At 61.5% G+C, this 53,003-nt stretch carries 51 protein-coding genes and 1 tRNA gene; 27 read left to right on the forward strand and 25 right to left on the reverse strand.

Annotation, left to right across the window (positions count from 1 at the left end; genetic code table 11):
* Window positions 1-155: 155 nt before the first annotated feature.
* The 4 genes from VEJ16_16080 (at window position 156) to VEJ16_16095 (ending at window position 3,455) form a co-directional block, all read left to right on the forward strand.
* Complete coding sequence (locus tag VEJ16_16080; protein HYB11181.1) at window positions 156-1,259, forward strand: RuBisCO large subunit C-terminal-like domain-containing protein; 1,104 nt, start codon at window positions 156-158, stop codon at window positions 1,257-1,259.
* 6 nt (window positions 1,260-1,265) lie between these two features.
* The gene (locus VEJ16_16085; protein HYB11182.1) at window positions 1,266-1,736 is read left to right on the forward strand and encodes a cupin domain-containing protein; all 471 of its coding nucleotides are present in this window, start codon (window positions 1,266-1,268) and stop codon (window positions 1,734-1,736) included.
* A gap of 9 nt (window positions 1,737-1,745) precedes the next feature.
* A complete protein-coding gene (locus tag VEJ16_16090; GenBank protein ID HYB11183.1) occupies window positions 1,746-2,042 on the forward strand; it encodes a hypothetical protein in 297 nt (98 codons plus the stop codon).
* Window positions 2,043-2,129: 87 nt separating this feature from the next.
* Window positions 2,130-3,455, forward strand: a complete 1,326-nt coding sequence (locus VEJ16_16095) for an MFS transporter (GenBank protein HYB11184.1) — start codon at window positions 2,130-2,132, stop codon at window positions 3,453-3,455.
* Window positions 3,456-3,629: 174 nt separating this feature from the next.
* Here VEJ16_16095 and VEJ16_16100 read toward each other — a convergent pair whose 3' ends face one another.
* The 4 genes from VEJ16_16100 to VEJ16_16115 all read right to left on the reverse strand — a co-directional run bounded on the left by VEJ16_16100 (window position 3,630) and on the right by VEJ16_16115 (window position 6,944).
* Window positions 3,630-4,493, reverse strand: a complete 864-nt coding sequence (locus VEJ16_16100; protein ID HYB11185.1) for an alpha/beta hydrolase — start codon at window positions 4,491-4,493, stop codon at window positions 3,630-3,632.
* Window positions 4,494-4,524: 31 nt separating this feature from the next.
* Complete coding sequence (locus VEJ16_16105; GenBank protein ID HYB11186.1) at window positions 4,525-4,857, reverse strand: cupin domain-containing protein; 333 nt, start codon at window positions 4,855-4,857, stop codon at window positions 4,525-4,527.
* 96 nt (window positions 4,858-4,953) lie between these two features.
* A complete protein-coding gene (locus tag VEJ16_16110) occupies window positions 4,954-5,985 on the reverse strand; it encodes an adenylate/guanylate cyclase domain-containing protein (protein ID HYB11187.1) in 1,032 nt (343 codons plus the stop codon).
* A gap of 122 nt (window positions 5,986-6,107) precedes the next feature.
* Window positions 6,108-6,944 carry a CBS domain-containing protein gene (locus VEJ16_16115; GenBank protein HYB11188.1) on the reverse strand — a complete coding sequence of 279 codons (837 nt, stop codon included), beginning with the start codon at window positions 6,942-6,944 and terminating at the stop codon, window positions 6,108-6,110.
* Window positions 6,945-7,117: 173 nt separating this feature from the next.
* On the opposite strand from VEJ16_16115, the gene VEJ16_16120 reads away from it, so the two are divergent.
* From VEJ16_16120 to VEJ16_16150, 7 genes are all read left to right on the forward strand, one after another.
* Complete coding sequence (locus tag VEJ16_16120; GenBank protein HYB11189.1) at window positions 7,118-8,836, forward strand: GMC family oxidoreductase N-terminal domain-containing protein; 1,719 nt, start codon at window positions 7,118-7,120, stop codon at window positions 8,834-8,836.
* Between the two features lie 130 nt (window positions 8,837-8,966).
* Window positions 8,967-10,229: an FAD-dependent oxidoreductase gene (locus VEJ16_16125; GenBank protein HYB11190.1), complete on the forward strand. Its 1,263-nt coding sequence runs from the start codon at window positions 8,967-8,969 to the stop codon at window positions 10,227-10,229.
* Window positions 10,230-10,246: 17 nt separating this feature from the next.
* The gene (locus VEJ16_16130; protein HYB11191.1) at window positions 10,247-12,298 is read left to right on the forward strand and encodes an FAD-dependent oxidoreductase; all 2,052 of its coding nucleotides are present in this window, start codon (window positions 10,247-10,249) and stop codon (window positions 12,296-12,298) included.
* A gap of 78 nt (window positions 12,299-12,376) precedes the next feature.
* On the forward strand, window positions 12,377-13,624 hold the full coding sequence (locus VEJ16_16135) for a M20/M25/M40 family metallo-hydrolase (protein HYB11192.1): 1,248 nt from the start codon (window positions 12,377-12,379) through the stop codon (window positions 13,622-13,624).
* Window positions 13,625-13,859: 235 nt separating this feature from the next.
* A complete protein-coding gene (locus VEJ16_16140; protein HYB11193.1) occupies window positions 13,860-15,518 on the forward strand; it encodes an SUMF1/EgtB/PvdO family nonheme iron enzyme in 1,659 nt (552 codons plus the stop codon).
* An 11-nt stretch (window positions 15,519-15,529) separates the two neighbouring features.
* Window positions 15,530-15,955 (forward strand): DUF4399 domain-containing protein, encoded by a 426-nt coding sequence (locus VEJ16_16145; protein ID HYB11194.1) that lies wholly within the window; start codon window positions 15,530-15,532, stop codon window positions 15,953-15,955.
* Window positions 15,956-16,039: 84 nt separating this feature from the next.
* On the forward strand, window positions 16,040-17,026 hold the full coding sequence (locus tag VEJ16_16150; GenBank protein ID HYB11195.1) for a 2-oxoglutarate and iron-dependent oxygenase domain-containing protein: 987 nt from the start codon (window positions 16,040-16,042) through the stop codon (window positions 17,024-17,026).
* A gap of 57 nt (window positions 17,027-17,083) precedes the next feature.
* Here VEJ16_16150 and VEJ16_16155 read toward each other — a convergent pair whose 3' ends face one another.
* Together VEJ16_16155 and VEJ16_16160 are read right to left on the reverse strand one after the other, a co-directional pair.
* Window positions 17,084-18,949: a chloride channel protein gene (locus VEJ16_16155; protein ID HYB11196.1), complete on the reverse strand. Its 1,866-nt coding sequence runs from the start codon at window positions 18,947-18,949 to the stop codon at window positions 17,084-17,086.
* A gap of 188 nt (window positions 18,950-19,137) precedes the next feature.
* Window positions 19,138-19,389: a hypothetical protein gene (locus VEJ16_16160; protein HYB11197.1), complete on the reverse strand. Its 252-nt coding sequence runs from the start codon at window positions 19,387-19,389 to the stop codon at window positions 19,138-19,140.
* A gap of 340 nt (window positions 19,390-19,729) precedes the next feature.
* Here VEJ16_16160 and VEJ16_16165 point away from each other — a divergent pair, with 340 nt between their 5' ends.
* On the forward strand, window positions 19,730-20,011 hold the full coding sequence (locus VEJ16_16165; GenBank protein ID HYB11198.1) for a hypothetical protein: 282 nt from the start codon (window positions 19,730-19,732) through the stop codon (window positions 20,009-20,011).
* A 91-nt stretch (window positions 20,012-20,102) separates the two neighbouring features.
* Here VEJ16_16165 and VEJ16_16170 read toward each other — a convergent pair whose 3' ends face one another.
* Window positions 20,103-21,116 carry a dipeptidase gene (locus VEJ16_16170; protein ID HYB11199.1) on the reverse strand — a complete coding sequence of 338 codons (1,014 nt, stop codon included), beginning with the start codon at window positions 21,114-21,116 and terminating at the stop codon, window positions 20,103-20,105.
* A 195-nt stretch (window positions 21,117-21,311) separates the two neighbouring features.
* Here VEJ16_16170 and VEJ16_16175 point away from each other — a divergent pair, with 195 nt between their 5' ends.
* The gene (locus VEJ16_16175; GenBank protein HYB11200.1) at window positions 21,312-22,229 is read left to right on the forward strand and encodes a class I SAM-dependent methyltransferase; all 918 of its coding nucleotides are present in this window, start codon (window positions 21,312-21,314) and stop codon (window positions 22,227-22,229) included.
* A 45-nt stretch (window positions 22,230-22,274) separates the two neighbouring features.
* On the opposite strand, the gene VEJ16_16180 is transcribed toward VEJ16_16175, so the two are convergent.
* The 3 genes from VEJ16_16180 to VEJ16_16190 form a co-directional block, all read right to left on the reverse strand.
* A complete protein-coding gene (locus tag VEJ16_16180; GenBank protein ID HYB11201.1) occupies window positions 22,275-22,610 on the reverse strand; it encodes a hypothetical protein in 336 nt (111 codons plus the stop codon).
* A 60-nt stretch (window positions 22,611-22,670) separates the two neighbouring features.
* Window positions 22,671-23,567 carry a DMT family transporter gene (locus VEJ16_16185; GenBank protein HYB11202.1) on the reverse strand — a complete coding sequence of 299 codons (897 nt, stop codon included), beginning with the start codon at window positions 23,565-23,567 and terminating at the stop codon, window positions 22,671-22,673.
* Window positions 23,568-24,046: 479 nt separating this feature from the next.
* A tRNA-Gln gene (locus tag VEJ16_16190) sits at window positions 24,047-24,120 on the reverse strand.
* 260 nt (window positions 24,121-24,380) lie between these two features.
* Between VEJ16_16190 and VEJ16_16195 the strand changes: the two genes are divergently transcribed.
* The 9 genes from VEJ16_16195 to VEJ16_16235 all read left to right on the forward strand — a co-directional run bounded on the left by VEJ16_16195 (window position 24,381) and on the right by VEJ16_16235 (window position 34,612).
* The gene (locus tag VEJ16_16195) at window positions 24,381-25,499 is read left to right on the forward strand and encodes a Ppx/GppA phosphatase family protein (GenBank protein ID HYB11203.1); all 1,119 of its coding nucleotides are present in this window, start codon (window positions 24,381-24,383) and stop codon (window positions 25,497-25,499) included.
* Window positions 25,500-25,535: 36 nt separating this feature from the next.
* On the forward strand, window positions 25,536-26,270 hold the full coding sequence (locus VEJ16_16200) for an RlmE family RNA methyltransferase (protein HYB11204.1): 735 nt from the start codon (window positions 25,536-25,538) through the stop codon (window positions 26,268-26,270).
* Between the two features lie 102 nt (window positions 26,271-26,372).
* Complete coding sequence (gene guaB, locus VEJ16_16205) at window positions 26,373-27,833, forward strand: IMP dehydrogenase (GenBank protein HYB11205.1); 1,461 nt, start codon at window positions 26,373-26,375, stop codon at window positions 27,831-27,833.
* 21 nt (window positions 27,834-27,854) lie between these two features.
* Window positions 27,855-29,162: an RsmB/NOP family class I SAM-dependent RNA methyltransferase gene (locus VEJ16_16210; protein ID HYB11206.1), complete on the forward strand. Its 1,308-nt coding sequence runs from the start codon at window positions 27,855-27,857 to the stop codon at window positions 29,160-29,162.
* Window positions 29,163-29,250: 88 nt separating this feature from the next.
* On the forward strand, window positions 29,251-29,757 hold the full coding sequence (locus tag VEJ16_16215; protein HYB11207.1) for a GNAT family N-acetyltransferase: 507 nt from the start codon (window positions 29,251-29,253) through the stop codon (window positions 29,755-29,757).
* A 127-nt stretch (window positions 29,758-29,884) separates the two neighbouring features.
* The gene (gene guaA, locus VEJ16_16220) at window positions 29,885-31,435 is read left to right on the forward strand and encodes a glutamine-hydrolyzing GMP synthase (protein HYB11208.1); all 1,551 of its coding nucleotides are present in this window, start codon (window positions 29,885-29,887) and stop codon (window positions 31,433-31,435) included.
* A gap of 161 nt (window positions 31,436-31,596) precedes the next feature.
* Window positions 31,597-32,346 carry an SDR family oxidoreductase gene (locus VEJ16_16225; protein HYB11209.1) on the forward strand — a complete coding sequence of 250 codons (750 nt, stop codon included), beginning with the start codon at window positions 31,597-31,599 and terminating at the stop codon, window positions 32,344-32,346.
* Between the two features lie 662 nt (window positions 32,347-33,008).
* Window positions 33,009-33,389, forward strand: a complete 381-nt coding sequence (locus VEJ16_16230; GenBank protein HYB11210.1) for a nuclear transport factor 2 family protein — start codon at window positions 33,009-33,011, stop codon at window positions 33,387-33,389.
* A gap of 377 nt (window positions 33,390-33,766) precedes the next feature.
* Window positions 33,767-34,612: a hypothetical protein gene (locus VEJ16_16235; GenBank protein ID HYB11211.1), complete on the forward strand. Its 846-nt coding sequence runs from the start codon at window positions 33,767-33,769 to the stop codon at window positions 34,610-34,612.
* 174 nt (window positions 34,613-34,786) lie between these two features.
* On the opposite strand, the gene VEJ16_16240 is transcribed toward VEJ16_16235, so the two are convergent.
* Window positions 34,787-34,963, reverse strand: a complete 177-nt coding sequence (locus tag VEJ16_16240; protein HYB11212.1) for a hypothetical protein — start codon at window positions 34,961-34,963, stop codon at window positions 34,787-34,789.
* A 616-nt stretch (window positions 34,964-35,579) separates the two neighbouring features.
* Between VEJ16_16240 and VEJ16_16245 the strand changes: the two genes are divergently transcribed.
* Window positions 35,580-35,789: a cold-shock protein gene (locus VEJ16_16245; protein HYB11213.1), complete on the forward strand. Its 210-nt coding sequence runs from the start codon at window positions 35,580-35,582 to the stop codon at window positions 35,787-35,789.
* Window positions 35,790-35,991: 202 nt separating this feature from the next.
* Here the strand turns inward: VEJ16_16245 and VEJ16_16250 are convergent, their stop codons facing one another.
* Both VEJ16_16250 and VEJ16_16255 read right to left on the reverse strand, forming a co-directional pair.
* Window positions 35,992-36,270 carry a hypothetical protein gene (locus VEJ16_16250; GenBank protein HYB11214.1) on the reverse strand — a complete coding sequence of 93 codons (279 nt, stop codon included), beginning with the start codon at window positions 36,268-36,270 and terminating at the stop codon, window positions 35,992-35,994.
* Window positions 36,271-36,366: 96 nt separating this feature from the next.
* Window positions 36,367-36,711: a DUF2794 domain-containing protein gene (locus VEJ16_16255; protein ID HYB11215.1), complete on the reverse strand. Its 345-nt coding sequence runs from the start codon at window positions 36,709-36,711 to the stop codon at window positions 36,367-36,369.
* 221 nt (window positions 36,712-36,932) lie between these two features.
* On the opposite strand from VEJ16_16255, the gene VEJ16_16260 reads away from it, so the two are divergent.
* The 3 genes from VEJ16_16260 to der are packed head-to-tail and all read left to right on the forward strand — an operon-like array spanning window position 36,933 to window position 40,338.
* A complete protein-coding gene (locus tag VEJ16_16260) occupies window positions 36,933-37,577 on the forward strand; it encodes a tetratricopeptide repeat protein (GenBank protein HYB11216.1) in 645 nt (214 codons plus the stop codon).
* Between the two features lie 7 nt (window positions 37,578-37,584).
* Window positions 37,585-38,940: a PQQ-binding-like beta-propeller repeat protein gene (locus VEJ16_16265; protein HYB11217.1), complete on the forward strand. Its 1,356-nt coding sequence runs from the start codon at window positions 37,585-37,587 to the stop codon at window positions 38,938-38,940.
* 9 nt (window positions 38,941-38,949) lie between these two features.
* Window positions 38,950-40,338, forward strand: coding sequence for a ribosome biogenesis GTPase Der (gene der / locus VEJ16_16270; protein ID HYB11218.1), 1,389 nt, complete (start codon window positions 38,950-38,952; stop codon window positions 40,336-40,338).
* A 61-nt stretch (window positions 40,339-40,399) separates the two neighbouring features.
* Here der and VEJ16_16275 read toward each other — a convergent pair whose 3' ends face one another.
* The 12 genes from VEJ16_16275 to rpsF form a co-directional block, all read right to left on the reverse strand.
* Complete coding sequence (locus tag VEJ16_16275; protein ID HYB11219.1) at window positions 40,400-41,104, reverse strand: SDR family NAD(P)-dependent oxidoreductase; 705 nt, start codon at window positions 41,102-41,104, stop codon at window positions 40,400-40,402.
* 2 nt (window positions 41,105-41,106) lie between these two features.
* A complete protein-coding gene (gene purF / locus VEJ16_16280; GenBank protein HYB11220.1) occupies window positions 41,107-42,564 on the reverse strand; it encodes an amidophosphoribosyltransferase in 1,458 nt (485 codons plus the stop codon).
* A 35-nt stretch (window positions 42,565-42,599) separates the two neighbouring features.
* Window positions 42,600-43,259, reverse strand: coding sequence for a CvpA family protein (locus VEJ16_16285; GenBank protein ID HYB11221.1), 660 nt, complete (start codon window positions 43,257-43,259; stop codon window positions 42,600-42,602).
* 12 nt (window positions 43,260-43,271) lie between these two features.
* Window positions 43,272-44,705: a DNA repair protein RadA gene (radA, locus tag VEJ16_16290; GenBank protein HYB11222.1), complete on the reverse strand. Its 1,434-nt coding sequence runs from the start codon at window positions 44,703-44,705 to the stop codon at window positions 43,272-43,274.
* Window positions 44,706-44,766: 61 nt separating this feature from the next.
* Window positions 44,767-45,543, reverse strand: coding sequence for an ATP-binding cassette domain-containing protein (locus VEJ16_16295; protein ID HYB11223.1), 777 nt, complete (start codon window positions 45,541-45,543; stop codon window positions 44,767-44,769).
* A 136-nt stretch (window positions 45,544-45,679) separates the two neighbouring features.
* Window positions 45,680-46,456, reverse strand: a complete 777-nt coding sequence (locus tag VEJ16_16300; protein HYB11224.1) for an ABC transporter permease — start codon at window positions 46,454-46,456, stop codon at window positions 45,680-45,682.
* A gap of 9 nt (window positions 46,457-46,465) precedes the next feature.
* Window positions 46,466-47,620, reverse strand: a complete 1,155-nt coding sequence (gene alr / locus VEJ16_16305) for an alanine racemase (GenBank protein HYB11225.1) — start codon at window positions 47,618-47,620, stop codon at window positions 46,466-46,468.
* Window positions 47,621-47,725: 105 nt separating this feature from the next.
* On the reverse strand, window positions 47,726-49,261 hold the full coding sequence (locus VEJ16_16310; GenBank protein HYB11226.1) for a replicative DNA helicase: 1,536 nt from the start codon (window positions 49,259-49,261) through the stop codon (window positions 47,726-47,728).
* 210 nt (window positions 49,262-49,471) lie between these two features.
* Window positions 49,472-50,713 (reverse strand): cyclopropane-fatty-acyl-phospholipid synthase family protein, encoded by a 1,242-nt coding sequence (locus VEJ16_16315; protein HYB11227.1) that lies wholly within the window; start codon window positions 50,711-50,713, stop codon window positions 49,472-49,474.
* A 234-nt stretch (window positions 50,714-50,947) separates the two neighbouring features.
* Window positions 50,948-51,535: a 50S ribosomal protein L9 gene (gene rplI, locus VEJ16_16320; GenBank protein HYB11228.1), complete on the reverse strand. Its 588-nt coding sequence runs from the start codon at window positions 51,533-51,535 to the stop codon at window positions 50,948-50,950.
* Window positions 51,536-51,592: 57 nt separating this feature from the next.
* Window positions 51,593-51,835 carry a 30S ribosomal protein S18 gene (gene rpsR / locus VEJ16_16325; GenBank protein ID HYB11229.1) on the reverse strand — a complete coding sequence of 81 codons (243 nt, stop codon included), beginning with the start codon at window positions 51,833-51,835 and terminating at the stop codon, window positions 51,593-51,595.
* A complete protein-coding gene (gene rpsF / locus VEJ16_16330; GenBank protein ID HYB11230.1) occupies window positions 51,832-52,308 on the reverse strand; it encodes a 30S ribosomal protein S6 in 477 nt (158 codons plus the stop codon). The genes rpsR and rpsF overlap by 4 nt, the downstream gene beginning before the upstream one ends.
* A 478-nt stretch (window positions 52,309-52,786) precedes the next feature.
* Between rpsF and VEJ16_16335 the strand changes: the two genes are divergently transcribed.
* On the forward strand, window positions 52,787-53,003 hold a 217-nt coding region (locus tag VEJ16_16335; protein HYB11231.1), incomplete at its 3' end, for an acyltransferase domain-containing protein.

A 53,003-nucleotide genomic window follows, 5' to 3' on the forward strand; every position in this document is an offset into this window, starting at 1 on the left:
CCCGGGCGGCCCCAAAATCGCGGGCCAGGGCGGTTTTGGGCCGTGAAAAAGCGGGCTTTGTCAAAGAACCATTGGGCGTCCCGGGGAAATCGCGATTGAACCTAGCGTCCAGATGTGTCACGCAAATCCAAGTGGCAAGGGGAGAAACGCGCGCCGTGGCATCGAGGCTGACCGCAATTTATCGCATCCGAGCCGACGAAGGATCGATCGATCGCCGCGCAGACGCGATCGCCACGGAGCAAAGCGTGGAAATGCCCATTTCCGCGATCGACGATCCCCAGATCCTCGCGGATATCGTGGGCCGGGTCGCGGGGATAAAGGAGATCGGCGAGCACCTTTTCGAGGCGCGCATCGACTTGGCCGTCACGACGACCGGCCTCGAGGCCGGGCAACTCATGAACATGTTGTTCGGCAACACCTCAATTCACGACGACGTCGTCTTGCACGACGTCGAATTTCCCCCCGAAATGTTCTCGACATTCGCCGGCCCGCGTCACGGCATCGATGGTTTGCGCGCGCTGACGGGTGCGAATGGACGTGCCATGACCTGTTCGGCACTGAAGCCGCAAGGCCTATCGCCGGCACGGCTCGCCGAATTGGCGGGGCAACTCGCCCGGGGTGGGCTCGATTTCATCAAGGACGATCATGGTCTTGCCGACCAGGCCTACAGTCCCTTCGCGGAGCGCGTGCGCGCTTGCGCGCGCGCCGTGCGGGAAGCCCGTGCGGCGACCGGGCGGCATACCCTTTATGTACCGAGCCTTTCGGGCGATCTCGACAGGCTTCGAGTGCAGATCGATTTTGTCAGGGAAAACAGTCTTGCGATGGTGCTCATCGCCCCGATGATTGTCGGCATCCCGGCCCTCTCCGCTCTCGTCAATGACTACCCCGAGATCGCCTTCATGGCGCATCCAGCGATGGCGGGTGCGGCCCGGATCGCACCTCCGCTGCTCCTCGGAAGGCTTTTCCGTCTCTTCGGCGCAGACGCCACCATTTTTCCCAATCATGGGGGGCGATTTGGTTATTCCCGCGAGACCTGCCGGCAATTGGCGGAGGCCGCCGCCGCATCGTGGGGAGGGCTGCGCATGACAGCACCGGTGCCCGCCGGCGGGATGACGCTCGAACGGGTCCCGGAGATGCTTGACTTCTATGGCCCCGATGTAATCCTACTGATCGGCGGCGGATTGCTCGCCGCGCGTGAGCGATTGACCGAATCGACAGCGGCTTTCACGCGCTCGGTGCAGCAGCACCAATATAAGTGAGAATGCATGGACACGAACGACACGGGACGCATCCGCGATTTCCTCGACGGGTTTCGATGGGACAGGGTCGCCCATCTTCCTTATAAAGAGGAGGGGAGTGCGCCATTCAAAGACATAACCCGACAAGTTCTTTTCGCCGATCCGCGGCTGCATTGCGAACTGCGCTATTTCGAAATGGCGGCCGGCGGCTATTCCACACTCGAGCGCCATGCGCATATGCACGGCGTGATGGTTCTGCGCGGACGGGGAGAATGTCTCGTCGGCGGCGAGGTGCGTGCGGTGAAACCTTACGACCTTGTTTCGATTCCACCGTGGACGTGGCACCAATTCCGTGCCTCGCGGCGTGAGCCGCTCGGGTTTCTCTGCATGGTCAACGCCGAGCGCGACAGGCCGCAGCTTCCGACGGTGGAGGAACTCAGCGCCCTCCGGGCCGATCCCCACATAGCCGCCTTCCTCGACGGGCGCTCAGCGAGCTGAGGCTTGCAGATGGACTTTGCATCGTTCAAGCGCTCGCTCTCCGCCGAAACGCCGGCCGCGGAGCTGCGTGGCGCACTTCAGGCACTTTGGTGGGACGCGAAGGGCGATTGGGATAAGGCGCATAAATGTGCGCAGGCCGACAAAAGTAAATCAGGCGACTGGGTCCATGCCTATCTTCACCGGAAGGAGGGCGACGCATCCAATGCGGGCTATTGGTATGGCCGCGTGGGGAAGGAATTGTCGAAGCTTTCCCTCGAAGAGGAATGGCGCGAAATTTCGGAAGCACTGCTGAGGGAGGGCCTCTAAAGCTCAACGCGCCGCCGTGCCTGTGCTACTATGACGAATGACAAGCGACCCCCAAGAGGGTCGACGGAACCATAAGGGAGGCCAAAAATGACAACAGTTGAAAGCGCCAGTGCCACGCTATCCGATGCCGAGCATTCGAAGCAGCTTCGCCGCGCGATTGTGGCGAGCACGGTCGGCACCGCGATCGAATGGTACGATTTCTTCCTCTACGGCGTGGTCACGGCCAGCGTCTTCGCGAAGCTCTATTTTCCGAACGAAGATCCGCTGTCGGGAACATTGAATTCGTTCGCCATTTACGCCGTTGGCTTCATTGCACGCCCGATCGGGGCGGCGATCTTCGGCCACTACGGCGATCGCATCGGCCGTAAGGCGACGCTGATCGCAACACTCATGTTGATGGGTGTCGCAACCTTCCTCGTGGCTTTCGTGCCGAGCTACAGCAGCATCGGCATCTGGGGTGCGATCATCCTCACCGTCCTGCGGTTCGTTCAAGGTGTGGGGGTGGGCGGGGAATGGGGTGGGTCGGTGCTCCTTTCGATGGAATGGGCCAAGACGAGCTCATCCCGGGGTTTCGTGGCATCCTGGCCGCAATTCGGGGTACCCTGCGGTCTGTTGCTCTCAAATCTCGCTTTCCTTGCGTTCAGCGCGATTTCCGGTGATCAGTTCATCGTCTGGGGCTGGCGGATACCGTTCATGCTCAGCATCGTCCTCGTCGGTATCGGCCTCTACATCCGGCTCGGCATTCTCGAAACGCCCGTTTTCACGAAGTTGGTCTCGGAGAAGAAGATCGAGCGCCAGCCCATGCTCGAGGTGATCAAGCGGCACCCGAAGGAGATCATCGTCTCGGCGTTCGTGCGCGTTGCGGAGCAGGCCCCGTTCTACCTCTTCACGGTTTTCGTGTTCGTATATGGGACGAAGGCCTTGAATTTATCGCGGGATTTCATCCTCTTCGCGGTCATGGTGGCATCCTGCGTGTCGTTCGTTTCGATCCCGCTCTCCGGCCATATTTCCGATCGTATTGGCCGCCGAAAGATGTATGTGCTGGGTGCGATAACGGTCGGTGTGTTCGGGTTCATTTACTTCGCCATGTTGGACTCCGGCTCATCGGCGCTGATCTTCCTCGCGATCGTGCTCTCCCTGATCCCGCACGACATGATGTACGGTCCCCAAGCGGCCTTCATCGCGGAATCCTTCACGGGCCGGCTCCGCTACAGCGGCGCCTCGCTCGGCTACCAGCTCGCGTCGATCATCGCCGGCGGCCCGGCGCCGTTGATTGCGACCGCACTATTCGCTAAATACATGTCCGGCTACGCAGTCGCGGCCTATATTCTCTTCTGCGCCGTCGTTACGGTAATTGCGTCGATGATGATGAAGGACTACACGGGCAAGGACATCGAGGGCGAGTACGAGTAGACGCGACCGGGCCCACGAGGTCCCGGTACGGCATATTTCGCCTCGGCTAAGTTTGGAAACCGCGCAGGGTGAAACCGCCCGGCGCGGTTTTCCTTTATGCGACCCGCCATTCTTCAAACCCGACCGGCCGAGAGCGGCTTCTTGCCTCCGCCGCCTGGCACCGGACCCGCTCGGTCAGCGCCAGCCGAGTCGGTCGAAGAACGTCGCGATCTCCTTGGCCGCACGATCCGGGTCCTCGCGATGGGGGAAGTGACCGACGCCGGGGAACATCGCGAGATCGAGCTTGGCAAAAGTCTCGCCAAGACGATCGGTCCATGCGGAGGGGAAGAGCGGATCGTGTTCCGGCCATCGCACGCAAGTGGGTGGCGTGATCGGCGGCAATGCGGGCGCTTGCCCCTTCATCATCGCGATGCGCCCTGCGTGGCTTGCATAGTAGTGGGCGAAGCCACCCGCGAGGTTTCCCGGTTTCAGAAAATTGTCCGCGAATTCGGCAACGACGTCGTCAAAGGCGTTCTTGCGGAATGCCCAATGGCGGAGGAAGTGCGCGATGTAGGCACGGCATGTCTCCCGCGACGCCCCAACGATGGTCGGCGCCATTTCCATCTGATGGAAGGATTGATACCAAATCTCGATCAGCCGGTCGGGCGTGCCCATGCGCGGTCCGATGCCGGGATAAACGAAATCGAAAAAGACCAAACCGACAACGCGTTCCGGCGCCTTTCGTGCGAGCGGCTGCATCGCCGCCCCGCCGATGTCGTGACCGATGACGCCGACGCGGTCGATCCCAAGTGCCGTCAGCAACGCCAGCATGTCTTGCGCGTGGCCGTCCGGGCCGAACGGCCCGTTCGGTTTGTCGCTGTCGCCGAAGCCGCGCAAATCGGGGGCGATAAGGCGGTAGCGATCCGCGAGGCGTTGCATGACGGGTTCCCAGGTGAGCCAAAACTCCGGCCAACCGTGGAGCAGCAAGAGCGGCGCCCCTTGCCCGATTTGGGCAACATGAAATGAGGCGCCATTTGCGCGTACCGTCGCGTGTTGCATCTCTTCTCCCTCCCAAACCGAAGCCGTCAGGTCAGCCACCGACCGCATTGAAATCGTAGGCGCCGACACCCTGGAGGACACCGAACTTGCAAGCCCCTGCGTTCTTGCCGCTCACGCGATGGGCGCGTTTGGCGGGCACGACGCACGTATCGCCGGAATTGAGTTCGAAGATTTCCCTGGGTGCACGCGTCTCGACGACCATGGGCCCTTGCATGCAGAAGAAGCGATCGATGACGTTGCTGTGCCAGTGCCAGGGCACTTCCTGTCCCTCCGAGAGGGTCAGCACCACCATTCGCAGCTCTGGCGTTTCCGCCAATATCTCGTAGTCCGCGACTTCGTAGGTGAGGTTCTTTCGGTTCTCCATGAGACCTCCTTACGACCTGCCTGTTTTGGCCTGCCCGTGCATCGCTCACTTTTTGGCTTAACCGCATCGTACCATTGCGTCTCTGCATCGTGGCCGCTAAGAAGCGCCGGTTGCAATCACGGGTCCCGCCATCGCATGAATTGCGAGTGCGCGCTGTCGACCGTGGACGGTGTGAGAGCCAAAGTCCCGTGCGCTGACACCCTCGGGAAGTTGCGACACCCTCGCCAAAATATCCGTCGACGCCAAGAAATCCTGATCGAGTTCCCGGCATAGGCCCTCGAGCCTCGCGGTTGCATTAATCGTGTCCCCAAAATACGCGATCTTATGTTTGTCGATGCCGACCTCCGCGGTCACGATCGGGCCGCAATGCAGTGCGGCACGGAAGTGCGGCACGGTCTCAAAGTGCTTCCGCCAATAGGCCGCCTGATCCGCGATTTGCACCCGAATAGCGAAGACGCATCGGATGCAGTTGGCGTCCGCAACACCTGCTTGAATCGGCCAACTCACAATCGCGAGGTCGCCCACATAATCATCTATTCGGCCGCGAAACCGATGCACCGACTCGGAGACCGTCGCAAAAAAGGCGCCCAGATATTCCTGAGCACGAAGATCGCCGAATTTTTCGGCAAAACGCGTCGAGCCCGCGACGTCAATGAACAGAAAGACTCGATCCTCGCGTACCGGACGATGATACCGGCCGATCAGCAGGTCGACTAAAATGTCGTGCCCGATCAGATCGGTCATGCGCACGAAAAACGTAAGGGCCGCGGACATCGCGAGGGAATAGGCGATTACCTCCGGCGTTGCCAATGCGGCTTCTCCGAACGAGCCGCGGATAATGCCAAGCGACCAAAACAGCGTGCCGGCGGCGAAGTTGCTTACGAGAATGGAGGCCACACACAGGCAGATTGCCGTCGGCGCATAGATCGGAAAGGCCAAGCTGCGCAGCCATGCGTTCAGCCGGGGCAGCAGCATACCCCTCACGAAGGCAAAAATGGGTACGCCCGTGACAAGACCGAAGATCGCCGAAACGAAAATAACGGACTCGCGCGCAAGCAGGAAATGGTAGGCGACACCCGCCGCCGTGCTGACGAGGATAATCCAAATCCAGGCGTAAAAAGTGCGCAATGGCCCCGTGACCTTGCAAATCGTATTCGATGACTCGGCTCACACGCCAATGAACCGGGCCTGGAGGGACGATCCGAACGCAGGCACCCCATCGGGCATTTTCGCTCGCGGAGGCAAGCGACCTACTCCCAGCTCAAATGACTGCTGTCGACTTTCCTGACCCCGCGAATACCTTCGGCCAAGGCGTGCAAGGCGCGAACTTTCTCCGCGGAACCGACGAAGCCGGCGATTTTCACGACGCCGTTCTTGACACTGAAATTGATGTACCAGTCGGCGACCCAGCTTTCGGCCTTCAGCGCTTTCTCGAACCCGGCGCGGATGGCGCCATCGCTCTTCGAACTCTCATCGAGCTCACCGGCACGCAATAGCGCGCGGACGAGGTCGGCTCGGCTGATAATGCCCACAAGCCGCTTGCCGCGCATTACAGGCACGCGCTTGATCCGGTGAAGTTCGAGCGTTTCGGCGATTTCGGCGAGCGGGGTGGTTTCATCGACCGATATGACTCGCCTACTCATCACGTCCTCCACGCGGCGGCCATGCTCCTTGAGGTAGCCGCGCGCCCTGGAATCGTCGCTCGAGAACAATTCGAGCCACCAGGAGCGTTGGCGACCGGTGCCGATCTCGGCACGGCGGTAAAGGTCACCCTCGCTGACGACGCCGACGAGACGCCCGGATTCGTCGATGACAGGAAGGCCGCTTATTCGTCGGCTCAGCATCGTTCTGGCAACCTCCCTAAGCGATGTGTCCGGTGAAACAGTGATGACTCTGGAAGTCATGATGTCGTGCGCCTCCAACGCGCGACCGGCCGAGGCCGCAGCGCTCTCCTTGGAGGCGGGGCGGGCGGCCTTTCGTGCGGCCCGTTTGCTTCCAGTAAGCGTATTACTCGCCGATTCCCCGCCCATTTTGGTGCGGTTGGCCTTTGCAGAAATACTCCTCCGTCGCGGTGCGATCTTCGCCATTGTCGATCACCTCCGTTTTGGAATTCGAGCGAAACTATACCACGCTTCGGATTGCCCGGTGCTCGGGCAAAAATTGCGGCTTAGTCCAGCGTATGGACCGCAAATGCAAGTCGCACCAGAATAGGTGGCGGGCGTCCCGCAGTCCGTGGACGATTGGCAGGAATGGCAACGCCATGATTTACGACTATGTGATCGTTGGCGGCGGCTCCGCCGGCTGCGTGCTGGCTAATCGGCTATCGGGCGATCCGCAGATTACGGTCGCCCTCCTCGAAGCAGGGGTCGACACGCCGCCCGAACACATCTCCGAGCAGATCTACGCCTTGCCCTTCCTGCCGCATTACTTCGAGGAGGCATACTACTGGACCGAGATCGAGGCTTATTTGGACCCAATCGGCAACCACCCTCTTGCCGAGATCGCGACCTCGATGCGTCCGCGGCGCTACGAGCAGGCGCGCGTCATGGGGGGCGGCTCGACTGTCAACGGCCAGATCGCAATTCGAGGCCTTCCCTCCGACTACGACGAGTGGGAGGCGCTGGGGGCCAAGGGGTGGTCTTATCGCGAATGTCTTCCCTTCTTGCGCAAGCTCGAGCGCGATCTCGACTTCGACGGCCCCTATCACGGCAAGGAGGGGCCAATTCCAATCCATCGCACCTTTCCCGGCGATTGGGGTGGGCTCTCGCTCGCCTTCCGCGAGACTTTCCAAAGGAAGGGATTTGTCTATTTCGACGATTGTCACGCCAACTTCGGCGACGGTTGCTTTCCGTTCCCGAAGAACAACGTCTATGGCCACCGTGTCTCGGCGGCATTGGCTTACCTCGACAGCGCGACACGGCTGCGGAAGAACCTCCACATCGCGCCGAATTGCTTCGTCGAGCAAATAGAGTTCGAGCGTACACGCGCCGTCGCGGTGCGGGCTTCACGCGGCCGCGAGCGAGAGCGCATCGAGGGACGCGAGATCATCGTCTCGAGTGGCGCCCTTCACTCGCCGGCACTCCTCATGCGCTCAGGCATCGGGCCGGCGGAGCATTTGCGCGAACACGGAATTTCCGTCGTGGCGGACCGGCCGGGCGTGGGTTCCAACTTGCAAGAACATCCCCTGCTGGGCATCGGTCTTCACATCAAACCCGAAGGCAGGCTGCGACCGAGTTTGCGCAATAATTTCCTTCTTTGCATGCGCTTCAGCTCCGGTTATCCCGACTGCCCGAGCCAGGACATGAAGCTTTCGGTCTCGAATCGTTTTGCTTGGTCCAAAATTGGCTTCCAACTCGGCACGATCCAATTCGGACCAAATAAGGCGTTCTCGCGCGGGATCGTGCGGCTCCGAAGCAGCGATCCCCGGGAGGAGCCCCTGATCGCCTTCAATCTGTTATCCGATCCGCGCGATCTTCAGCGCACGATCGACGCCGTTCGCTTCGTCCATGAAGCACTCAATACTTCGCCTGCGAAAGACATGATATTTTCCGCCTTTCCCGGCATTTATGCGGATCTGCAACGAAATTTGACCACCAAGTCGAGGCGTAACAAGCTATTGACCGACGCCGCAGCCTGGCTGCTCGACGTTGGCGGGCCGGCGCGCGAATTCGCCATGCGCAATTTCATCGCGAAGGCGAAGTACACCCTCGATGAGCTCATGCGCGATGAGCGATTGATGATCGAATGGATCCGCAGCGGCGTTCAGGGCGACTGGCATGCCTGCGGCACTTGCAAAATAGGCGCGCTCTCGGATCGAATGGCGGTCGTCGGCCCCGATGCGCGCGTTCACGGCATTGAGAGCCTTCGGGTCGCCGACGCATCGATCATGCCGACAGTACCCTGCGCCAACACCAACATTTCGACCATCATGATCGGAGAGAAAATCGCGGACGCGATATTGAAAGGTGCAAAAGCCTAGACGGTAAAGCGACGCCAAGGATGGCAGGAGGATGCTCGGTTTGTCTTTGCGGCGCGCGGTAGGGGGCGCAACTCACGGCGTTCCTCAGACATGCTATCCTGCGTGAAGCCGGAAAGAGGAGGGGGCCGGCATGAACGGGACGAGCCGCCAAAAAGTTACCGTGATTGGTGCTGGAATCGTCGGGACGGTGGCGGCGAATTACCTCCTGCGCGAGGGCCACGAGGTCACGCTAATCGACCGGGCCGGGCCGGGGGAGGCGACCTCTTTCGGCAATGCCGGCGGAATCACTTGTGCCGCGGTGGTGCCGATTGCCTATCCCGGCATGATCAAGGACATTCCCGGATGGTTGCTCGATCCAAACGGCCCACTCTATCTCCATTGGTCCTACCTGCCGCAAGTCTTGCCCTGGCTCATCAAATTCCTGCGCGCGGGGCGCCGTGATCGCGTGGAGCGAATTTCGAAGGCATTGGCGACCCTCAATATCCCGACGTTCGATGCCTATCGTCCCCTGCTCAAGGACGCCGGGCTCGAGCATCTTTTTCACCAGACGGGTCAGCTTTTCGTCTATCGCAGCAAGCGCGCCTTCGAGCGGGACCGTTTCGGCATCGACTTGAAGCGCGCGACCGGTTTGCGCCTGGACGTCCTCGATGGCGATGAAATTCGCCAGCTCGAGCCATCGCTGGCGCCCATATTTCCCGCGGCCTATTTCATTCCCGATAACGGCCACTGCAAAAATCCCTTTCGGCTGGTGCAGGGCCTTGCCGAGTATTTCGTACGCCGCGGCGGCGCCCTAGTGCGGGAAGAGGTGCTGGGATTCGAAATGGGTGCGCGGGGACCCGGCACCTTGATCACGCGCGGCGGCCGTCGTGCTTCGGATGTGACCGTGATCGCCGCGGGCGTGTGGTCGAATGCGCTAACGAAGCAACTTGGATTCGACGTGCCGATCATTACTCAGCGGGGATATCACGTAACGCTTCCCGATCCCGGTGTCATGCCCCGGATTATGGTTCTGCCGATGGACAACAAAATCGCCATCACGCCGATGGAGATGGGACTGAGGCTTGCCGGCACCGTGGAGCTGGCCAAGCTCGAATCCCCGCCCAACTATGCGCGTGCGAAATGCCTCCTGCGTATCGGCCGCGAGATTTTCCCCGGCCTTCGCACTGAGGGATACACGGAGTGGATGGGCAATCGACCGTGCTTTCCCGACAGCTTGCCGGTCCTCGGCCCGGTGCCTGGCCTTGGCGACACCTTCGTTGCGTTCGGCCATGGCCATCATGGGTTGCTCAGCGCGTCGCAGACTGGCAAGGTGATCGCTGAACTGATCGGCGGCCGCCCCCCTTCGATCGACCTCACGCCGTTTCGTATCGACCGCTTTTCAAAAAATTCCTAGCGCCGGAGTGCCCGATCATGCGCGATCCTCGGTTCGATATCCTGTTCGAGCCCGTTCGAATCGGCCCAGTCGTGGCGAAGAACCGTTTCTATCAGCCGCCCCATTGCAACGGCATGGGCAGCTTCCGGCCGCAAGCCCATGCGGCAATGCGCGGCGTCAAGGCGGAAGGCGGTTGGGCCGTTGTCAATGCCGAGCATTGCTCGATCCACCCCACTTCGGACGTGGTGCCGGAGGTGCTCCATGCGTTGTGGGACGACGACGATATCCCCTATCTCGCGACGATGTGCGACGCGGTTCATGCGCACGGCGCTCTTGCCGGTGTGCAGCTCGCTTATGCCGCGTACTACAACTCGAACCGCTACAGCCGCGAAGTGCCGATGGGGCCGGTGGCGCGGCCTGTCGACAGCTACTACCCCGTCCAAGCACGCCAAATGGACAAGGCCGACATCCGCAAGCTGCACCGGTGGTGGGGCGACGCTGCAAAGCGCGCGCGCAAAGCGGGCTTCGACATCATCAATGTCGACGCGAATTTCTCCACCGTCGCATTCCAGTTCCTTTCACCGCGCAACACACGGGTCGACGAATATGGTGGCTCGCTCAAGAACCGCGTACGACTGCTGCGCGAACTCATCGAGGTGACGCAAGAGGCAGCGCAGGGCGCATGCGCCGTGAGCGTGCGTCTCATCATCGACGAGATGCGCGGAACGCTCGGTCTTCGGGCTAGCGAGGACGGCATCGAGGCCATTTCTCTCCTCGCGGATCTTCCCGATCTTTGGGACGTGGTGATCGGCACGTGGGCCGACGATTCGCCCACGTCGCGATTTGCACCCGAAAACGATCATGAGCCCTTCATGGCCGGTATCAAGGCGGTGACCAGGAAGCCAGTGGTCGGCGTGGGGCGCTTCACCTCGCCCGATACGATGGTCTCCCTGATCCGGCGCGGCATCCTCGACATGATCGGCGCCACGCGCCCTTCGATCGCCGATCCCTTCCTGCCCAAGAAGATCGACGAGGGACGCGAGGACGACATCCGCGAATGCATCGGCTGCAACGTTTGTGTTTCGAGCCATTTTCAGATGACCAATCTGCGCTGCACCCAGAACCCGACAATGGGAGAGGAATGGCGCAAGGGCTGGCATCCAGAGACAATTCCACCCAAGGGTTCCGAGGATACGGTGCTCATCGTTGGGTCGGGCCCGGCCGGGCTCGAATGCGCCCGGGCGCTCGGACAGCGCGGTTACCGCGTGACTCTGGCCGAGCGCGAGAAGCAGCTCGGCGGACGCGTGAGCCGGGAGGCCAGCCTGCCGGGTCTGCAAGAGTGGCTTCGTGTGCGGGACTGGCGTATGGGACAGCTCCACAAACTTGCCAATGTCGAGGTCTACAAGGATAGCAACCTATCCCCGGCGGACATCCTTCAATTCGGAGCGCACCGCGTCGTCCTGGCGACTGGCGCACGTTGGCGTGCCGACGGCATAGGCCGGATAAATCACCTGCCGATTCCAATCGACTCGGGCGTTTCGGTCATCACGCCGGACGACGTCATTGACGGGTGCGCGGTGAACGGGCCGGTCCTTGTGTTCGATGACGATCATTACTACATGGGCAGCGTTCTGGCCGAAAAACTTGCGCTCGCCGGGCTTGCGGTCACATTGGCGACACCGGCGCCTGAGATCGCAGCCTTCACCGCCGCGACCTTGGAGCTGCGGCGCATCGCAGTGCTGCTCGATGCGCTCAAGGTCCGCATGATCACGCATCACGGGCTCGCTCGCGCCGCCAACGGCGAAGCGCACCTCGTCCATGTCCATACCGATCGCACGCTGAGTCTCGCGGCGGCCACCATTGTCATGGTCACGGCCCGACTGCCCGAGGATCGGCTGTACCGGACCCTTGCCGAAATGCCCGATAAGGCTGAGGCCGCCGGCATAAAGTCGGTTACGGCCATCGGCGACTGCCTCGCCCCCGGTGCTATTTTTCATGCCGTCTATGCCGGTCATCGTTACGCCCGCGAACTCGATGCGCCGAACGCCGAGAGCGCCTTCAAGCGCGAGCGTATCGCGCTCACGGACTGACCCGACCTCGGCGCCGAATGGCTTGCCGCCGGTTTGTCGGCGCTACGTGCGCTATCGATGCCTCAGAAGGAGGGAGAAATGACCACGGACAGGGAGACGCTCCTTGCTTGGGTCGACGCGGAGAAGCAGGATTTGATCGACTTTTTGCAAGGATTCATTCGCGCCAAAAGCCCCAATCCGCCGGGCGATACCCGTGCGGCGGCGGATCATATCAAGAAATTTCTCGAGCGGCAGAAGTTGCCGTATCGCGTCATCGCACCTCGGGAGGAAATGCCGAACATCGTTGCAAGCTTCGATGCTCGCTCGGCCGGCCGGCACCTCGTGCTCAACGGACATATTGACGTTTTTCCGGTTGGCGACGGCTTCGGATGGACGCGCGATCCCTGGGGTGGCGAAATCGTCGACGGTAAAATCTATGGGCGAGGTGCTGTGGATATGAAGACCGGCACCACAGCTTCGATCATGACCTTCATGTTCCTCAACCGCATTAAGGATCGGTTGAGGGGCAGGCTCACGTTGACGGCGGTGTCGGATGAGGAGACCTTCGGGCCGTGGGGTGCGCGCTATCTGATGGAGCATCATCCGGAGGTTCATGGCGACTGTCTTTTGAATGGCGAACCGGGCAGCCCCTACTCGGTTCGCTTCGGCGAAAAAGGACCACTCTGGCTCGAATTCACCGTTCGCACGGCGGGCGCCCACGGCGCTTACACCCATAAGAGCAAGAGTGCCACGAAGATTGCCATGAAACTGGCGGGCGAACTCGAAGCCGTAACGAAGATAAAGCCGGATGTCTCGGACAACATTCGCGCGGCCCTCGAAATCGGGCGAGCGACGATGGACAAGGCGATGGGAGACAATGCGGCCGACACCGTGTCGCTGGTAACGCTCAATGTCGGAACGATAAGAGGCGGGCTCAAGGTCAATATGGTGCCGAGCGAATGCGTGTTCGAGGTGGATATTCGACTCCCGATCGGCGTCACCAAGGAGCAAGTGCTCAGCACCGTCGCACCCTTGCTGTCGCGATTTCCGGAGGCGACGATGCGTGAGATCGGCAGCAGCGCGCCGTCGTGGTGCGATCCGAATGGCGAGATGGTCGAGATCCTTCAAAGAAACGTCGAAAATCTGATGGGGTTCAAGCCGACGCCGATTGTGAGCTTGGGCGGTACCGACGCTCGTCTTTGGCGCTACCAGAATATCCCGGCATACGTGTATGGGCCGTTCCCCAACGGAATGGGTTCGCAGGACGAACACGTCGTGATCGACGAATTCCTGCACATCGTGCGCACGCACGTGCTCTCGGCCTACGACTATCTTACAAGGGAATAACGTGACACCCGAGTGCTGCGGTCATGGCGTTCACTCGTGGACGCGCACCGAAGGGCCGCAAAGTTTGGCATTCCAGAGTTCGCGCGCTATACTTGCCTCGGCGCAGTCGTTTACCGATCAAGGCCCTTTAGGCCGTGAAAACGGGCGGCGAATAACGGCGCAGGTCAGTTGACGCCGTGACGAGATTTACCGATTGTCTGCGCATCGATCCGGTCAAAGGAGCGATATCCCGCTGATGCGCGGAGAGATTCGTCAGTTCAATGGCGGCAAGGGCGTCGGGAAGGACGGATTTTATCCTCCGGATGGACCGCCGCGTCGCCTGGCCGCGATCCTCGCGGCCGACATTGCGGGTTACAGCCGTCTCATGGGCATGGACGAGGAAGGGACGCACGCACGCGTCATGCGGCATCGGCGCGAGCTGATCGATCCGACGATCGCAGAGCATCACGGCAAGGTTGTCAAGAATACCGGAGACGGCTTCATCGCAATGTTCGACAGCCCCGTCGAGGCCGTGCGTTGCGCCGTCGTCATCCAACAAAGCATGATCGGGCGAAATACGTCGCTTCCGCGGGAACGTTGGGTACTTTATCGCATCGGGGTGAATCTCGGCGATGTCATCGTCGAGCCCGACGATATTTACGGCGAGGGCGTAAATATCGCAGCGCGCCTCGAGGGCATTGCCGAGCCGGGCGACGTTTATATCTCCGGCGGTATTTACGAGCAGATCAAGAACAAGCTCGTATGCGGTTATCAGTCCCTCGGGGATCGGCGGGTCAAGAACATCACCGACCCGATCAGCGTCTACCGCGTGCTGCCGGATCCCGCCGCGGTGCTGAAGGCCCGAACGAGAGGTCGACACGCCGCACTCGCCACGGGGATTGTGGCCGGCTTTGCGATTGCGGGCGGCGTTCTGTGGTATTTCCTTATTGCCAACCACGCGCCACTGCCGAACGAGGCGTCAACGCCGACCTCCGCGCTGCAAGCGACGTCACAACCGCCGCCGCAGCCAGCGCCGGCTCCCTCACCAACGCCCGCGCAAACGACGACACAGGCGTCGCCGGCTCCGGCACCTGCGGTCCCGCAGGCGACACCACAAGCAGCACCGCAGCCGGCACCGCTTCCAGCACCCGTAGCATCTGCTCCCGCAACACCGGCGGCGCCGGAGGCTCCGCAAACTGCGATGACAGCACCCCCTCCACCGCCTTCGGCACGCTCGACCGGCGAGCCCGAAACGATACCGTTGCCGGGTGGCACGTTTGCGATGGGCAGCAATGAGGATTCCTCCGAGAAGCCCGTCCATCGAGTGACGGTGAAACCATTTGCTATAGGAAAATTCCCGGTTACCGTGGGCGAATGGAATGCCTGCGTCGCCGCGAAGGCATGTACCTATGCGCCGACTGGAATGAACGAGGCGCCGGTCACGAATTTGAGCTGGAACGACACCCAGCAGTACCTTGAATGGCTTTCAAAGACGACTCAAAAACAATATCGGCTCCCCACCGAGGCCGAGTGGGAATATGCAGCACGCGGCGGTACGGAGACGAAATATTGGTGGGGCGAGCGGATCGAGAAAAACGCGGCTAATTGCAAGGGATGCAACGAGCCGTACGATCCGGCGGCACCGGCCAAGGTCGGCAGCTTCATGCCGAACCCCTTTGGGCTCTACGATACCGGCGGCGGCGTCGATCAATGGGTCGAGGATTGCTGGCACAAGACATATCAGGGTGCGCCGACGAATGGTTCACAGTGGATGGATGCGGACTGCTCGTCGCACGTCATCCGGGGAGGGTCTTGGCGGAACGATCCGAGTTATGTGCGACCCGCGAGCCGTGACCACTACGACACGGCAGTGCGCTATCCAACACATGGGTTCCGCGTCGCTCGCTCGCTATAGGGGGTACGGTCATGTCGATCACCCGAAGGGCCCTGGTTTCCACGGCCCTGATGCTGTTGCCAGCCAAGGCATTCTCCCAGCACACGCCGGCCGCAAAGGACGCCTATCTTTATATCATCTGGCCGCTGAACGGCATGACCATTAAGGGCGCCTTCTGGTGCCGTTTCGGGCTGCGAAACATGGGCGTCACCCATGCCGGGGACACTTTCGCCAACAGCGGTCACCATCATCTTTTCGTCGACGTGGACGAACCGCTCGATCCAAATCAACCGATCCCGCAGGACAAACAGCATTTGCACTTCGGTGCTGGCCAGACCGAGGCGCGGATCGAACTGGCGCCCGGCAAGCATACGCTTCAGCTCGTGCTCGGCGATGCCAATCATTATCCATTCGACCCGCCGGTCGTCTCCAAGAAGATCACGATCACGGTGACATGACCGAGATACGGCACACGCCGCTGAGGCGATACGCAGGCCGGATCGAGGTCGCGCGACCCGACGCATGAAGCGTTGAGCCGTTCCGTGTCACAGCGCATCCCCGTCATCGACCTTTCCGACGCGTTCGAAGGCGTTTCAGCGGCGCGGCGCAAGCTCGCGTCACGACTCGATCGGATATGCCGCGAAATCGGATTCTTTACGATCGTCGGGCATGGCGTGCCGTCCACCACGCTCGACGATTTGCGCGATCGGGCAAATGAATTTTTTGCACTTCCGCCTAGCGAAAAACAACGCGCCATCCATCCGATCGCCGACACGCCGCGCGGTTATCGTCCCATCGGCATCGAGGCGTTGTCCTACGGCAATGAGAGGCAAACGCCGGCAGACCTCAAGGAATACTATCATTTCGGCCGGGAGACTTGGCCCGAGGATGCTTATTTCACGAGTGCCGAGGGTCGAAGCTATTTCATCCCGAACCTATGGCCAGAATGGCCGCCGGGCTTTGGCGGGGCCGCGCGCCGATATTACGCCGAAATGGAACGGATTGCCCTGGCGCTGATGCGGCTTGCCGCACTCGGGCTGGATGTTGACGAACATTTCTTCGACGACAAGATCGACCGCCATATCACGGCGATGCGCCTCAATTTTTACCCGGCGCAAGCCGCAGCACCATTGCCCGGCCAGCTTCGTGCCGGGGAGCACACCGACTACGGCACGTTCACGATCCTGAATGGCGAGAACGTGCCCGGCGGATTGCAGGTGTTGACCAGGGACGGCGATTGGGTCGATGTCGAAACGGACGCGCGCAGCTTCGTCGTCAATATCGGAGATCTGCTCATGCGCTGGACCAATGACCGTTGGATCTCGAACACGCACCGCGTCGTCAATCCGCCGGCGGACATCGCGTCTCGAGCCCAGCGCCTTTCAATCGCGTTCTTCCATCATCCCAACTACGATGCGTCAATCGAATGCATAGCACCGCCCGGCACCGCGAAATATCCACCGGTCAAATCGGGCGAATACCGTGACAGCAAATACCGGCGCACGCGGCTGATTGCCACAACAACATAACCTCAAGGGTTCGCCATTGTCTGCGGTGGGCGGCGTGGCGGAGATCGTCGAGCGGGCTCAAGTGGGGTACACCTTGACGCTGCTAGCGACGGAGTCGGCGACATGCTCCTTCGTGATCACACCGGCGATGCTTTCCGGCCTCGGTACGCCGCGCCCGAACGTGACGAGCGCCATGATCGCTTGCTTGCGCCAGATGCGCTGGATGACGTCGTAGACGATGTCGCCCTCACGAACGATGGTAAACTTGCGGTTCGCGATTTCGCGGAACGTGACGCTGGATATCGCTCCCTCTCTGCCCTGTCTCAGCGCCGTATTGACGCGAAGCACACCGAGGATATGTCGACCCTCCGTGACGACGACGTGTCGCATACGGCCTTTGTGTTCCGGCCATGCGAGAAAATCATCGAAGCTCGTCCCGGCCGGAACCAGAACGAAGTCCTTATCCATGACATCTTTGGCCAGCCGGACGAGAAACATGTTGGCGTGCAAAGCTTTTGGAATGACGTGTCCGCGGCGGAGCAGTTTGAACGTGTAAATATTCTCCCGCGACAAGAGACGTCGGACACCGACGCTCAAGGCGACCGCGAGGATCAACGGCATGACGATGTCGTAGTCGCGCGTCATCTCAAAGATCATCGTGACGGCGGTCATCGCAGCACCCGTGCCGCCGCCGACCATGGCGCCCATGCCAACAATCGCGAAAGATGGGATATTGATCGCAAACGGCAGATGAAGCTGAGACAGGATAGCTGCGAAAGCGCCACCGATCGTAGCCCCCATGAAAAGAGACGGCGAAAAGATGCCGCCGGAGGATCCCGACCCCAGACTTACCGAGGTCGCCAACATTTTGCAGAAAAATAGCAAGAGAAGTAATCCGCCAGCCGACAACTGGCCCAGCAGGATTGCCTGAACGGTCGAATAACCGACACCTTCGACATAGTAATGTCCGAAACGCTCGAAGAGCGCGTAGATGAGCATCCCGACAAGCAGCATGCCGACCGCATGGCGGGTGTACCGTTCGTTGATCCTGTCGAACAAATCCTCGATAAGCTGCAGCCCACGAATGAACCCCGTCGCAGCCACGCCCGTCAGGACTCCGAGCAGGGCGTAAAGGCAGAGGATGACGGCGGAGGTTACATCGGCCGCAAGTGGGGGCAATACGGGGACAGCGAACGCCGGCTGTTGACCCAAGAAAAAGCGTCCGATGAACGTTGCCGCGCCGGTCGCAATCGCGACGGGCAGAAAAGTGCTCACGCTAACTTCCGGCATCATGAGCTCGATGGCGAACATGACGCCGCCGATGGGGGTATTGAAGGTCGCGGCGATGCCTGCACCGGCTCCCGCCGCCACGAGTATAATCCGCTGCCCCGCAGGCATCCGGATGATCTGCCCCAGCGTCGATCCGAGTGCGGAACCGATCTGGATGATGGGTCCCTCGCGGCCGACCGCCGCACCGCTTCCGATCGCGAGAGCGGAAGCCAGCGACTTCACGACTGCCACGGCAGGACGGATAACACCACCTTTGTAGTATATCGCGTCCATTACCTCGGGAACGCCGTGGCCTTGCGCCTCGGGAGCGAACGTCGTGACGAGAAAAGTCACGCCGAGCGCGCCGATGACCGGCACCAGTATTACGAATGGGCCCCAGGGGCTCGGCGGGGTGAAGAGATTCGCGTCGTACTGGACAGACAAGTGGCCAAGAAAAAGAGCGTTGTGGATGAGGCCGATCAAGTCCCTAAAGGCGATGGCGCCGAGGCCGGTGACGATGCCCACGACGAAGGCGAGCACGGAAAGATGGGTTAGACCGATCCGACGGATGTCTTCCGCAACCATGCCCTCGGCTGGAGGCAGCGTCTCCCCGGTCAGAACAGAATTGGATTGATTTTCCGTGGGCCGAGCGGGATTTCCGGATTGTTCAGCCATGACGACCAGCGCCCACCGAGGAGTCAGGGTTCACTGCCAATTCAGCACCGGTTGTCTCGCCGTGCTCTTGCGAAGAAACTACAGCTACTCAACCGACCTTGAAACCTAAACCACTCGATGGGTGTTGGTCACTCTCTGGAAAGGGAGACGCCAGAGGCATCCAGCCGCGCCGTCGCTGATCGGCAAATTCAGGCCGCTTTCTTCCGATGGGGCGCCGCCTCGTCTTCGCCCCTGATGAAGAGCACGAGTGGCGTCGCACTGTTGCCCTCATGACGCGCGAAGCGAACGGCGTCATTGCACTTGAAGAACTCGCCGAACACCATGCCATCGGCGCTGCGCGCGCACCAGTGACCGTCGTGATTCTGGAAGATCTCAAAGATCGTAAAAGTGCTGGGACGGGTCTCGAGCCGCACGCGTGTCACATCATAATCGTTAGTCATGCAAGTTGCTCCCGATTGGAAAACTTGGCAGCAAAAATATGCATGCTCCTCGGGATAACCTAATAAAAACTTCATACAAAAAAGACGCACAAGACTAAAAGTGGCGTAAATGTCCCGCCGTCTCTAATACTTACGGTCGTGATGAAGATCATTTCACCTGGATCGATTGCTTTTTTAGAAGTTTTTAATTCTACGCGGGGAAAACACGAATGGAATTTTTATGGGAGCCATCCCTACGATTCGCGGCGATTGGAACGTCGTCCCTCAGGCGGCTGTTGCATAAATTGAAACGGCCTCGTGAAGCGGTCCAATTGTTCCCTTGGCAAGTGCAGGACCTGACATGATCGTAAAAAGCGACGGTATCGCCCCTCTTGCGGTCTACAATGACCTTCGCAAAATCGCGCTCGGCGATTACAAGAATAGGGACGCGCGTTTGGATGCGGTGGATGTTCGGATGACCCGCCTACGAGCCGAGATCGTCGAGTATGCCAAGCGATCGCGCTGGGAGGGCGAAGACTTGAGGGAATGGAACAATAGCCTCGCACGCAAGGTGAGGGAGGGCATGGCGGACTCGGGTCCGAGAATGTTCGCGGTCTTTCAGCGCGCACTCCACCAATTATGATGCCGCATCGACCCACGTAAGTCGTGGTTGGCAACCACACGAATTAGCCGGCATGCTCCCGGCAGAACGCGGACCCATTGCGCGTCTGCTGTTATTTCCGCTTGGAATTCCAAGTCTCACGCGCGACCCGCGTCATGTTTTCGCCCAGAATCCCGCGCACCTCGATGTCGCTGTAACCGCGGGCGAGCAGTGCCTCCGTTATCTCGGGAAAACGTTCAGGCGGCACGATCGCCATGTCGTCCAAATCGTACTCGTTGCCGGGCGGCCACCATTCGTCAGGGTGAGAGCCGGCCGGCAGGTCGCCGCTCAGCGCGCCGAAGACATAGTCGAGCCCAAGGCCGATATGGGCTGCTCCGACACGTTCGGCTATATAGTCGATGTGCCGCACGAGCGTTTCCAGGCGGATGTCGTTCGCCCCAAGAAAAATCCCGATTCCACTGACGGCGATGACGCCGCCTGTTTGCGCGCAAGCAACGATCTGGTCGTTACGGATGTTTCGCGCGTGATCTTTCAATTCCCGAACATTCGAGTGGGAGAAAATCACGGGCCGCGTGGAGCGTTCCATGACTTCCATACTCGTGCGATAGCCCGAGTGCGAGCAGTCCATAAGCAGCCCGACCCGGTTGATTTCCTGGACCACTTGGCGCCCGAAGGCAGTCAAGGGCGCATCGTTTCCGTGGCAACCGCCCGCCACGGAATTATCGCGGTTATACGCGAGATGAATTTGCCGGACGCCGAGATCGCTAAAAAGTTGCACCATCGCAAGGTCGTTTTCGAGCATAGCGGCACCTTCCAAATCGAAGGCGACGGCAAGCTTGCCTTGGCGCTTGGCGCGGTCGATGTCGTCGACGGAGTCTGCCAGCAGGAATCGGTCCGAATGCCTTTCGAGCCACGCACGGAAGTTCGCAATCACCCGCATGATTTGGGAGACCGGATTGAAATCCATGCCAACATTGACCGATACAAAAGTGACGCCCGCCGCCCGATGCCGTTCCAGCGGCTCCATGGATTGGCCGGGTGTGAGCGGAAGACAAGTGTGCGCGTCCCAGACGATGCCCGCCGAGTGAAGTGCGCGCCCTCTTGCCGAGATTTGCCAGTCTGTCATTGCGCTTTCCACTATTGAGTTTCGTCAGGCCGAACGCAAGCGCGTTTCAGGGAAGTCGTTGGCCGCCGCTCGCGAAGAAAGCACGGTCGACCGAAAGAAAGGCGCCCATTGCTAAGCCGGTATCGGGAGGCGTAGCTTGTCCCGCGATTGTGAAATCGCCGGCGCGGGGCCGCTGGCGCAAATGTTGGAGGCATCGTGGATTTGCGGCCATATGGGCTCTCGCACAGCCAGATCGAGCGCGCCGCGAGCGTGCTCAACTATCAGCCGTTCATCATCTCGGACGACATACAGACCGGGGTAGCCTGGAGCTGGGTCAGCGGCAGCGATCCGCGCATCTCGCCACCGCTCGTGTTTCGGCGCGACGAGTGGAACGGCAAGTGGGGTGCAATCGAAGACGCAAACGCGCGCTTGCGCACCATGTACGACGATTTTATCGCCGAGATCGTCAGCCGCTATCCGGGCGGCAGCCTCTTCGATATTGCCTGCAATAACGGCTACTTCCCGGTCAAGGCGCAGCTTTCAGGGATGTCGCGCTGTGCCGGCATGGACATGGGAGCGGCGTACAAGCACTCGATTCGGTTGCTCAACAAGGTGACGGGCGCGCGCGTCAAATTCCATCACGGAGCTTACGATTCTGTGCGTCACGAAGGGCCGATTCGCGGGCAATACGACGTGGTGATTTCCTCCGCCATCATGTGCCACCTGCCCGATCCGCTGAATTTCCTTGCCTATCTCGGTCGAGTGGCGCGGCATGCAATATTCTTTTTCGGCCAAGTCGTCGACACGGACGCACTTTTGGTTTCCTATTTGCCGCCGCATCCAACCCTTTCAGGCGTTCGCTCCTTTCCCTGCTCATTCAACGACAACACGCGGCTTTCGATGGGCCTCATGAAGTTGTCGCTCGACTCGATGGGCTTTCGCAAGCTCGTAGAGTTTCCCTGGCGCGACACATGGTTGTCGCGCGAAATCTTCGTCGGTCATGACTATGAGGCGCATCTGCCTTATATCCAGGCGGACACCGAGGATCGGCGTTCCTTTGCCGCCAAGGGTGCTCGCTTGCTGGAGGAGCTCCGGGGCGGCTCGCGCCATATGGCCTTCCTCGCCATGCGTTAGACGTGGTGCGTCAGCCCTTCTTCCGGGGCGTCGGTTGTCCCATTCTCATCCGCATTTGAACGTCGACAACTCGCCCGTCAGGATTCCGCTCGGGCAATCCTCGAGGGAGGGAATGTAGATTGCGTGCTTGCCATAAGCCATGCAGCGCTGCTCAGCCAGATCCGCCACACTTTGATAACTATCGAAATTGGTATCTCGACATATCGATACCATGTCCGGCGTCTCTCCGATCACACGAGGCGAGTCGGGCGAACAGCCCGCGTTCGCGGCCAGCAACGCAAATAGTCCCATGAAATACCCGCTTCTCCGGGGCGCCTGACGACGCCCTGTCAGTCGGAACCCTCGCCCGACGAGCTTTGTCGCCTCCTGCACCAGGTTCATATTCGCCTCCTTTTTCGTCATTTCGCGCGTGTTCAAGAATTCAGTGCGTTCGGCGATCATCTATGCCTTTTCGGCACTGAGTCGGGTCGTTCGGCTTCGACCGCCTCGTGCGAGGTAGACGCCGCCGAGGCAAAGCAACAGGCCGATTGCGGTGTACAGGGACAATGGCTGCCCGAACATTACCCAAGCCCATAAGGATGTGACCGGTGGAGCCAGATAGATAAGGCTGCTGGTTCGAACGACGCCCCAGCGCACGAGACAGATGTAGTAAAGTCCGTATCCGCCAAGTGTTGCAAACAAGATGGCCCACGCGACCGCACCGAAGAATTGCAGCGAGGGCTGAGGCCAAAACACGCCGTTGTAAATCGCGAGGGGAAAAAACAAAGCCGCTGTCACGAGCGTCTGAAACGCGAGCGAGGAAGGAAGATCGGCACCGTCCCACTTGGCCTTGGCGATCAGGGTGGCAATCACCATGGAAGCCATCGACCCAAAACAAAGGAGATAGCCGAGAAGTTGATTGCCGGCGCTGAGGCCACCTACCGAAAAGACGACGCCCGACAAGCCGATCGTAAGACCGATCCACTGCCTACGGGCGACGCGCTCGCCAAGAATTGGACCAGCGCATACGCCAGTCGCCAAGGGTTGCAGCGCCGAGATCAACGACGCGGTACCGGCCGGCAACCCGAGATTTATCGCCTCTATACCGAGGCCAATGCAGGAAAACATGCCGACAGCGCCAAGCAATCCATGAGTCAGGCACCACCGCCACGTCACACCGCGGCGAATAGCCCTCCACAGAAATGGTGAAAACAAGAGCGAAACCAAAACAAACCGCCAAAGGAGGACACGTATGATCGACCCTGTGTTGGAAGCGAGGATGGCGCCAAGATACGCAGAGCTCCATGCCAGAACCAAGCCGGCTTGAAAGATCACCAATGGGACACGGTCGAAAATCATCACCGGTTACTCAACGAGAGCTGCAAAAGTGATCTGTACCATCGCCACCGACCGAGGAATAGCGCCGACGATCGATTGTCGCACTGGCGCTCGGAGCGGAGCCGCAAGTTGACAAGTTAATTCGGCGCGATACGTGATGGCGGGGCGGTCGTCCTTCATTTTTGGTCGATAGCGGTCACCGATGAGAACCGTGTGCTTGCGGATGCGCGCGGTCGTTATTTTTCCGCCTCAATGTCTCGCGTACTCAATTATTTCCGCAATCGAATCGTCCGTCCCAGGAAAACGAGAATTGACCCAAATTCGCAGATCGTGAACATGACAGCCTATTCGTATTCCACGCGTGTTACTCGCAGTAATGGGCGAGCGTGCGGATCCCGGGTAAGTACGCGGTATTCATGCGGAGTGGGCGGCACGATGTCTTGCCGATAGAAATGCCGCCTTGAGGCGGTATAAGGGCCAGTTCCACGGAGCATTTCGAGTGGCTGGGGGACCTGGATTCGAACCAAGATTCACGGAGTCAGAGTCCGTTGTCCTACCGTTAGACGATCCCCCAAATGAGATCGGCAAAATTACGATAGTCCGAAGTCGGCACCATCTAAAGCCGTCCGTGGGAAAATTCCAGCATTTTGTGTGGAGAACCGTGCCTCAAGCGCCGACAGGGATTCCGCTCGTTCGCTGTTTTGATCGCCCCATCGGCCCGATTGCGAATCGCAGGGCTTGGTTAGCACCCACCAACGAGGCATTATAGGGCTAACAGGGCAATGGGCCGGTACGCGAAGCACCGCCACGAAAAATGCAGCGCGCGGGCCGGTCGTGACACAGGGCAACGGCTTGGCGAGCGGATTACCTCAACGGAACCTCGGGGGAGGGCGCCACCATGACTGGCGGCGCCGTCCGCGTGGCCCTGTCTACGCCGCCCTCGATCTCGGCACCAACAATTGCCGTCTTCTTGTTGCGCGCCCCATGTCCTTCAATGGCAACGGTGCCGTCGGGTTCAAGGTAATCGATGCCTTCTCGCGTATCGTACGCCTGGGCGAGGGCCTCGGCGGCGCCGAGCGTGGCGCAGCACCCGTGCTTTCCGGGCCGGCGGTCGAGCGCACCATCGAGGCGCTCAAGATTTGCGCGCAAAAGATGCGTCGGTGCCGCGTGAGTTATGCGCGCAGCGTGGCGACCGAGGCATGCCGGCGTGCCGCGAACGGGGCGAGCTTTCTCACCCGTGTTGAGGCCGAGACGGGTCTTTCGCTCGAAGTCATCAGCCCGGACGAGGAGGCAAGGCTCGCCATGACCGGTTGCCTGCCGCTTCTCGATCCGGAGGTGCCGCATGCGCTTCTCTTCGACATCGGGGGCGGATCGACGGAGCTTAGTTGGCTAAGGGTTTCGACCGATCATGACGCGGGAACCGTTGCGCATATGCTTGACTCGATTTCCCTGCCCATGGGAGTGGTCGGCTTCGCCGAGCGCTATGGCGGTCGACACGTCGATCGTGCTGCCTATCGGGCGATGGTCGAGGAAGTCGGTGCAGCGCTGAATTCGTTCGACGCCGTGCACGAAATCTCTGCGGCGGTCCGGCGGGGTGCGGTGCAGATGATTGGCACCTCCGGAACCGTGACGACCCTTGCAGCCGTTTATCTCGAATTGCCCCGTTACGATCGCGCGACGGTGGATGGTATTTATCTCAGTTTCGATGTCATGGCGAATGCGACGCGCCAGCTCAAGGATATGACTTTCGTGGAACGCGCAGCACACCCTTGCGTCGGCACCGAGCGCGCCGATCTCGTCATTGCGGGGCTCGCCATCCTCGACGCGATCTGCCGGTTGTGGCCGGTCGGGAGATTGCGGGTCGCCGACCGCGGCCTGCGCGAAGGCATCCTGATCGGGCTCATGAAGCGCCATCGCGATTGGCCGCGTCATGACGACGGGGCGCCGGAGTGACGCTTCGGGCGCGCACGCATCCGCACGCTTACGCCGATGCGTAGGGGAAGGGGCGGCTCCAAGACATCGAAGCGCAAGGCCGCGACGCCAGGGGGTGGCGTGCGCGCGCCTGCCGTGCGGCTCAGCACCAAGAACGCTCGCACGCCATCGCAAAAGCGCTGGCTCGAACGGCAGTTGAACGATCCTTACGTCGCCGAGGCTCGTCGGCTCGGTTATCGTTCCCGTGCTGCCTTCAAGCTCGTGCAGCTCGACGATAGGCTCCGTCTCCTGAGGCCCGGTGCGCGTGTCGTCGATCTCGGCGCTGCACCGGGCGGATGGACCCAGGTCGCGGCAGCACGAACCCGTGCGGGCATGCCGGGCGGGGGGAAGATCGTCGCGATCGATATCGCCGAGATGAGCCCCGTGCCGGGTGCCGAGATACAGCACCTCGATTTCCTTGCCGAGGGTGCGCGCGCGGAAATTTGCACGACCCTCGGTGGGCAGGCCGATCTCGTGTTGAGCGACATGGCGCCGCCCTCGACGGGCCATCACGCGACCGATCATATCCGCATCATGGCACTCGCCGAGGCTGCGGCCGATTTCGCCGCCGAAGTGCTGGCGCCTGGCGGCGCCTTTGTCGCAAAGGTCTGGCAAGGCGGCGCCGAACGCTCGCTCCTCGATCGTCTCAAGCGCGACTTCGAGAAGGTGCGCCACGTCAAACCAGCGGCAAGCCGCGCCGAATCGTCGGAGCTTTACGTCGTGGCGACCGGGTTCCGTGGCGTCGAGGGGTGAGCGTCACGGTGCTGAATCGGCCAAAAACCTTTTGCCAAGGCCCTTTCTTTCGCGAATTTGATGTGTATATTGAGCCGCCACCCCCTACCTAGAGGAGGCGGCATGCAGATTCGCGAGGCGCTTACATTCGACGACGTTTTGCTCGTTCCTGCGCGTTCCGAGATCTTGCCGACCGAAACGGATACCCGCACACGATTGACCAAACGGGTAGAACTCGGCATCCCACTCCTCTCCGCGGCTATGGACACCGTCACCGAGGCGGCTCTTGCGATCGCAATGGCCCAGGCCGGCGGCCTCGGCATCATTCATAAAAACGTTACCGTCGCCGAGCAGGCGAACGAAGTCCGCAAGGTCAAGAAATTCGAAGCCGGCATGGTGGTCAACCCGCTCACCATCGGCCCGGATGCGACGCTCGCCGACGCACTCAAGCTCATGGCCGACCACAAGATCTCGGGCATTCCCGTGATCGAGAACAGCGGCAAGCTCGTGGGTATCGTGACGAACCGCGACGTGCGATTCGCAACCGACCCAGGCGAGCCGATCCACCGCTTGATGACCAAGGACAACCTCGTCACCGTGCGCGAGGGCGTCGACATGGTGGAGGCGAAGCGGCTCCTTCATAAGCATCGCATCGAAAAACTCCTTGTAGTCGACGGCCGCTTTCGTTGTGTCGGCCTTATCACGGTCAAAGACATCGAGAAGGCGAAAACCTATCCCAACGCCTGCAAAGACGAGAAGGGACGGCTCCGCGCGGGCGCTGCGGTCGGGGTAGGAGACGCGGGTGTGGAGCGGGCCGAAGCGCTTTTCGACGCGGAGGTCGATGTCATCGTCGTCGACACCGCACATGGCCACTCCAAAGGCGTCCTGTCGACGGTCGAACGCGTGCGCAAGCTCTCGAACTATACGCAAGTCGTTGGCGGCAATGTGGCAACACCGGAGGGTGCGAAGGCGCTCATCGATGCAGGTGCCGACGCCGTGAAGGTCGGGATCGGCCCCGGATCGATCTGCACGACTCGGGTGGTGGCGGGTGTCGGCGTGCCGCAACTGACCGCAATCTTCGATACCGCGGAGGAATGCCGCAAGCAGGGTGTTCCCGTCATATCGGATGGTGGTATCAAGACCTCGGGCGACCTTGCCAAGGCGCTCGCGGCAGGTGCCTCCTGCGCCATGATAGGCTCGCTCTTTGCCGGGACGGACGAAAGCCCCGGCGAAGTTTATCTCTACCAGGGCCGCTCGTATAAATCGTACCGCGGGATGGGCTCCCTTGGTGCGATGGCGCGCGGCTCCGCGGACCGTTACTTCCAGGCCGAGATCACCGACTCGCTGAAGCTGGTGCCGGAAGGGATCGAGGGACGCGTGCCTTATCGCGGGCCGGTCGCGACGATCCTTCACCAGCTTGTGGGCGGTCTGCGCTCAGCCCTCGGCTATACGGGCAGCGCCTCGATCGCCGACCTCCAGAGGAACGCCAAGTTCGTGCGCATAACCAACGCGGGATTGCGCGAAAGCCACGTCCACGACGTCGCGATCACGCGCGAGGCGCCGAATTACTGGACCGAGCGCTAAGCGCTCGGTACTTAGCCGGAAATGACTCCCTCCGCTCGCATCGAGGCCGCGATCGAATTGTTGCGTTCGATCGAAGGGCCGGCGCGTCCAGCCGACCAGGCGGCCTCCGAATATTTCCGTGCGCACCGCTACATCGGCTCGAAGGACCGCCGGGCGGTTTCCGATCTCTTCTACGGGATCGTGCGGCGGCGCGCGGCACTCGATTGGTGGCTCGCGCGATCGGGTGCATCGGATCTCGAGCCGCAACGCGCGCGCGCGATCGCGGCACTGGTCCTCGTCGAGGGATGGACTGCGGACGATTTCACGGCAGGTTTCGACGGGGTGCGCTATCACCCGAAAGCACTCTCGCCCGCCGAACGTGCACTCGTGCGCGCGCTGCAAAAGCACACCCTCGATCATCCGGGTCAACCCGATTGGGTTCGCCTCGAGGTTCCGGAATGGCTCATCGAGCGGCTGCGGCCCTTGTTCGGGGAGCGGCTCGAACGCGAGCTCGCGGCGTTGCAAGAGGAGGCGCCCTTCGATCTGCGCGTCAACCGCCTCAAAGCCACGCGCGAGGAAGCGCTCTCGGCCCTCGAGGCCGAGGGGATCGCAGCGGAGCCTTCTCCGATTTCGCCGATCGGCCTTCGCCTTGCCGTGCGCATTGCAATCGCGAATTCGAAAGCGTTTCGCGAAGGTCTGGTCGAAGTACAGGACGAAGGCTCCCAGATCGTCGCCCTGTTGACCGATGCTCGAGCGGGGATGCGCGTGTGCGATTTCTGCGCGGGTGCCGGGGGAAAGACGCTGACCCTTGCTGCGCAGATGAAGAACCAAGGGCAGATTACGGCCCTCGACGTGCGGGAGAGCCGCCTCGCGCGGGCGGCACAGCGCCTGCGTCGGGCGGGGGTCCATAACGTCACGCGTCGCGTGTTGGCGAGCCAGCGCGATCCCTGGGTCAAGCACCACAAGGAAAGCTTCGATCGCGTTTTCATCGACGCTCCCTGCACGGGTTGCGGCACGTGGCGGCGAAATCCCGATGCGAAGTGGCGCATCGAACCTTCGGATATTGCCGAGCTTGCAGCCCTTCAGGCCGACATCCTCGACAGTTCGGCACGGCTGGTGCGACGTGGCGGGCGGCTCGTCTACGCAACGTGTTCCCTTTTGCCTGAGGAGAACGAGGCGCAAGTGGTCAGGTTCCTCGCCTCTCACGACTCGTTTCGCCACCTTCCGGTCGAGGAGATTTGGCCGGCCGCAATCGGCGGCCGGTGTCCGTCGTTTGGACCGAACCTTCAATTGACGCCCGCGAGCCACGGCACCGACGGGTTTTTCGCGGCGATCTTCGAGCGAGGCTGACTCCGGCTGGAAGCCGTGATAGCGTTTCGTCATGTCGCTCGTGAGACAAGCATACCCTTCCGACGCTCCGGCAATCGCAAGGATACATGTGGAAACCTGGCGGGCGACTTATGCCGGTATTCTCCCCGAGGGTGCGCTTGCCCGCATGCGGGAGAAAAATCACCGCGCCAACTGGTCGCATCTCCTCCAGGGTCATCGGTCTGGGCTGCGGGAGGGCGAGCTGGTGATGGTCGCGGAGGAGGCGAAGGCCGGCGTCGTCGGTTTCGTCAGCGCCGGTCGTGTCCGGAGCGCCATTCCAGGCTATGACGGCGAAATCTATACGCTTTATGTCAGCCCCGATTTCCAAAACCGGGGCGTGGGCTCCAAGCTCCTGACCGGTAGCTTCCGAAAACTCGAGGCATGCCGGATTCATAGCGTCATGCTGTGGGTCCTCGCGCGCAATCCGTCGCGATTTTTCTATGAGGCTTCGGGTGGGCTCATCGTCGCGACTCGGAAGGAACGGTTTTGGGGGGTTGTGCTCTCCGAACTTGCCTATGGCTGGCCGGACCTTGCCCGGACCCTCAACCGCTCGTCCGACGGCGCCAGGGCGGATTGAGCCGCCGCGGCAAAACGCCTAGCCCCCTGGCATTTCGCCGGCACATGGAGTCATTCGACAAAATCGAGAAAATGAATTAGTTAGGGGCGCTCTCGGCATGCGTGGCGTATTTCATTGGCCGGAGCAGATGACCGATCGCGTTCTCATCATCGATTTCGGATCCCAGGTAACCCAACTCATCGCCCGCCGGGTGCGCGAGAGCGGGGTCTATTGCGAGATCCATCCCTTCAACAAGGTAAGTGCTGAGTCGCTTGCGGCTTTCGCGCCGAAGGCGATCATTCTCTCCGGGGGGCCTGCCTCGCTTACCAAGGCGGAAAGCCCGCGCGCACCCGCCGAGGTGTTCAAGCTAGGCATTCCGGTGCTCGGCATTTGTTACGGCTTTCAGGCGATGTGCGCGCAGCTCGGCGGCGAAGTCCAAGCCTCGGAGCATCAAGAATTCGGCCGCGCCTTCGTCGAGGTGACCGGCGATTCCGTGCTTTGGGACGGGGTTTGGAAGAAGGGCGAGCGCCAGCAGGTCTGGATGAGCCATGGGGACCGGGTGGTGCGCCTGCCGGTTGGCTTTCGCGCCGTCGGCGTGAGCGATGGTGCGCCCTTCGCGATGATCGCCGACGATGCGCGCCGATTCTATGGCACACTCTTTCATCCCGAAGTCGTTCACACGCCCCACGGCGCCGATCTCCTGCGAAATTTTACGCGCAAGGTCGCGGGTTGCGCCGGCGATTGGACCATGGCGGCCTTTCACCAGCAGGCGGTGGCGCGGATTCGCGAGCAAGTCGGGAAAGCGCGGGTAATCTGCGGGCTTTCGGGTGGGGTCGACAGCTCCGTTGCGGCGGTGCTCATTCATGAAGCGATCGGGGAGCGGCTTCATTGCATCTTCATCGATCACGGCCTCCTGCGCCAGGGCGAGGCGGAGGAAGTCGAGCGCCTCTTTCGCGGCCATTACAACATCCCGCTCGTCGCGCGCGATGCGAGCGGCTTGTTCCTCGCGCGTCTCGAAGGTGTGGGGGACCCGGAGCAGAAGCGCAAGATCATCGGCGTCACATTCATCGACGTGTTCGAGGAGGAGGCGAAAAAGCTCGGTGGTGCGGACTTCCTCGCCCAGGGAACGCTTTATCCCGATGTGATCGAATCCGTCTCGCCCCTCGGCGGTCCCTCCGTAACGATCAAATCGCATCACAATGTGGGCGGTTTGCCGGCCCGCATGAAGCTCAAGCTGGTCGAGCCGCTTCGCGAACTCTTCAAGGACGAGGTCCGCGCCCTCGGCCGCGAACTCGGCCTGCCGAAAGCGCTCGTCGGTCGGCATCCCTTTCCCGGCCCCGGCCTCGCCATCCGTTGCCCGGGTGCCGTCACCCACGAGAAGCTCGATATCCTCCGCAAGGCCGATTCGATTTTTTTGGAGGAGATTCGCACGGCAGGGCTTTATGACGCGATCTGGCAGGCTTTCGCCGTACTGCTTCCGGTGCGCAGCGTCGGCGTCATGGGCGACGCACGCTCCTACGATTACGTTTGCGCACTCCGTGCCGTGACGTCGACCGACGGCATGACGGCCGACTCCTACCCCTTCGACCACGGCTTCATCGCCGGTGTCGCGACGCGTATCGTCAACGAGGTGCGCGGCATCAACCGCGTGGTCTACGACGTGACGAGCAAGCCGCCGGGAACGGTGGAATGGGAGTAGGGAAGCGTACAAAAGGATACTCAAGGATAGCATGGCGCGCTTGTGGCAACTGAGGCGAGTCGATAGACATCGACCGTAGCGGGCTCTGCCGCATCTGGGACCGTCGGCCGGCTCGGGTGCAGGTAAGAACCCGACTTCTGAAAGCTAGCAAAGGACATGTTGTGGCTGCTGAACTTGGACGCCCGGTTGCGCTCGTCACCGGCTCGACATCGGGGATCGGTGAAGCAATTGCGCGGCGACTTGGGCGCGAGGGCTATGCGGTGGTTCTTCATTCGCGCAGCTCGGCCGAAACCGGCCGGGCCCTGGCATCCGAGCTGGACCACGCGGCGTATCTTCAAGCGGACGTTGCGCGGGACGCCGAGCGGGTCCGGCTGGTTCGGGAGGCGGCGCTGTTCTGGGGCCGGCTGGACGTGCTTGTCAATAATGCCGGCATTAGCCGCGTGATCCCGCACGGCGACCTGGCCGCGGCGACACCGTCGGTGTGGCACGAGCTGAACGAGGTGAACCTTGTCGCGCCCTTCCGACTCGTGGCGGAGGCGGAGCCATTTCTGCGCGAAGCTGCTCGGCGCGGCCGGCCGGGTTGTGTCATCAATATCAGTTCCCATGCCGGCGTTCGGCCGAAGGGCGCCTCGATCCCCTATTCCGCGAGCAAAGCGGCACTGAACCATGTCACCAAACTGCTCGCCCTGTCGCTCGCGCCGGACATCCGGGTCAATGCCGTGGCGCCCGGGCTGGTGGACACGCCCCTCACGGCAGATTGGACAGCGGCGCAGGCGCTTTGGCGCGAGCGCTCGCCGATGCGCCGGGCCGCAAGTCCCGACGACATCGCGCAGGCCGTGATGATGCTAGTCGCTTCCGATTATCTCACAGGCGAGATTCTGCTGTCAGATGGCGGGCTCAACCTCACCTGATCTCGACGAGAGGCAAACCGGCTGAGTTCGCCGCTCGGCAAGACTCGCCGCTCAGCGCCAACGTCCTCACGACAGAGCGCGCCCTCGGGCTGTCCGTGGAGGGGAGGCGCTGATACGCTATCAGTTACGGAGCACTTATTTTTGCAACAGCAGCCTGATCATAGAGACTCGGCAGATGCGAGCACATTTCGACGGGGGTCTCGGATTGACGAGCTAGACCAGAGAACGGCCGATGGCCGAACTACTCTTCGAAGAGAATGATTTAGGCCCGACCGTGGTGTCTACGTCGGATCCACAAATTCCGATGACCGCCGTTGGCCAGTTTCTCGCCCGCGATTTCGTTCTGCCCAGGCGGTATTAAGGAAGAGCCAATGGAGCGTGTTTGCTGATCGTGCTATCAAGCGTCGACGGTCTTTTTCGTCCTGGCGCGAGAATGTGCTCGGCGAGCGACAACGCAAAAATCGACCGATCGTTGTCGAAAGACGTTGAAACGTCGGCGAATTCGAATCGTGCGAATTTTCCTTTGAAATCATGAGCAAAAAATTTTGACGGCTCATTGTTCGGATTTCGAGCGGCATCAGAAAAAATTTGCGACGATGAATCAGCGCGTTACGATGCACAGAGAGAATCGAGTGGGAGTGACCAGGAACGGGAGCAGCAGGATGGATGAGCATGTCATTCGAGAGGCGCTCAATCGCCACTGGTCCGCCTCGGACGCAAATGACTTCGACGTTGAGCATGACATATACCGAGAGGACGCGGTGCTCGAATACCCGCAATCGGGCGAGCGCATCAGGGGCCGGCACAACATACAGGCCGCTCGCGCCGCGCAGCCGAACTTCAAGCGCTTCACGGTGCGCCGGATCGTCGGCACGGGCGACCTATGGGTCACGGAATTCATCCTCACCTATGACGGTCAGCCGTCCTATTCGGTGAGCGTCATGGAGTTCCTGCTCGGCAAGGTGGCCCGCGAGACCCAATACTTTGGCGATCCGTTCGAGCCCGGACCTTCGCGCGCGCAATGGGTCGAGCGGATGGAGTGAAACGGGCGCGACAGTCGCGTGCCCACGCGTGTTGGACCGGGCATAGCTGCCCGTCGATACCGCCCAGCTCGTAAATGATTGCCGCTGTCGCTGAGGCGAGCGCCTGCATCGTCGTAACTAACAATGAGAGGGGCCTCGCCGGCATCAAGACGATCAACCCCCTTCGACGGGGCCGATGATGGCCGACCTCCACCTGCGCGACATCGTGCTGCATCTGTGGATGCGGCGTTGGAAAAAGCCGGTGACCGCGTTGGCCCTTCTCGCGCCCTATAGAGTCTTGCCGCCAAACGCGCGATTTGGTTAAGCTCCAGCACAATCGAATCGCCAGCAATGCCAATATGTTGACGGCATGAGTGAAATCACCTACAAGATTCGGTATGAATAGCCGCAGTCGCGATGCCGCCTATTGGCGACGCCGGATTGAGCGAGATTATCCGGAAGTGGCCGAGCGTCTGCGCAAGGGGGAAATCGTGAGCGTGCGGGCGGCGGCCATCGAAGCCGGGCTCATTCATCAACCCTCGCCGCTCCTCGAGCTTCGCCGCGCCTGGCGTAAGGCGAGTGCCGCGGACCGCGCAGCCTTCATGGCCGATGTTGCGGTGCGCGAGCTGGCGCAGCAGCAATTCGCTGTACATCGCCAAAGACGCGAACGTGTCGTTCATGGCGACACGGCGGCAAACGGCGGCGCCATGCCTTTGCCTTTGAATCTGCCGAAGCAGCCACATCGGGCAACGCCAAACGTGACTCAAATTGCACCGCGCGTGGTGAGCGAGGGCGAAATCCGGCGATTGGACTCATCGCAGTCGCTTGGCACCCTGCCTGGGGCAGGGTCGCTCAAGCCTGACGAAAAGGTCTTGCGCATTCCCCAGGAACATGTCCGTGGGGAGCCCATCAGCGCTCCGCCTACGCCGCCCACGCCGCTCGACCCGCGGCAAGGCAAGCACCGCTCGGGCGTGCGCAGGCTCTGGGGCCTGGTGTCCTTGCCAAGTACGCCGGGCGATCTCGACACGTCCGAAAGTGCTCGAAGCAGCGGTCCCGGCATCAAAGTCGGCGACCGATTCTATAAAGTCGACGCGGGCCCGGTTCCCTGGGAAGTCCTATCGGTTTCTCCGGGGCCGCACGGGGTGCAGCATGCCAGGATTGCGTGCGTGGAAGAGCCCGACACCGTCCGCACCGTGAGCTTCGCGGCACTCACGGACCCAGGCCGTTATCAGCGCATCCGGTGATGACCGGCGATTCCCCTGGCTCACGGAAATTTGCGGGGCGCCTTGGGGACCGATCGTTGACCGCGCCTTTGGCAGGGGCGTATTCTCGGCATCATCGCTCCGCAACGGAGGTGGATCCATGTCGAAATTGAGCTTGTCGATTTTGGGCGCACTGGCCTTTGTCGCAATGGCAGGTCAGGCGATGGCTTGCGAATATTCGAACTCGGCAATGTCCACGCCGACCGCCACGACGGCGGACAGTGGCAGCACGGCGCCGGCGGCACCCACACCGACACCGCAATCACCCAATTCGGGTGGCTGAGCGCGCACCGCAGTGCGGCTTATCGTTTGAACGCTCGCAGATAATTTCACGACGTCTGTCGTCACGCGTGTGACGGGAAAAAAGCAACCGGTCGACCTTGCGGGGTGCGCCCGGTTTTCTTCCGATCCAAGGCTCGCAAAGGTGGATGTCAAGGCTGGCGCCGTGGCCCGCCGGAGGTGGGCTTTGGCCATTCGCTAAACAAATCTGTCCCTTATCCTTCGAGTCGTGCTATGTTTTGTCCTGCGGAGGGAGCCATTGAGGGCCTTTGTCTCGGGATACCGGGTAAAAGCCCTCAGTGAATCCGACCTGCCCACCCGAGGTGGCGGATAAGCCAGCGGGCGTCGGAAGGGCTTGAGGAGGGGGTTGCTTCTATCGTCAACGTTTTGACCGGCGGCCTTGCCCGGCAAGGCTGGAGCAACGACATCTTGTGCCCTGCGTGTGGCGGATCGAACCAGCATCCTTCGGGCAATTGCGTGCGCGTTCCGTGAGGGGTCTTGTGCTGGTTACAAAATTCATATTTATCAATAAAGTAGGGAATTCCTCATGCCGGTGGGATGGTGGCGTGAGGCGATTTGGCGTGAACCATCTCATAACACTGCGGTAGGGCTGCCGCCGTCGGAAATCACCGGCACGGTACGCAACGACGCGATATGGAGTGCATGGAATATGTCAGTTGGCACGGTTAAGTGGTTCAATGCCACGAAGGGGTACGGCTTCATCCAACCCGAGGACGGCTCGAAGGATGTCTTCGTTCACATCTCTGCGGTTCAGCGGGCGGGACTTCAGGGGCTTCGGGAAGGCCAAAAGGTGAAGTACGAGCTTATGATGGGCCGTAACGGCAAGAGCTCGGCGGAGAATCTCGCGGTCGTCGACTGACGGGACGGCATTCGCTGCATGTCGCGGGGGCAGCCGCCCCCCGACACGGCGCTGGGACCGGTTGCTGGGCATTCGCGGGCTCTTTGGGCTTGCGGGTCCATCGCTTTCGTTCTTCGTTACCTTGCGGCATTCGCGGCAGACGGCGTTGGTGCGCACGGGGCGTTCCTGCGCGCGCATCGGATCGTTGCGGGTGGACAGGATCTCAGAGGTGGTTTGCGACAGAGCCTAACGACGGCCACGCGGGCCGCGTCGCAACATCCTTCGCACCGCACCCCATGCAACGCATCTGACTGCCCACCTCGGGAACCGGGAAGGCGGGTCCGAGGGCGGCGATGAGGTTGCGCGTCGGTACGACCGCATTGTGGCCGCAGCGATTGCACCAGCAGAACACATCGACCCCTTCGTTTGCGAGTTCAGCCAGCAGGATCGCTTTGAGGCGACCGTCCTCGGCCTCGACCAGCCTGCGCTTGAAGCCAGACATTCGCCGTCCCCGACATTCGCGAAAAGAACATACCAAGAACACGATGGGCAATCAAGGCGGACGCTTAGCCGAAAAGCAGGGGAGGACGCCAAAATATCAGGAGCCGCTCGATACCAGCGTGAGCCGCAACTCGAAAATGCCCAGGACCTCCGAGAGCGAATTTCCGCGCTTGAAAGGGCGAGAGCCTTTCGTGACGAGAAAGCTGCACTTACCCGCGGCGTCGGGGGCGAACTTCACGACCGTGAAAGTCGGTCCTTCGAGGCGGTGACGAAACACCATGAAGCGCGCGTGGGTCGTATCGTGGTGAATCGCATAATCGCGCCATTCACCGCCGGCCACCCGTCGGCTATAGAGCTGGAGGAGATTGTTGAGTTCCGGGCGGCTGAAACACACAAAGCTGCGTCGACGTCTGTGCTCGTCGAGCCGGACCAGCTTCGCCATAAGCAACACCTCATTGCACGGCATCTCTTGTTCGGTTCGTGACAGTCTTCCTCATTTCCGATGCAGTGTCCAGTAGACCCAAACCCTCGTAAACGCCTCGGAATCGCGGAAAACGGTAGCGCATCCGGCTTTCATCCGAGAGAGCCGGGGTATCGCTCAGGGATTTGCCATCCTCCGAGGCGGTCGCTATTGTACGGCCCTCATTTGTCCCGGAGGCCTTGGTGAGCGATATCTTCCGCGAGATTGAAGAAGACTTACAACGCGATCGATACAAGAAGCTGTGGGAGAAATACGGCAACCTTGTCATCGCCGCGGCCGTGGTGCTGGTCCTGGGTACGGCCGGCTGGCAGGTTTGGAAGGCGAACAAGATAAAACGCGACGAAGCATTTGGCGCTCGCTATGCCGAGGCTGCCAAGCTCGCAGAAGACGGCAAGACCGATCAGGCGGAACAAGACTTCGCTAAACTCGCCACGGATGCCGGCCACGGGTATGCGGCACTTTCACGGCTGCAGGAGGCGTCGCTTCTGGCCAAGGCCGGCAAGCGCGACGAGGCGATCGCCGTCTACGACAAACTCGCTGCGGACAGTTCCGTCGACCGGACATATCGCGACCTGGCGGCTTACCTTGCGGTACTCCATAATGTCGACACCGGCGACCCTGCGGTCCTTGCCAAGCAACTTGAACCGCTGACGGCAGCATCGAGCCCGTGGCGCCACTCGGCCCTCGAGCTGTCGGCACTGCTCGCCGAGCGCGCGGGCGATGTGGCGCGTGCGCGGCAGATCTACACGCAGCTTGCCGACGATGCGACAGCGCCTCAAGGCGTTCGTGCGCGTGCGGCCGAAATGCTCGCCGCACTCAAGGGCTGAGACCGGCATGATCCGCTGCCGCGCCGCCACGATCCTGGAGATCCTCTCGGCCTTGACGCTCGTCCTCGCCCTCGGCGGGTGCGATGTTTGGCATAGCTGGTTCGGCGACGAAGACAAGAAGCCGAAGCTCAAGGGGGAGCGGATCCCTGTCCTTGTGGCCGAACAGAACCTCAAGCCCGACCCCCAGGTCCAGGACCTCGCGGTGCAGTTGCCGAGTGCGCAGAACAATCCGGACTGGCCGCAATCCGGTGGCAATCCCGCTCACGACATGCAGAACGTATCTGTCGGCAACAGCCTCAATCAGGTTTGGAGTTCGAGTATTGGTGAGGGCCGGAACAAGCACTCAAATCACCTCGCCGTGCCGGTTATCGGCGGCGGGCGGATATTCACGATGGACACGGAATCCGTCGTTCGCGCATTCGATCTCGACCGCGGCGGCCGGATTTGGGAGACCGACGTGAAGCCCGATGCCGACGATATCGGCGACGGCGACGTCGGCGGAGGTGTGGGTTACGCGGACGGACAGGTCTTCGTCACCAACAATTTCGGTGAGGTATTGGCGCTCGACGCCAATTCGGGCGCCATCAAGTGGCGCCGTTCGCTCGCCGGACCGACGCGCGCAGCGCCGACCGTGGGCGGGGGGCGCGCTTTCGTCGTAACGGCGGACAACCAATTAAACGTGCTCGACGTGAAGGACGGCCGCGTGGAGTGGACCCATGCCGGATTGTCGGAAGTCACGGGTCTCCTCGGCGCTGCAAGCCCGGCCTTCGACGGTGACATCGTCGTCGTGCCATACACGTCCGGCGAACTCTATGCCATTCGGGCGGACAACGGGCGCGTCCTTTGGTCGGACTCGCTCGCTTCGGTTCGACGTGCTGACGCGATCTCCGCCCTTGCGGACATCCGCGCCAATCCCGTCATCGACCGAGACCGCGTCGTCGCTGTCGGCAACAGCGGGCGAATGGTGGCGATCGATTTGCGCTCGGGCGGTCGCGCCTGGGAGGACCCGATCGGCGGTTGGACGATGCCGTGGGTGGCGGGCGATTTCGTCTTCGTGCTGTCGAACGAGAATCAGCTTATCTGCTTGACGCGGCGCGACGGGCGCGTGCGTTGGCTCGTCCAACTCGACCGTTGGAAGGACACCGAAAAGAAGAAGGACCCCATCCTTTGGGTCGGGCCGGTGCTGATCGGCGACAAGCTCGTCACCGCGAGCAACGACGAGAGACTCATCACCATCTCGCCGCAGGACGGTACGATCCTGAACACGATCGAGCTTGGCGATCCGGTCTCGATTCCGCCCATCGCGGCAAACGGCACACTTTACGTCCTGACCGACGCCGGAGACCTTCGGGCTTTTCGCTAAGGGGCGGCAATGGCGTTCACCGTTGCCATCGTAGGACGCCCGAACGTTGGGAAATCGACGATCTTCAATCGGCTCGTGGGCAAGCGGCTCGCGCTCGTCGATGACACACCAGGCTTCACGCGCGACCGGCGCGAGGGTCAGGTCGATGCCGGCGGCCTCAGTTTTACGGTCATCGACACGGCAGGACTCGAGGAAAGCACCGCTGACACGCTCGAAGCGCGCATGCTCTCCCAAACCGAGCGTGCGATCGACAGCGCGGACGTGGCTTTGCTGGTGATTGACGCGCGTGCGGGCCTGACCCCGCTTGACGAGCATTTCGCGCGCCGCGTGCGCAAGCGGCGAACGCCGGTCATCCTGGTCGCAAACAAATGCGAAGGCACGATTGGCGCTGCGATACTCGCCGATTGCCATCGTCTCGGTTTCGGGGAGGCCATCGAAATTTCGGCGGAACATGGGCTCGGCATCGGCGATCTTCTGGATGCCTTGCGACCCCATGCCCCATCTTCCGCCATAGCACCCAGCGAGGAAGATGGCGGTGAGGACGAGGATACACGGCTCGGCACAGGCGAGGTGCTGCCAAGACGGCTTCAGCTAGCAATTCTCGGTCGGCCCAATGTTGGAAAGTCGACGCTAGCCAACCAACTGCTCGGCGAGGACCGGTTGCTGACCGGCCCGGAGCCAGGCGTTACGCGCGATGCGATCCCGCTTGACTGGGAATATTCGGGTCGGCCGATCCGGCTCGTCGATACCGCGGGCCTGCGCCGCCGCGCCAAGGTGACCGATCGGCTGGAGCGGCTTTCCGCTGTCGACGCCCTGCGCGCCGTCCGTTTTGCCGAAGTCGTGATCCTCGTCGTTGACGGTGGCGATCCACTCAATCGCCAGGACCTGGGCCTTGCGAGCATGGTGGCAGAGGAGGGCCGCGCCCTTGTCGTCGCCGTCAATAAGGCCGACACGATCGCGGATAGGTCGAAGGTAATGCGCGAAATCCACGAGCGCATCGATATCTCGCTTGCGCAGGTGAAGGGCGTTGAGATCATTCTCGTGTCCGCATTGACCGGCGAGGGAGTCGAAAAGCTTATGGCGGCGGTCTTCCGCGCGCACGAACTTTGGAACCGGCACATATCGACTTCCGAACTCAACCGGTTCATGTCCGAGGTGATCGACGCCCATCCGCCGCCCCGCGCTGGCGGTCGGCGAAGCAAGATTCGCTACATCACGCAGGCGAAGACGCGGCCGCCCAGTTTCACGCTTTTCGGGAACAAGCTCAGCGATTTGCCCGATACCTATCTTCGCTACATCGTCAACGCGATGCGCGAATCCTTCGATCTGCCGGGGGTGCCGATCCGCATCGCGCTGCGGGGCGGGGAAAATCCCTATGCGAAGAAAAAGCCGACCTAAGCTCCAGGCGCTCCGGGTCTTTGACGCAGTGGCTTAGGCGGCGTTTGCCTGAAACGCCATCCTAATAACAGCGCACCAAATCTCCGTGCCGGGCGCAATCCGCTGTCGCCAATTCGACGAAGTGTGGCGCGATTTCGTCAGGGTGGCGCAATGTGTCCGGGTTCTCGCCTGGAAACGCTTCCGCACGCAGTGCGGTACGCACAATGCCGGGATCGAGCAGGTTGACGCGCACTTTGGTCTTGGCGGTCTCCCCGGCGTAGTTGCGAACCATCGCCTCGAGGGCCGCCTTGCTCGCGGCGTAGGCGCCCCAGTAGGGGAAAACATCCGACGCCACGCTGGCGGTCACGAAGATGGCGCGGCCGGCGTCGGATGCGCGAAGGAGCGGATCGGTGCTGCGTATGAGCCGCCAATTGGCGGTGAGATTTATCGCGATGACCTCGTTCCACACTGGCGGGTCGATGTGCCCCGTGGGCGAGAGAACGCCGAGCTGTGCTGCGTTGCCCACGACGATGTCGAGCTTTCCGTAGCGCTCGTAAAGGGCCGCACCCAGTCGATCGATGGCGTCAAAATCCTTGAGATCGAGTGGCACGAGGGTGGCGCTGCCGCCCAACGCGCCAATCGCATCGTCCACGTCCTCGAGCCCGCCGACCGTGCGTGCGACGAGAACGACGTGTGCGCCCTCGGCTGCAAAGCGTTTGGCGACCGCTGCACCGATACCGCGCGACGCACCCGTGATGAGTGCCACGCGCCCTTTCAGTCGGGCCATTTTCAGGCGATCTCGGCGAGAAGCGAAAGTTGCGGTGCGGTCTGCCCACCCTCGAAATCGGTAAGGCTCGTCGGGTAGTCGCCGGTGAAGCAGGCGTCGCAAAATTGCGGGTGGGCATTGTCGCGGCCCCTGACGCCGACCGCGCGATAAAGCCCGTCGATCGTGATGAAGGCAAGGCTGTCGACGCCGATCAACGCGCGCATGCCCTCAATATCGTGGCGATAGGCAAGCAGTTCGCTCCGGTGCGGCGTATCGATCCCGTAAAAGCACGAATTCGTCGTGGGCGGGCTCGAAATCCGCATATGAACCTCACGCGCACCCGCTTGGCGCACCATCTCGACGATCTTGCGCGACGTGGTTCCGCGCACGATTGAATCGTCCACCAAGATGACGCGCTTTCCCTCGATATTGGCGCGGTTGACGTTGTGTTTGAGCTTGACGCCGAGATTGCGGATGCGATCCGTCGGCTCGATGAAGGTACGCCCGACATAATGATTGCGGATGATGCCAAGCTCGAACGGAATCCCTGCTTCGGCAGCGTAGCCGATTGCGGCGGGAACCCCGGAATCGGGAACGGGGATTATCACGTCGGCCGGAACGCCGCTCTCACGGGCAAGTTCGGCGCCGATACGCTTTCTGACCTCGTAAACGCTCTTGCCCTCCATCCTGCTGTCGGGTCGGGCGAAGTAAATGTACTCAAAAATACAGAAACGCTTGCGCATTGCCGGGAAGGGCTTGAGGGAGTGAACCCCCTTCTTGTCGAGGACGACAATCTCGCCCGGCTCCACATCCCGCACGAAGGTAGCGTCGATGATATCGAGCGCACACGTCTCGGAGGTGAGTATGAAGGCGCCGTCGCGCGTCCTGCCGAGCACGAGCGGGCGCACGCCCAAGGGGTCGCGCAGGCCGATCACCGCCTGTTCGCTCATGGATATGAGCGAGTAAGCCCCCTCGATCTGCCGAACGGCTTCGATCAGCCGGTCGATCAGCGTGCCGAACTGGCTGGTCGCGATCAGGTGGACGATTACCTCGGTGTCGGTGGTCGACTGGAAGAGCGAGCCTCGGCTGGTCAGCCGATCGCGTAAGGCTGCCGCGTTCGTAAGGTTGCCGTTGTGCCCGACTGCGAAGCCGCCTTGTTGGAGGTGAGCGAAGAGCGGCTGAACGTTTCGAAGGACGGTCTCCCCGGTCGTGGCGTAGCGGACGTGTCCAATTGCAAGTCGTCCGGGAAGCTTGGCGATCGCCTCCTCGCTGTCGAGACTGTCGCCGACGAGGCCAAGAGCCCTGTGCTGGTGGAATTGCTTGCCGTCATAGCTCACGAGGCCGACCGCTTCCTGGCCGCGATGCTGGAGGGCATGGAGGCCGAGGGCGGTCAGTGCTGCCGCGTCGGTATGTCCGAAGATGCCGAAGATACCGCACTCCTCCTTCAGTTTGTCGTCGTCGAAGGGATTGGTGTTCGGCATGGCTGTTCCCGTCATCTCCTGAAGCGTCGGGGCGCTCACTGGTTGCTCTGGAAAAGCCGGTCCATTTCCTTGTTCTCGTCCGGCTTATACCCCTGTTGGTCCTTGGGTGCATCAGCTTTGGCGTCGGGCTTTGCGAGTCTTTGGACGGCCTGCGCCGCGTCGATTCCGTTGCGCGCCTTCGACTCGGCGTCGCCAACCGCCTGAAGGGCGCGACGGCGCTCGCTTTCGGGGATGAGCTGCTCGATCATCCGCGCACCGCGCTCGACAAGCGGGGCGGTCTTGGCCTCCTTCACCCAGCTCGGGTAGTCGTCGGGCGAAGAGACGGCCCAACCGAGTGCCAGGTAGCCCAGGCATACGATCACGATTCCTCTCACGAGGCCAAACACGAGCCCGAGCGACTTGTCGAGTGCTGAAAAACTGCTTTGGTGAACTCTCTGCGCAATCGCATGGCTGATAGCGGAGAGAATCACAAGGGCGATCACGAAGATCGTGACCCCTGCCGCGCCATCGGCCAGCCATGGAATCGCGATGAAGTTGCGAAACCAAGGTGTCACGTACGAGAAAAGGTAGAGCGTAGCGAACGCCGCACCCACCCAGCCGACCACGCTGAGCACTTCCTTCACGAAGCCTCGGATAAGGGCGAAGAGGGCCGAAAGGAGAATGATGATAATGACGACGATGTCGGTCGGGATCATGATCTGGCTTGTCTATCCTCTTGCCGCGGCATTGCGCACAGGGCCGTCGACGGCGCCGAAGCCGTCTTCGGAGTTCTCGAAAAGAGCAACAAGCTCGTAAAGGTGCCCGATCTCGGTGAGCCGCAATCCCCCGGCGGTAGCACCCGTTCCCGCAGCGCCCCGCCTTTGGGGCGACCGCGGCACGACCGCGCGACTGAAACCGAGCTTGGCTGCCTCCTTGAGGCGGTGGTCCATATGGTTCACGGGACGGATCTCGCCCGAAAGCCCGATTTCGCCGAAAATCACTGTTTCAGGCAGCACCGGTCGGTCCGTGACGGACGATACGATTGCCGCCGAAACCGCGAGATCTGCCGCCGGCTCCGCAATCCGAAGCCCGCCCGCGACGTTCAAATACACATCGCGGCCCCCAAGGGCAAGCCCGCACCGCGCCTCGAGCACGGCAAGAACCATGGCGAGACGCCCCGTGTCCCATCCGACCACGGCACGGCGAGGTGTCGCGAACGAAGTAGGCGCAATAAGCGCCTGCACCTCGACAAGCATGGGCCGCGTTCCCTCGATCCCGGCAAAGACGGCAGCACCGCTCACCGCGCGATCCCGCTCACCGAGGAAAAGGGCGGACGGATTCCCGACTTCCAAGAGGCCACGGTCGGTCATCTCGAATACGCCAATCTCATCGGTCGGCCCGAAGCGGTTCTTGACGGCGCGCAGGATTCGGAACTGATGTCCGCGTTCCCCTTCGAAATAGAGCACCGTGTCCACCATGTGCTCGAGCACGCGCGGGCCGGCGATCAGCCCTTCCTTGGTGACGTGGCCGACCATCAGCACCGTGGTCCCACGGCGTTTGGCTGCCCTGATGAGTTCCTGCGCCGAGCCTCGCACTTGGGCCACGGTCCCGGGTGCAGATTCGAGATTGTCGACATACATCGTCTGGATCGAATCGATGACGACGACCTCGGGGCCGTCGGGGCGGTCGAGGCTCGCGAGGATATCGCGAATGCTGGTAGCCGCCGCGAGTTCGACCGGGGCTTTGGCGAGGCCCATGCGCGCTGCCCGCATGCGCACCTGATCGATCGCTTCCTCGCCGGAAATATAGGCTGCGCTGGCGCCTTGCGCCAAGCGCGCGACAATTTGAAGGAGAAGCGTCGATTTGCCGATGCCGGGATCGCCGCCGACGAGAATCGCCGAGGCCGGCACCAATCCGCCACCGGTCACGCGATCGAACTCGGCGATGCCACTCGCCCGGCGCGGCACCTCCGCAGCAATGCCGTCCAGTCGCGTGAACTGCAGCGCCTTGCCGGCCCGTTCGCCAAGGCCCTTCGGGATACTTTCGCGCGCGGCTTCTTCGACGATCGAGTTCCAACCGCCGCATGCCTCGCAGCGGCCTTGCCAGCGCGGGTAGCTCGCACCGCAGTCCTGGCACACATAGCGCGACGAAGGCTTCGCCACTAACACTCCCCGCCGCACAAACGGCGCGCGCGCCGCGGTGCTGAGTCGATGGGAAACCCCATCATGCACGCAGCTCCATTTGTATCGGGCCCTGGGCCCGGCCGTGAATGAATTGGTCGACATACGGATTGTCGACACGATCGAGGGCTGCGACCGGCCCCGTCCAGATGATCTTTCCGCCATAGATCATCGCGATTCGGTCGGCAATTTTGCGCGCACTCGCCAAATCGTGTGTGATCGAGAGGGCGGTGGCACCGAGCTCGTTCACGCATTTGCGGATGAGATCGTTGATCACATCCCCCATGATTGGGTCGAGGCCCGTCGTCGGCTCGTCGAAAAAAACGATCTCGGGATCGGTTGCGATCGCTCGCGCGAGGCCGACGCGCTTTTTCATGCCGCCGGAAAGCTCCGCCGGTCCAAGCTCGCCCACGTCTGGGCCGAGCCCCACCTGCGCGAGCTTCTTGATCGCAATCTCCTTGGCGTCGGCGCGGGCGATACGCTTGGCCTGGATGAGGCCGAAGGCGACGTTCTCCCATACGGGGAGGCTATCGAAGAGGGCGGCACCCTGGAACAGCATGCCGAATTTTCGCAAAACATGCTCCATATCGCGCCCCCGACGTCCCACGATCTCCTGGCCATCGACCTCGATCGAACCGCGCTCTGGCTCGAGGAGGCCGAGGATGCATTTGAGCGTCACGGATTTGCCGGAGCCGGAGCCGCCGATGATCACAACCGACTCGCCAGGCGCAATTTCGAAATCGACGCCGGTGAGAACCTTTTTGGCGCCAAACGATTTGTGCACGTCCCGGAGCCGGATTTTCGGGGTTTTTGTGGCCATTCGAGCGCGCTCGCTCCTTCAATCAGCACGGCTTGCGATCATGATCCGATAAGCAGCTCGTCGCGCGCGGAATTATGCGCTTTGCGGGTGCGCCGCCACAAGGGCGGAGAGCGCGACGAACCGAGCGGTGCCGCGCTTAGGTGCCGAAAAATATCGCGGTCAGGATGTAGTTGAATGCGAAGATCAGGATCGACGCGGAAACCACGGCATTCGTCGTGGCTCGCCCGACCCCCTGGGCCCCACCTTCGGAGTGATAGCCGTGATAGCAGCCCATGAGTGCGATCAGAAAGCCGAACACACCTGCCTTCACCAGGCCCGACACCACGTCGATCGTCTTCAAGTAGTCCCAGGTCAACTTGATGTAGTTGGATGGATTGAAGCCGAGCTTGTAAACGCCGACGAGATATCCGCCAAAGACCCCGATAACGTCGGCAACCAGCACCAGGAGGGGCAGCATGGTAAGCCCGGCGACCAGGCGCGGCGCCACCAGATACTTGAATGGATCGGTCGAGAGGGTGACGAGCGCATCGATCTGCTCGGTTACCCGCATTGTGCCGATCTCCGCGGCCATGGCCGCACCGATTCGTCCGGCCACCATGAGGCCCGCGAGCACCGGGGCAAGCTCGCGCGTCATTGAGAGGACCACGACGGTCGCGATCGCCGACTCGGCATTGAAGCGCGAAAAGCCCGTATAGCTCTGCAGCGCCAGCACCATGCCCGTGAATATCGCCGTCAGTCCCACGACCGGCAGGGAGAAATAGCCGATCTGGATCATCTGCTGCCCGATCAGGCGCAGAAAGAACGGCGGCCTTACGCAATGGGAGAGGGAGATGCCGGTGAAGATGGCGATGCGGCCGGTCGCTGCAAGAAAGCCGAGGAACACGCGGCCCAAGATGGCAAGGAAGGACGCGATCACGAACGTCTATTCCCACCGCGTGCCGCCCACATAGCGCCGGCCGACGCGTTTGCCGGCGCCCAGGCTGGTAAGAACTTCATAGCCGATCGTGCCAGCCTGAGCGGCAAACAAGTCAACCGGGCGGTGCGGGCCGAGGAGTTCGACGCTTGCGCCGGAATGTGCGCAGTCGGCGGGTACATCGGTAACGTCGACGGTAATAAGGTCCATCGAAATGCGACCCACGACAGGTGCTGCGTATTCCCCGATGTAACCCTCGCCGGAATCGCCGAGGGAACGGAAATATCCATCCGCATAACCGACGCCGACCGTTGCGATGCGCGACGGTCGGCGGGCACGGTAGGCGGCACCATAGCCAACGGTCATGGTACTGTCAACGTTGCGGACTTGCAGGATTTTCGCATGCAGTTGAACGACTTGCGCCACCGGGGTCGCAATATCCGGCTGCGGCGCCACGCCATAGAGTGCCGCACCCGGGCGCACTTCATCGAGGTGGTAGGCGGCGGTCAGATAGATACCCGACGACGCCGCGATCCCCGCACGGGCCGGCGGGAGTTTGGCGCGCAGTCGATTGAAATCGTCCAGTTGGCGCCGGTTCATCGGATTTTGCCGCTCGTCGGAGCAAGCGAGATGGCTGATCACGGCGAGGATATCGAACGCGGCTAGCCGGTCGGGTGCGCCGACCAGTCGATCCACCTCGTCGCGTGGCAGGCCGAGTCGATTGAGCCCGGTGTCGACGTGCAGTATCGCCCGGAGTCGCATTTTTGCGTGCGCGGCCGCCACGCCCCAGCGCTCGATCTGGTCGAGGCTGTTGAGGACGGGGATCAGGCGATGCTCGATGAATGCAGCCTCAGCGCCCGAAAATACACCCCCGAAGACGGCAATGTCCGCATCCGGCAGGATTGCGCGAAGGGAAATGCCTTCATCGATTTGCGCCACATAGAATGTCCGGCAGCCAGCCTCCGCGAGTGCGGGCGCCACCATGCCCATCCCAAGTCCGTAGGCGTCGGCCTTGACCACGGCAGCACAAGCGGCGGGTGCCACGGCGTTCCGTAGCGTGCGCCAGTTTGCCGCGATCGCGGCGAGGTCGACGGTCAAGATCGCGTCTTTGTGCTCACCCATGTTCATGCGATGTCCGTCCGACGCCTTGAACGTTCGGCGCATACCGCTCCCATCTTGGCAATTTGTCGTTGGGTTGTCTCGCGGTTCCGGCGGCGTGCAGAAACCGAGGGCCGAGGACGATCGGTTGGAAATGCGCAAGCCTTGGGGTTACGACTCCCCACCCGGCGCATAATCGGTGCGTTCGAGATTGCCGAAACGGGTCAACGCACCCTCGAATTGAAGCGGAACGTTGCCGATCGGGCCATGACGCTGCTTTGCGATGTGGACCTCGGCGACGTTGTGAATTTTCTCGCCACGCTCCTGCCACTTGCGGTGACGGTCATCGAATTTGTCATCGCCTTCGTCGGACCGCTGCTTCGGCTCGGCCCGCTCGTGATAATATTCCTCGCGAAAGATGAACATGACCACGTCCGCGTCCTGCTCGATCGAGCCGGATTCGCGTAGGTCGGCAAGCTGGGGTCGCTTATCCTCGCGTTGCTCGACCGCGCGACTGAGTTGGGAGAGAGCCAGGACGGGCACGTTGAGTTCCTTGGCGAGCGCTTTGAGCCCGCGCGTGATCTCCGATACTTCCTGCACGCGGTTGTCGGGGCGCGAGACCCCGCCGGTCTGAAGCAGCTGCAGATAATCGACGACGATGAGGCCGAGCCCGTGCTGGCGCTTGAGTCGTCGCGCACGCGTGCGCATGGCCGCAACAGTCAGCGCCGGTGTGTCGTCGATGAAGAGCGGAAGGCGCACGAGCTCCTGCACCGCTTCGAGAAAGCGCGGGAAATCCTGCCGGCTCACTTCGCCGCGCCGGATGCGGTCCGACGATATTTCGGTCTGCTCGGCGAGAATGCGATTGGCGAGCTGTTCGGCCGACATTTCGAGCGAGAAGAACGCGACCTTTGCCCCCTCCGCCACCCGCGCATTGCCAAGTTCGTCGGGCTCCTCGCGATATGCCCTGGAGGCATTGAACGCGATGTTGGTCGCGAGTGCGGTCTTGCCCATCGATGGGCGCCCGGCAAGGATCACGAGGTCGGATGGGTGGAGCCCGCCCAATTTGCGGTCGAGGTCCAAGAGGCCGGTCGTGACACCGGTCACGTGGCTCGAGCGTTTGAACGCCGCTTCGGCCGACGCGATGGCTTGCGTCATCGCGTCGGTCAAGGAAATGAATCCGCCCTCGAACTGGCCTGTCGTCGCGAGATCGTAGAGGTTGCGCTCGGCTTCCTCGATCTGCTGAACCGCGGTCTCGTCGACCGACACGTCAAAAGCGCGATTGACGACCTCGCCGCCGAGGTCGATCAATTGCCGGCGCAAGTAGAGATCGTGAACCGTGCGGCCATATTCGTTTGCATTGATGATGCTGATCGCCGACCCTTCGAGTCGTGCGAGGTATTTCGTCCCGCCGATCTCGTCGAGCGCGCGATCCTGCTCGAAAAAAGCCTTGAGCGTTACCGAGTTGGCGAGCTGGCCGCGCTCGACGAGCTTTGCGCACGCCTCGAAGATCCGTTGGTGGCGCGTATCCGCGAAATGCTCGGCGCGAAGATATTCCGAGACGCGTTCGTAGGCGCGATTGTTCGCGAGCATGGCGCCGAGAAGCGCCATCTCCGCTTCGAAGTTATGGGGCGGTGTCCTTAAGCCGGCTGCGGCATCCGCGTCGCCATGCAACGACGCGACCGTGCTGTCCCTTCGCGCAGTCTCCATGGGGCGCGAGCTTAGCGCCACGAATTGTCATCATACAATCGCCGATATCGGCGGGATTGGAAGGATATCGGGGATAACTCTCAAGCGTCTGTATTCGCTTGCTCATCGTCGAGCGTCGATCGCAGGGCGAGCATTGCGTAAACGGCAGGCGTATGCGGTGGCCGCGCGCAGAATCGAATTGACCGCGACTCGGCGCTCGGACGTTTCAGGTCAGGCCAAGGCGTCGTTGGAAAGATTCCGCGCCGTCGCATGCTCGCGTTCCCAATCGACCATGTAATCGCGCGTGAGCGGGGCCGCGTCGGCACGCTTGGTAATTTGCATTTGGAAGACCATCTGCCGGAGATACTTGAACGCGCATTCGCAGCTTGCAAGGTAGTACTCCCACATTCTGCAGAAGCGCTCGTCGTAGAGCTTGCGTACTTCGTCTCGATTGGCCATGAACCGCTGGCGCCACTCGCGCAAGGTCTTGGCGTAATGGAGGCGCAGGATCTCGATGTCCGTTGCCCAAAGCCCAACTTTCTCGACGGCTGCCAGAACCTCGGAAAGGGCAGGGGTGTAGCCGCCGGGGAAGATGTATTTTCGAAGCCACGCGTTCGTCCCGCCCGGTGGCTCCATCCGGCCGATCGAGTGGAGCAAGCATACGCCATCGTCGGCGAGAAGGTCTCTGACCTTGGCGAAAAATCTTTGGTAGTGGGCCGGTCCTACGTGCTCGAACATCCCGACCGAAACGATCCGATCAAAGCGCCCTGTCTCCTGGCGGTAGTCGCGAAGCTCGAAGCGGACCCGGTCGGCGAGGCCCGCCGCCGCGGCGCGCGTCCGCGAGACTTTAAGTTGCTCTTCGGAAAGCGTGATGCCAGTTACGTCGATACCGTCCACCATGCGCGCCAGGAACATGCCGAGCCCACCCCAGCCAGAGCCGATATCGAGCACCTTCTGCCCCGCACCGAGCAGGAGCTTCGACGCGATGTGCCGTTTCTTGTTGTCTTGGGCCAGCTCGAGGCTTTCGTTGTCGGAACTGAAATAGGCGCAGGAGTATTGCCGGTCCTTGTCGAGGAAAAGATCGTAGAGCGAGCTTGAAAGATCATAGTGGTATGCGGCATTGCGTTTTGCCCGCGCAATCGGGTTGAAGGTGCGAAAGGGCCGGAGCGTGCGCTCGACAAAATAGGGTCTGACCTGGGCGGGCTCACGCTCCAATCGTTCCATGTTGCTCAACACGATTTCGAGGAAGCCGTAGAGATCGCCTTCCTCGATCGTGAGCGAGCCATCCATGTAAGCTTCGCCCGCATAGAGACTGGGGTGGAGGAAAAGCTTGTAGTGAAGTGCGGGGTCGTGGAGTCTGATCGTTGAGAAGGGCGCTTGCCCGTTACCGAATACGTGCGTGCCGCCGCGGGCATCGACGACCTTGAGCGTGCCCGATTTCACGATTGCCCGAAGCAGGTACCGAAGCAGCATGGTTGCCCTCCATGCTTATCCAAATTTTGTCTGCACGATCCATCCCTGTATGAACCGTGCAGTACGCCTAACGCATTATATAACAGCATGATTTTGGCGCTGTACAGCCCCGAGCGCGAGGCCGTTCGCCGACGCCTATGGGCAACGACGCTCACAAAGCGTCACGACCGTTCGATGGCTCGTAAAGAAAAGGGCGCCTATCGGCCCGGCGCACGGATCGGACGAAGATCCGCTTCAGGACGCCGGCGCGGCCTCGGCCGTTGCAGCGGCCTCGGGCGGGACCTCGGCCACACCGTCGCCGGCACCTTCGGTTTCGGCTGGTGGCGCTTCGGTTTTGACGATGGCGCCGCCATGCTCGATCTGAAGCTTGGCCTCCTCCTCGGAACGGGCGACGTTGACCGTGACGGTTACGATCACTTCAGGGTGCAATGCGATGCGCACCGGGTGAAGGCCGAGCGCTTTGATCGGATGGTTGAGCTGTATCATCCGACGCTCGACCTTCTGTGCCTCACTCGAAACCGTATTGGCGATGTCTCGCGCGGTGACGGAGCCATAGAGCTGGCCGGTCTCGCTCGCCTGCCGGATGAGCGTCACGGTAATATTATCGATTGCGCCAGCCGAACCGGATGCCTCCTTGAGCCTCGCCGCGTTCAGTGCTTCGAGGTGGCTGCGCTGCGTCTCGAAATATTCGAGGTTCGCCTTGGTGGCGCGCAGCGCCTTTTTTTGGGGCAGGAGAAAATTGCGCGCGAAGCCTGGCTTCACCTTCACGACGTCGCCGATTTTCCCAAGCGTCTCGATGCGTTCGAGCAAAATGACTTCCATGGCACTCACTCTCAAGTCGGGTCTGGCCCGAAGGGGCCAGCACCTTTGCGGCCGCCGCTATTGGATGACGTAAGGCAGCATCGCCAGAAAGCGCGCGCGCTTGATCGCCTTGGCGAGCTCTCGCTGCTTCTTGGTGGAGACCGCCGTAATCCGGCTCGGGACGATCTTCCCGCGCTCCGAGATGAAACGTTGCAGAAGCTTGATGTCTTTGTAGTCGATCTTCGGCGCATGCGGACCCGAAAACGGGCAGCTCTTGCGTCGCCGGAAGAACGGGCGGCGAGCCCCTCCCGTGGGACTCATTTCTCAACTCCTTCCGCCGCTGGGGCGGCGGGGGCCTCCGCTTCCTCCTGGCGGCGGCGTCCGCCGCCAAAGCGCGGCCGGTCGTCGTCGCGAAAACGCGGCCGGTCGTCGCCGAAACGCCCGCCCCGCCGGTCGTCGCGATCTTCCCGGCCCTTGTTCTGAAGCACCGCCGAAGGACCTGCCTCGAGCTCCTCCACGCGCACGGTGAGAAAGCGGATCACGTCCTCGTTGATCTGCATGTTCCGCTCCATCTCCTTCACCGCCGCCGCCGGAGCGTCGATGTTGAGAAGCATGAAGTGGCCTTTGCGGTTCTTCTTAACGCGATAGGTGAGATTCCGAAGGCCCCAGGATTCCTTCTTGAGGACCTTCCCTCCCTGCGTCTCGATGATGCCGGAGAAAGATTCGGTCAGAGCCTCGACCTGAGCGGCCGATACGTCCTGACGCGCGATGAACACGCTTTCGTAAAAAGCCAAATTTTGACTCCTTATGGCTGTTTCGCGGCCCGGCGCTGCATCGAGCCCAATCGCCCGGCCAGCCGCCCGAGCCTAGCCGGCACCGGCCGGCAAGGAGTAACGAAGCCGCGCAATATACACATAAGGTCTCGGAGCGCAAGGGTACGCATAGAGGACGGGGCATCGAGCCCATTGCGGTCCGTCGGAACAGGCCGGAGCCCAGGCCCATTTCGGGCGCTCGCGAAGGCACCGGCGTTTCATATTGCACCGAGCCGAAGCCCGGTATTTGCGATTTTCCGACGGTATCCCCTTGTTGGAGATAAGATTTTGCTTCGGGCCGGCATTGGCCCATCGGCGCGCGGAAGCGTCATGGCGCCTTTTCCTTCCCTTGACACGGGCGCGTTTGGCGCTATGAGTTCAACCCCACTTCGGCCAAGCTGCTGGGGCAGGCCCGATGCGGCCGACTGACCGAATTTTCCGCAACCACAGTCCGACATAGATGGCACGCGCATTCATATTCCCCGGGCAAGGGTCCCAAGCGGTAGGCATGGGCCGAGAGCTTTTCGAGAGCTTCGAGAGTGCCCGGCTCGTTTTCGGAGAGGTGGACGAAGCGCTCAAGCAAAAGCTTTCGAAGCTCATGTTCGAGGGACCGGAAAGCGAGCTCACGCTCACCGAGAACGCACAACCAGCACTCATGACCGTAAGCCTTGCGGTAT

Source organism: Alphaproteobacteria bacterium, from assembly GCA_035625915.1.
Classification (GTDB): Bacteria; Pseudomonadota; Alphaproteobacteria; order JACZXZ01; family JACZXZ01; genus DATDHA01.

Excerpts from the sequence above, each read along its gene's own strand:
- VEJ16_16085 (HYB11182.1), top strand. The coding sequence starts at position 1,266 with ATGGACACGAACGACACGGGACGCATCCGCGATTTCCTCGACGGGTTT.
- VEJ16_16090 (HYB11183.1), top strand. The coding sequence starts at position 1,746 with ATGGACTTTGCATCGTTCAAGCGCTCGCTCTCCGCCGAAACGCCGGCC.
- VEJ16_16095 (HYB11184.1), top strand. The coding sequence starts at position 2,130 with ATGACAACAGTTGAAAGCGCCAGTGCCACGCTATCCGATGCCGAGCAT.
- VEJ16_16100 (HYB11185.1), bottom strand. The coding sequence starts at position 4,493 with ATGCAACACGCGACGGTACGCGCAAATGGCGCCTCATTTCATGTTGCC.
- VEJ16_16105 (HYB11186.1), bottom strand. The coding sequence starts at position 4,857 with ATGGAGAACCGAAAGAACCTCACCTACGAAGTCGCGGACTACGAGATA.
- VEJ16_16115 (HYB11188.1), bottom strand. The coding sequence starts at position 6,944 with ATGGCGAAGATCGCACCGCGACGGAGGAGTATTTCTGCAAAGGCCAAC.
- VEJ16_16120 (HYB11189.1), top strand. The coding sequence starts at position 7,118 with ATGATTTACGACTATGTGATCGTTGGCGGCGGCTCCGCCGGCTGCGTG.
- VEJ16_16125 (HYB11190.1), top strand. The coding sequence starts at position 8,967 with ATGAACGGGACGAGCCGCCAAAAAGTTACCGTGATTGGTGCTGGAATC.
- VEJ16_16130 (HYB11191.1), top strand. The coding sequence starts at position 10,247 with ATGCGCGATCCTCGGTTCGATATCCTGTTCGAGCCCGTTCGAATCGGC.
- VEJ16_16135 (HYB11192.1), top strand. The coding sequence starts at position 12,377 with ATGACCACGGACAGGGAGACGCTCCTTGCTTGGGTCGACGCGGAGAAG.
- VEJ16_16140 (HYB11193.1), top strand. The coding sequence starts at position 13,860 with ATGCGCGGAGAGATTCGTCAGTTCAATGGCGGCAAGGGCGTCGGGAAG.
- VEJ16_16145 (HYB11194.1), top strand. The coding sequence starts at position 15,530 with ATGTCGATCACCCGAAGGGCCCTGGTTTCCACGGCCCTGATGCTGTTG.
- VEJ16_16155 (HYB11196.1), bottom strand. The coding sequence starts at position 18,949 with ATGGCTGAACAATCCGGAAATCCCGCTCGGCCCACGGAAAATCAATCC.
- VEJ16_16160 (HYB11197.1), bottom strand. The coding sequence starts at position 19,389 with ATGACTAACGATTATGATGTGACACGCGTGCGGCTCGAGACCCGTCCC.
- VEJ16_16165 (HYB11198.1), top strand. The coding sequence starts at position 19,730 with ATGATCGTAAAAAGCGACGGTATCGCCCCTCTTGCGGTCTACAATGAC.
- VEJ16_16170 (HYB11199.1), bottom strand. The coding sequence starts at position 21,116 with ATGACAGACTGGCAAATCTCGGCAAGAGGGCGCGCACTTCACTCGGCG.
- VEJ16_16180 (HYB11201.1), bottom strand. The coding sequence starts at position 22,610 with ATGAACCTGGTGCAGGAGGCGACAAAGCTCGTCGGGCGAGGGTTCCGA.
- VEJ16_16185 (HYB11202.1), bottom strand. The coding sequence starts at position 23,567 with ATGATTTTCGACCGTGTCCCATTGGTGATCTTTCAAGCCGGCTTGGTT.
- VEJ16_16200 (HYB11204.1), top strand. The coding sequence starts at position 25,536 with ATGCGTAGGGGAAGGGGCGGCTCCAAGACATCGAAGCGCAAGGCCGCG.
- guaB (HYB11205.1), top strand. The coding sequence starts at position 26,373 with ATGCAGATTCGCGAGGCGCTTACATTCGACGACGTTTTGCTCGTTCCT.
- VEJ16_16210 (HYB11206.1), top strand. The coding sequence starts at position 27,855 with ATGACTCCCTCCGCTCGCATCGAGGCCGCGATCGAATTGTTGCGTTCG.
- guaA (HYB11208.1), top strand. The coding sequence starts at position 29,885 with ATGACCGATCGCGTTCTCATCATCGATTTCGGATCCCAGGTAACCCAA.
- VEJ16_16230 (HYB11210.1), top strand. The coding sequence starts at position 33,009 with ATGGATGAGCATGTCATTCGAGAGGCGCTCAATCGCCACTGGTCCGCC.
- VEJ16_16235 (HYB11211.1), top strand. The coding sequence starts at position 33,767 with ATGAATAGCCGCAGTCGCGATGCCGCCTATTGGCGACGCCGGATTGAG.
- VEJ16_16245 (HYB11213.1), top strand. The coding sequence starts at position 35,580 with ATGTCAGTTGGCACGGTTAAGTGGTTCAATGCCACGAAGGGGTACGGC.
- VEJ16_16250 (HYB11214.1), bottom strand. The coding sequence starts at position 36,270 with ATGTCTGGCTTCAAGCGCAGGCTGGTCGAGGCCGAGGACGGTCGCCTC.
- VEJ16_16255 (HYB11215.1), bottom strand. The coding sequence starts at position 36,711 with ATGGCGAAGCTGGTCCGGCTCGACGAGCACAGACGTCGACGCAGCTTT.
- VEJ16_16265 (HYB11217.1), top strand. The coding sequence starts at position 37,585 with ATGATCCGCTGCCGCGCCGCCACGATCCTGGAGATCCTCTCGGCCTTG.
- der (HYB11218.1), top strand. The coding sequence starts at position 38,950 with ATGGCGTTCACCGTTGCCATCGTAGGACGCCCGAACGTTGGGAAATCG.
- VEJ16_16275 (HYB11219.1), bottom strand. The coding sequence starts at position 41,104 with ATGGCCCGACTGAAAGGGCGCGTGGCACTCATCACGGGTGCGTCGCGC.
- purF (HYB11220.1), bottom strand. The coding sequence starts at position 42,564 with ATGCCGAACACCAATCCCTTCGACGACGACAAACTGAAGGAGGAGTGC.
- VEJ16_16285 (HYB11221.1), bottom strand. The coding sequence starts at position 43,259 with ATGATCCCGACCGACATCGTCGTCATTATCATCATTCTCCTTTCGGCC.
- VEJ16_16295 (HYB11223.1), bottom strand. The coding sequence starts at position 45,543 with ATGGCCACAAAAACCCCGAAAATCCGGCTCCGGGACGTGCACAAATCG.
- alr (HYB11225.1), bottom strand. The coding sequence starts at position 47,620 with ATGCGCCGAACGTTCAAGGCGTCGGACGGACATCGCATGAACATGGGT.
- VEJ16_16310 (HYB11226.1), bottom strand. The coding sequence starts at position 49,261 with ATGGAGACTGCGCGAAGGGACAGCACGGTCGCGTCGTTGCATGGCGAC.
- VEJ16_16315 (HYB11227.1), bottom strand. The coding sequence starts at position 50,713 with ATGCTGCTTCGGTACCTGCTTCGGGCAATCGTGAAATCGGGCACGCTC.
- rplI (HYB11228.1), bottom strand. The coding sequence starts at position 51,535 with ATGGAAGTCATTTTGCTCGAACGCATCGAGACGCTTGGGAAAATCGGC.
- rpsR (HYB11229.1), bottom strand. The coding sequence starts at position 51,835 with ATGAGTCCCACGGGAGGGGCTCGCCGCCCGTTCTTCCGGCGACGCAAG.